The organism is Pseudomonas sp. 478 (assembly GCF_003254125.1).
Lineage (GTDB): Bacteria > Pseudomonadota > Gammaproteobacteria > Pseudomonadales > Pseudomonadaceae > Aquipseudomonas.
Map to the genome: position 1 here is coordinate 1 of NZ_QKZG01000001.1, position 54,883 is coordinate 54,883.

A 54,883-nucleotide genomic window follows, 5' to 3' on the forward strand; every position below is an offset into this window, starting at 1 on the left:
TGTTGACTATCAGTCTGACTCCACAAGCACCCACACGAATTGCTTGATTCAGTTGTTAAAGAGCGGTTGGTTAAGATCTTTCGTCTCAACCGAGGCGCGCATTCTACAGCAGCCTCTGTTGCTGTCAAGCGGTTATTTTTCGAAGTTTTCAAAGTTTCCTTTGCAACTTCAACCACTTGCGCTTTCGATCTCTCGTTAGCGGGAGGCGAATTCTACAGCGTTACTCGCTGCTGTCAACACCTCTTTTACACCGCTGTCGACCGAGAAGATCGAATCGTCAAAAGAGCCAAACCACCTCGCTCTTTCAACTCCTTCTGGGCTTCGATAACCTGAAGCAACTCGCTGTCGAAAACTGCGCAACTCATTGTTTGCCAAGGAGTTTTCCGTTTCGACTGCGCCGGAAGTGGGGCGAATTATAGACTTCCAGAATCTGCCGTCAACCCTTAATTAAGCATTTCTATCAAACACTTGCAGAACGCCGGAAAACAGCCCGTTTCTTCTCTATATAGGAGAGTAAATCCACTCCCCTCTATATAGAAGAAAACCTCAGAGCACCCCGGCCTCTTTGAATGCAGCCACAACGCCGGCATCCAGACCCAACACCCGCTGCAAAACCTCCAGCGTATGCTCCCCTAATAGAGGAGGTGCGTTGCGATACTCCACAGGCGTTTCGGACAGGCGAATTGGACTAGCCACCTGCGGCACCATCCCGGCCAGCGCATGGGGCAGCTCGATCGCCAACCCGCGCGCCTTAACCTGAGGATCCGCAAACATCTGAGCCAGATCATTGATCGGCCCGCACGGCACACCTGCTTGCTCCAGCTGCAGCACCCACTCAGCAGTCGTCTTGAACACAGTCGCCTGGCGAATAAGCGGAATCAACACCGCACGATTCGCCACCCGCAACTTGTTGGTCGCAAAGCGTGGATCATCTGCCCACTGCGGCTGACCAGCCACTTCAGCAAACTTGCGAAACTGCCCGTCATTGCCAACGGTGAGGATGAAGTCTCCATCCGCCGTAGGAAAGTCCTGATAAGGCACGATATTCGGATGAGCATTACCCAGGCGCTTCGGAGCATTGCCCGTCGTCAGGTAATTCATTGCCTGGTTAGCCAGACATGCCACCTGAACATCCAGCAGCGCCATATCAATATGCTGACCGCCACCGTCATGATCCCGGTGCGCAAGCGCTGCAAGGATCGCCACAGTCGAATAGAGACCGGTCAAAATGTCCGTCAGCGCCACGCCGACTTTTACCGGCCCAGCACCTTCATCCCCTTCGGGTCGCCCCGTCAGACTCATCAGGCCGCCCAGTCCCTGGATCATGAAGTCATAACCCGCGCGCTTGGCGTAAGGGCCTGTCTGGCCAAACCCGGTAATCGAGCAATAGATCAGATTCGGATTGATCGCCTTTAGAGACTCATAGTCCAAACCATAGGCCGCCAGCCCGCCGACCTTGAAGTTCTCGATCAGGATGTCCGACTTCGCCGCCAGATCGCGCACCAGCTTTTGCCCTTCAGGCCGGGTGAAGTCGATGGTGACCGATTGCTTGTTGCGATTGGCCGACAAGTAATAGGCAGCCTCGCTAGTGTTCTCGCCATAAGCGTCTTTAAGGAAGGGAGGCCCCCAGGCGCGTGTGTCATCGCCATTACCCGGGCGCTCGACCTTGATCACTTCGGCGCCAAGGTCAGCAAGGATCTGCCCGGCCCAGGGCCCGGCCAGCACCCGCGATAAATCCAGTACCCGTAGATGCGAAAGCGCGCCCATGGCCGTTCTCCTATTAATAGAACGCCTGGATGCCAGTCTGCGCACGACCGAGGATCAGCGCATGGACGTCATGCGTACCTTCATAGGTATTCACCACTTCCAGGTTGACCAAGTGGCGAGCAACCCCGAACTCATCGGAAATACCGTTACCACCCAGCATATCGCGCGCCATGCGAGCAATATCCAGGGACTTGCCGCAAGAGTTGCGCTTCATCATCGAAGTGATCTCGACCGCCGCAGTACCCTCGTCCTTCATACGACCCAGACGCAGGCAGCCTTGCAGCGCCATGGTGATCTCGGTCTGCATATCGGCCAGCTTCTTCTGGATCAGCTGAGTGGCGGCCAATGGGCGACCGAACTGCTTGCGATCCAGAGTGTACTGGCGAGCGGTATGCCAGCAGAACTCGGCAGCACCCAGCGCACCCCAGGAGATGCCATAGCGTGCGGAGTTAAGGCAGGTGAACGGACCTTTCAGACCGCGCACATCCGGGAAAATGTTTTCTTCAGGGACAAACACGTTGTCCATGACAATCTCGCCGGTGATGGATGCACGCAAGCCGACCTTGCCGTGAATCGCCGGGGCGCTCAGGCCTTTCCAGCCCTTCTCCAGAACGAAGCCACGGATGTCACCCGCATCGTCCTTGCCCCATACGACGAACACATCAGCGATCGGGCTGTTGGTGATCCACATCTTGCTGCCGGTCAGGCTGTAACCGCCTTCCACTTTGCGTGCGCGAGTAATCATCGCGCCTGGGTCGGAGCCGTGGTCAGGTTCGGTCAGACCAAAGCAACCGATCCATTCACCCGAGGCCAGTTTCGGCAGGTACTTTTGCTTCTGGGCTTCGGTACCGAATTCATTGATCGGCACCATGACCAGCGAGGACTGCACGCTCATCATCGAGCGGTAGCCGGAGTCGACGCGTTCGACTTCACGGGCGATCAGGCCGTAGCTGACGTAATTCAGACCACTGCCACCATACTGCTCAGGGATAGTCGCGCCCAACAGACCTACTTCACCCATCTCGCGGAAGATCGCCGGGTCGGTCTTTTCATGGCGGAAAGCTTCGAGAACACGCGGCGCGAGCTTCTGTTGAGCGAATTGCTCAGCGGTGTCACGGATCATGCGTTCTTCTTCGGTGAGCTGTTGATCCAGCAGCAGGGGATCGATCCAGTTGAAGCTAGCTTTACCGCCCATGAGTGTGTCCTCTCGAATCGGGTCAAATAACGTGGGCTGATCCTAGGCCGGGTTCGGCGTTACGGCAAACGAGGATTTTGCATACTGTTGTGCTAATTTCTCACTCCGAAACATCGCAAAATAGCTTTTATGCGATGTATTAGTGAGGTTGACGTACATGCGCAGGAAAATCCCCAGCACAACGGCCCTGATCAGCTTTGAAGCGGCGGCTCGCCACGAAAGCTTTACCAAGGCGGCTCAGGAGCTTTCGCTCACTCAAGGCGCCATTTGCCGACAGATCGCCAGCCTTGAGGAGTTCCTCAGCGTAGAACTGTTCCGACGCTCACGACGTGGGGTCAAGCTGACGGAGGCCGGACTTTCCTACAGCCGCCGGGTGGCCACCCAACTCGATGCCGTTGAACGGGACACCTTGTCAGTGATGGGTCAGCAAGGTGCCAACGTGATCGAGCTGGCGGTGGTTCCAACCTTCGGCACTCAATGGCTGCTGCCAAGACTCAAGGATTTCCAGCAAAAACACCCGGAAGTGACGGTCAACCTCACCAACCGAACCCGCCCCTTCCTGTTTGCCGATACCGACTTCGACGCCGCGATCTATTTTGGCGACGCGGACTGGTCAGGTACCGAATCCCACAGGCTGATGGGCGAAAATCCGATGCCGGTGTGCAGCCCCAATCTCATGGGAAAAAAGACAACCCTGTCTCCCGGCGACATCGCCGAATTGCCCCTGCTGCAGCAGACCACCCGCCCTTATGCCTGGCGCCAGTGGTTCAACTCTCAAAACCTAAATATCCCGAGAGACATGACAGGGCCGCGCTACGAGCTATTCTCCATGCTTGCTCAAGCCGCCATGCACGACATGGGAATAGCGCTGATTCCGCCGTTCCTGATTCAACGCGAACTGGCCGAGAAGCGCCTGGTCATTGCCAACACACAGGCGCTATCAAGCATCAAGGCGTATTACTTGATGATTCCCGAGCGAAAAGTCGAATCTGCCTCTTTAAGGGCGTTTCGCGATTGGCTGGTCAATCAGGCACAGAGCTACAGCCTAGAAGGATAAAGGCTTTACGCCATTAACTGACCCAGTAGTCAGTAAAATCAAAGCACTACAGATATAAGTATTTGTCGCATATTCGAAGACTGTACCGACAAGCAGTACAAACGTCCCACAAGGGCCTGAAAACGTGGCCTTGAGCCTCTATTGCGGAGCAATAACGACTCATTCACCTGACCGATGCGTAAATTCTCCAATTTTTATAAAAATCCTTACAAGGCACGGCCTGCAAGGGATTGAACCGGTCAGTTGCGACATTCGGTCACGGGGTGACTTGTAGTTAATTTTCCGTCACCCGTCATAAACCCTTGAAGGGCACTAAGTTCGCCTGCAAAATGCCGCGCCCCGCCCTGATTTGGCGGGATCGTGCTGATCGGCCGCCCCAGCCGCACCATCCGAAGTGCCTGGGTTTACTCAATAAGATCACGCAGGAGATTTGACGTGCACATTGGTGTTCCTCTCGAAACCCAGACGGGTGAAACACGGGTTGCTGCAACCCCGGAAACCATCAAGAAGCTGATCGGCCAGGGGCATAAGGTCACTGTGCAAAGCGGCGCCGGCATTAACGCCAGTGTTGTCGACAGTGCCTATGAAGCGGCAGGCGCAATTATTGGCAGCGCCAACGATGCGTTTGGTGCCGAGCTGATTCTCAAGGTAGTCGCCCCCAGCGACAGCGAGCTGACGCTCATAAAGAGCGGCACCGTTGTGGTGGGCATGCTCAACCCGTTCAGCAATGAAACCATTGCCAAGCTGGCTGAGTGCGGCATTACCGCGTTTGCGCTGGAAGCCGCGCCGCGTACCTCCCGTGCTCAGAGCCTGGATGTGCTGTCCTCCCAAGCCAACATCGCCGGCTATAAAGCCGTGTTGCTGGCCGCTCACCACTATCCTCGCTTCATGCCGATGCTGATGACCGCTGCGGGTACCGTGAAAGCGGCGCGCGTGCTGATTCTCGGGGCTGGCGTGGCCGGTTTGCAGGCGATCGCTACGGCGAAACGTCTGGGTGCAGTGATCGAAGCGTCTGACGTACGTCCTGCGGTAAAAGAGCAGATCGAATCCCTCGGCGCCAAGTTCGTCGACGTGCCTTACGAGACCGATGAAGAGCGCGAATGCGCCGTTGGTGTCGGCGGTTACGCACGACCAATGCCCGCCAGCTGGATGCAACGTCAGGCCCTGGCCGTGCACGAGCGCGCCAAACAGGCTGACATTGTCATTACCACAGCACTGATCCCGGGCCGCAAGGCACCGACGCTGTTGAGCGCGGAAACCGTGGCGCAGATGAAGCCGGGCTCGGTGGTCATCGACCTCGCGGCAGCCCAGGGCGGCAACTGCCCGCTGACCGTGGCTGACCAGGTTGTGGTCGAGAATGGCGTGATCATTTGCGGCCCGACCAACCTGGCCGGCGCAGTCGCGGCAGACGCTTCGGCACTGTACGCACGCAACCTGCTGGACTTCCTGAAGCTGGTCTTCAACAAAGAAGGCCAGTTCGAGATCAACCTCGAAGACGACATCGTCGCCGCGTGCCTGATGTGCCGCGACGGCCAAGTCATCCGCAAAAACGCCTAAGCAGGGATTCAGACGATGGAAGAGCTTATCTCCCCCGGTATCTACAACCTGATCATCTTCGTGCTGGCGATTTATGTCGGTTATCACGTGGTCTGGAACGTTACACCTGCACTGCACACGCCTTTGATGGCGGTGACCAACGCGATCTCGGCGATCGTGATCGTTGGCGCCATGCTGGCAGCAGCATTGACCGTCACACCTCTGGGCAAAACCATGGGCACCCTGGCGGTAGCTCTGGCAGCGGTGAACGTATTTGGTGGCTTCCTGGTGACCCGCAGGATGCTTGAGATGTTCAAGAAAAAAGCCCCAAAAGCAGTAAAAGAAGAGGCGCCTAAGTAATGAGCATGAATCTTGTAACGACGCTCTACTTGATCGCGTCGATCTGCTTCATCCAGGCCCTGAAAGGCCTGTCGCACCCGACCACGTCGCGGCGCGGCAATGTGTACGGCATGCTCGGCATGGCGCTGGCGATCCTCACCACCGTGGGCCTCGTCTATAAGCTGGGCGCAGAGCTCGCGACTGCCGGGATCGGTTACGTCATCGTTGGCCTGCTGGTCGGCGGCACCGCCGGCTCGATCATGGCCAAGCGCGTTGAAATGACCAAAATGCCGGAACTGGTCGCCTTCATGCACAGCATGATCGGTATGGCCGCGGTGTTCATTGCCATCGCTGCTGTCGTTGAACCGCAATCGCTGGGCATCGTCAAGCAACTGGGTGATTCCATTCCTGCCGGTAACCGCCTGGAGCTGTTCCTCGGCGCGGCCATCGGTGCAATCACCTTCTCCGGTTCGGTAATCGCGTTCGGCAAGCTGTCGGGCAAGTACAAGTTCCGCCTGTTCCAGGGCGCACCCGTACAGTTCAGCGGTCAGCACAAGTTGAACCTGTTGCTGGGCCTGGCGACACTGGGCCTCGGCGTGACCTTCATGCTGACCGGCAACCTGAACGCCTTCGCGCTGATGCTGGCCCTGGCCTTCGTGCTGGGCGTGCTGATCATCATCCCGATCGGCGGCGCAGACATGCCAGTAGTTGTGTCGATGCTCAACAGCTACTCCGGCTGGGCAGCGGCGGGCATCGGCTTCTCGCTGAACAACTCGATGCTGATCATCGCCGGTTCGCTGGTGGGCTCAAGCGGTGCGATCCTCTCGTACATCATGTGCAAAGCGATGAACCGCTCCTTCTTTAATGTGCTGCTCGGCGGTTTCGGCAATACGGCGGACGCGGCCGGCCCTGCTGGCTCGAAAGAAGCCCGCCCGGTGAAATCCGGTTCGGCTGATGACGCGACTTTCCTGCTGACCAACGCCGACACCGTGATCATCGTTCCGGGCTACGGCCTGGCGGTAGCGCGGGCGCAGCACGCGCTGAAAGAGCTGACCGAGAAGCTGACCCATCGCGGCGTGACCGTGAAGTACGCGATCCACCCGGTCGCCGGTCGTATGCCTGGCCACATGAACGTATTGCTGGCCGAGGCCGAAGTGCCTTACGACCAGGTGTTCGAGATGGAAGACATCAACTCCGAGTTTGGCCAGGCCGATGTGGTGCTGGTGTTGGGCGCCAATGACGTGGTCAACCCGGCCGCGAAGAACGATCCGAAATCGCCAATTGCCGGCATGCCGATTCTCGAAGCGTTCAAGGCCAAGACCATCATCGTCAACAAGCGCTCGATGGCCAGCGGCTATGCCGGTCTGGACAACGAACTGTTCTACCTCGACAAAACCATGATGGTCTTCGGCGACGCCAAGAAAGTCATCGAAGACATGGTCAAAGCTGTCGAGTAAAACCTGCTCCAGCGCAATACCCAAAACCTCAGCCTTTAGTAGGCTGGGGTTTTTTATTGCCCGCTAGAAACCGACCAAAGGCTCTAAATCAGGGCTCTGCATTCGACCATGGTAGCGGGAGGATTTTTTTTGAAATCACTAGACTGCACTCCTTGCTTTCGTTGCCCGAGATAACAATCCATGTACCGTGACCGTATTCGCTTGCCTTCGTTGTTGGATAAAGTGATGAGCGCTGCTGACGCCGCCGCTCTGATTGAGGACGGCATGACCGTCGGCATGAGTGGCTTCACCCGCGCCGGCGAAGCCAAAGCCGTGCCCCACGCATTGGCCGAGCGCGCCAAAATCACCCCGCTGAAAATCACCCTGATGACCGGCGCGAGCCTGGGCAACGACCTTGATAAACAGCTCACCGAAGCTGGCGTATTGTCACGACGCATGCCCTTCCAGGTCGACAGCACCCTGCGCAAGGCTATTAATGCCGGCGAAGTGATGTTCATTGACCAGCATCTGTCGGAAACCGTGGAGTCGCTGCGCAATCAGCAACTCAAGCTGCCGGACATCGCGGTGATTGAAGCCGTGGCGATCACCGAGCAGGGCCATATCGTGCCGACCACGTCGGTGGGTAACTCGGCCAGCTTCGCGATTTTTGCCAAACAGGTGATCGTAGAGATCAACCTCGCGCACAATCCGAATCTCGAAGGTCTGCACGACATCTATATCCCGACCTATCGGCCGACCCGCACACCGATTCCGCTGGTAAAGGTCGACGATCGCATTGGCAGCACCGCCATCCCGATTCCGCCGGAAAAGATCGTCGCTATCGTGATCACCAATCAGTCTGACTCGCCGTCCACCGTGCTGCCGCCGGACGTTGATACCCAGGCCATTGCCGACCACCTGATCGACTTCTTCAAGCAGGAAGTGGCTGCGGGGCGCATGACCAACAAGCTCGGCCCGCTGCAGGCCGGGATCGGCAACATCGCCAACTCGGTGATGTGCGGCCTGATCGACTCGCCGTTCGAAGACCTGACGATGTACTCCGAAGTGCTTCAGGACTCGACCTTCGACCTGATCGACGCCGGCAAGCTGAGCTTTGCTTCCGGCAGTTCAATCACCTTGTCGAGCCGTCGCAATACCGATGTTTTCGGCAACCTTGAGCGCTACAAGGACAAACTGGTCCTGCGCCCGCAAGAAATTTCCAACCACCCGGAAGTGGTGCGCCGGCTCGGCATCATCGGCATCAACACGGCGCTTGAGTTCGACTTGTACGGCAACGTCAACTCCACCCACATCTGCGGCACGCGGATGATGAATGGCATCGGCGGCTCGGGCGACTTTGCGCGCAACGCGCATTTGGCGATCTTCGTGACCAAGTCGATCGCCAAGGGCGGTGCGATTTCCAGTGTGGTGCCGATGGTCAGCCACGTTGATCACACTGAGCATGACGTCGACATCCTTGTCACCGAGATCGGTCTGGCGGACTTGCGGGGCCTGGCGCCGCGAGAGCGTGCTCGGGTCATCATCGATAACTGCGTGCACCCGGACTATCGCCAAGCCCTGGATGACTACTTCACAGCCGCCTGTGCTCTCGGCGGTCACACGCCGCATATCCTGCGCGATGCCCTGAGCTGGCACATCAACCTGGAAGAAACCGGGCGAATGCTCGCGGTGTAATTGGTACAGATGGCAGCTGACGCAAACACAGTTTCGTCAGCTTGCTGTTGCCAGATCAAATCCTGAATAAAACTGTACTGCTGTACCGGTCTTTTCCTACCGTAATTGCCTACCTTTCCGAGTCAATCAAGCAAAAACGCACGATATTAGTGCAGAGAAGTACAGTTGCCTCAATTTAGACCAGTACACCACCCTTTAACAGTTAACTGGTACCTCACAATACAGGTGAACTGTATCTAGAGAGACTGGCCAAACGAGAGGATCATTGGCATCAGTTAAACCACTACCTAATCCCGCCATAAGCGGAAGGATGTCAACCATGGAACGTACACTCAGTTCCGAGCTGTTTTTCGAAGACAACGCTGTAAAAACCCAGGCTTCCACGCCTTTTCGCGTTCTCGCCAACCTGATGCTGTGGCAGCGCCGCATCTCCAGCCGCCATCAACTGGCTCGTCTGGATTCGCGTCTGCTGGCTGACGCAGGGATTAGCGAAGCACAACGCTACGAAGAGCTGAGCAAGCCGTTCTGGCGCTAAATTAGCGTCGCTGGCTCTGACCCACCGGGTCCACCGCCAGCACTCCAAATTGAAAAAACAAAGCCCGTCGTGGGAAACCACGACGGGCTTTGTCGTTTTGGACCCTCAACATGGGTCATACAGTAGAGACTCCGCGCAACAGGTACAGTTTTACTATTTACAAAACTGAGCCAGTACAATTTCAATACAGTGTGTCTGTTGCGGCAGAGCGGACGGGATCACCATGAAATCCCGAACTGCCAGCAAAAGGACCGCGCCATGAATCATTTACTGGATGTTTCCGTTTCCACGCCTCAATCGACACCTCGTTTCCTTTGGTTTCGTAGATGGCTGAGGGGTGTTGCCAACAACCTGAAAAGGGCCCGAACCCGGCGTTTACTGGGCCAACTTGATGACCGGCAACTCTCGGACCTGAACATCAGCCACGCGGATCGTCTCACCGAAATGGATAAACCATTCTGGCGTTAACTTCCTGCTTGAACAGACGGGACTGTGCGAACCGATACTCATAGGCCTAATATCCAGATGAAACGTGGCGAACACTGCACGACTGGCGTCTGAATCAACAGACACTGCGCCACCTCTCAATCGGTTTTCCAAAGGAGTTTCACCATGTCCCGTCTTCGTCTGCTCAGCGCTGCAGCCCTGCTTGCCGTGGCTGCCAATTCCCACGCCTCCAGCTTTATCGTGACCACCGATACCGTCGTCGACGCGCTCAAAGCCACGTCCGATGCGACCTCCGATGTCACTTCTTCCTTTCGTGATGACAAAATCGTGCGCGCCGCCCGTGACGACGCCGCCAGCTTTGTGGCCAGTGAAGGCACCATTCGTGGCGTGAAACTGGAAAGCGCACTCGACCATATTCGTCACCAGGCACCTCAGCTGAACGCGACTGACGCACAACTGGCGCAAGCCATACTGACTATCTAAGCGTCATCACTGGACGTGGGACACGCCCGTCGTGTCCCAATGTTTCGGCGCTGGCTCCAGACCGGGCGTTGCGCTAGCCTTGCGACTTGCCTTCAGCTATCGAGTCTCATGCGTTTTCTTTCAAGTCTGCTGATCTCTCCGCTTTTCGTGGCAGCCTGCTGGGTGGGCTCGGTCCATGCCTATGACGCCTTCAATCTGTCTACACAAGGCATCGTGGCTACCGGCTACGCCACAAGCATGGTGACCTCCGCCCCCTTCGACCGTAAGCTGCTAGTCGCGGCACATGATGACGCTGCGGCGTTCATCGCCAGTGACGGCCAACTGCGAGGAGCACAATTGGAGTCCGCCCTGAATTATCTGCGCCGCACCCAGCCAAAACTTCATGCAAGCGACCTTGAACTGGCGCAGGCAATTCTCGTCCAATAGTTATCCTTGTTCTTGCGGAGTCGTTCCATGCGTAGCCCACTGATTGCTGCCACCCTAGGCCTGTTGTTGTTGGCCGATGTGGCCCAGGCGCAAACCCTGGTAGCCACCAGTAACATTCTCATCAACGCCACCCGGCGCACCCTTGATTTCACCTCCGATACCACGACGTCCATCCGTGACTCGAAGATCGTCCGTGAAGCTCATGACGATGCGGCCAGTTTCGTCGCCAGCGATGGCGATATTCGTGGCGCGCACCTGGAAGCGGCCTTCAACACGTTGCGCACCCGCGTACCGGAAGCTCGCGACGCCAGTGATCAGGTTCTCGCCGAAGCCATCCTCGCACTGTGAGGTCGCCAGGCGCCTGGCTGTTGGCCGGGGTCATGTTGCTGCTCGGCAACACGGCCCAGGCTGACTTGCAATTAAGGCTTAAAACCGAAGGCCTCAGCCCCGCTCAACAGCAGGCCAGTCAGGCGCTGCTCGATGAAGCCATGCAGGCGCTGCCGCCGCGGTTCATCGAGCAACTCGACCGACGCATCGACGTCGGCTGGACCGATAACATGCCGAGCAATGCTTACGGCCAGGCGTCGCTGGTGTCCGAACTCGACCTGAACCGCAACCTGCTTGCCAGCCTCACTGACGGCAGCGCCGCGACCAAAAAGACTTATCGTCCCCATGGCACCGTGCGCCGCGAAATGCTTGCCACGGTGTTGCACGAACTCACCCACATTTATGACCGCTCGCGCCTCTGGCCAGACGCGGAGCGCAGGCTGATTCAACGCTGCACCCGGCGCAACAGCAGCTCGGGGCTGGTTGGTATCCCGGATCAATGCCGCGGCCAGTCCGACCGACGCTTTACGCTCAGCGACGACCCGCACCTGCTCGACCTCGCCGGCTGGCCACAGTATGTCGGCCGTCGTGGCGAACGCGAACAGTACAACCGGCAAATTGCCCGCAGCCCGGACATTTACGAGACGAGCAGCCCCAAAGAATTCGTCGCGGTCAACATGGAATATTTCCTTCTCGACCCCTCCTATGCCTGTCGCCGTCCTGCGTTGTACCGCTACTACAAAGAACATTTCGGCTGGGCGCCCGCCGCTAAAGACACCTGCGGCAAAACCTTCTCCTTCCTCAATGCTGGCAATGATTTCGCCAAAACACCACTGGGCCAGGTCGATCCGGAACGGGTCTACGCCGTCGACTATCTGCTGGCAGAAGCCAACCAGAACTGGGTCAGCCGCTGGGGTCACAGCATGTTGCGGCTGGTGATCTGCGCACCCGGCCGCCCCCGCGGGCCCGATTGTCGACTGGACCTGGATCAGCACCTGGTGTTGTCCTACCGCGCCTTCGTCGGTGACGTGCAGCTGTCGAGCTGGGACGGATTGGTGGGCAAATATCCATCACGCCTGTTTGTCCTGCCGCTGGCCCAGGTGATCGACGAGTACACCAAGACCGAACTGCGCAGCCTGGCCTCGGTGCCGCTGAACCTGTCGCGCAGCGAGATCGAAGACGTGGTGGAACACGCCGCCGAAATGCACTGGAGTTACGACGGCAACTACTTCTTCCTGTCCAATAACTGCGCTGTAGAGGGCCTGAAGTTACTGCGTAGCAGCACCAACAATACAAAACTGGTCGGGTTGGACAGCATCATGCCCAACGGTTTGCTGGAAGTGCTCAAGGGCCGCGGACTGGCGGACACCAGCGTGCTGGATGATCCCCGCGAAGCGCTTCGCCTGGGTTATCGTTTCGACTCCTTCCGCGATCGTTATCAAGCGATGTTCGAAGTGCTGAAGAAGCACTTGCCGATCAAGCAGGAAAAGGTCGAAGACTGGCTCGCATTGAAAGCTGAAGAGCGTCGGCAATGGATCGACCAAGCCGATTTGCGCACCAGCGCGGCCTTGCTGTTATTGGAGCAGGCAGCCTTCCGCCAACAATTGGTGCTGGCCCAGGACGAAGTAAAGCAGCGCTATCTGGGCGCCCGGGAATTGAAGAACGGCAGCATGGACAAGGCCAATGCAACTTTGCAGCAAATTCTTGCCAACAGCGGCTTCCTCAGCCGTCCGGCGGAGCTGCTCGGCACCGGTGGTTATGGATTGCCGCAGCCGAGTGAGTGGCAGCGCCTGGAATCGGAAAGCAGCCTGCGGCAGAAACAGCTTCAGGCACTGACAGGCGATCTGGACAAAGAGGTGAGAGCGCTGCTCGAACCGAGTCGTGCGGCGGAGATAGCCGCCAATGAAGCCAACGTGAAACAGGTGGGCGAGCATCTGAGAAAGCTGCACAAAGCGTCGGGTGGATTGGAGCTGCCCTGACAGAAACTCCGCAGGACTTGTAGCAGCTGGCGCAGCCAGCAAAAAGGGCTTCAGAACGCAGTCCTGAAGCCCTCGGTCTTGCTGTTTAGTCTGTACCGCGAGGCTCTAATTCCTCTGTATCAGGAACTTTACCTTCAGCTGACGCGGGCTTTACGCACGCCGTCTGCCAGCGCCGAGCAAAGACTCAACACGCCATCAACTGCCTGATCCGGCGTCGACGCATTGGCGATGTGATCGATCAACGCCGACCCCACCACCACGCCATCAGCCAGACGCGCGATGGACGCCGCTTGCTCCGGTGTACGAATGCCGAAACCGATGCTGATCGGCAAATCGGTGTGGCGGCGCAGACGCGCAACCGCTTCTTCAACGTGTTCCAGCGTCGCCGCGCCCGCACCGGTCACACCGGCGACAGACACGTAATAGACGAAGCCCGAGCTGCCGTTCAGGACGGTCGGCAGGCGCACATCATCGGTCGTCGGGGTGGTCAGACGGATGAAGTCCAGACCAGCAGCCTGGGCCGGGTCGCACAGTTCGCCATTATGCTCGGGTGGCAGGTCGACCACGATCAAGCCGTCAACGCCGGCTTCTTTGGCGTCGGCAATGAAACGCGGAACGCCATACATGTGAATCGGGTTGAAGTAACCCATCAGCACCAGCGGCGTCTCGGTATTGCCTTCACGGAACTCGCGAACCATTTGCAGGGTTTTCGCCAGGTTCTGCTTGGCGCCGAGGGCGCGGATGTTGGCCAACTGGATCGCCGGGCCATCGGCCATTGGATCGGTGAAGGGCATGCCCAGCTCGATCACGTCGGTACCCGCACCGGGCAAGCCTTTGAGAATCGCCAGCGAGGTGTCATAGCTCGGGTCGCCAGCGGTCACGAAGGTCACCAGGGCGGCGCGATTCTGTTCCTTGAGTTCGGCAAAACGCGTTTGCAGGCGGCTCATCAGTGTTTCTCCTGCTTCGATTGCTCTTGTTGAGAGTGTTCCATGTGGTGCATCACGGTTTGCATGTCTTTGTCGCCACGACCGGACAGGTTGACCACCATCAGGTGATCTTTTGGCAGGGTCGGTGCGCGCTTGAACACTTCGGCCAGGGCATGGGCGCTTTCCAGTGCAGGAATAATCCCTTCCAGGCGGCAGCATTTGTGGAATGCGTCGAGGGCTTCGTCGTCGGTTACCGAGGTGTATTGAACGCGACCGATGTCATGCAACCAGGCGTGTTCCGGGCCGATGCCTGGATAGTCGAGGCCGGCAGAGATCGAGTGAGCGTCGATGATCTGGCCATCGTCATCCTGCAGCAGGAAGGTACGGTTGCCGTGCAGTACGCCCGGTACGCCGCCGTTCAGGCTGGCCGCGTGTTTACCGGTTTCGATGCCGTAACCTGCCGCTTCAACGCCGATAATCTCGACACTCTTGTCGTCGAGGAACGGGTGAAACAGGCCCATGGCGTTGGAACCACCACCGATGCACGCCACCAGGCTGTCCGGCAGACGGCCTTCCTGGTCTTGCAATTGAGTACGGGTTTCTTTGCCGATAACGGACTGGAAGTCGCGAACCATCGCCGGATAAGGGTGCGGGCCGGCCACAGTGCCGATCAGGTAGAAGGTGCTGTCGACGTTGGTCACCCAGTCACGCAGGGCTTCGTTCATCGCGTCTTTCAGGGTGCCGGTACCGGCCACGACCGGGATCACTTCGGCGCCCAGCAGCTTCATGCGAAATACGTTGGCCTGCTGACGTTCGATGTCAGTGGTGCCCATGTAGATCACGCAGTCAAGGCCGAAACGTGCAGCCACGGTGGCGGTCGCCACGCCGTGCATGCCAGCGCCGGTCTCGGCGATGATGCGTTTCTTGCCCATGCGTCGCGCCAGCAGGATCTGGCCGATGCAGTTATTGATCTTGTGCGCGCCGGTGTGGTTCAGCTCTTCGCGCTTGAGGTAAATCTTCGCGCCGCCGCAGAACTCTGTCAGACGTTCGGCAAAATACAGTGGGCTTGGACGACCCACGTAGTCGCGCTGGAAGTAGGCCAATTCTTCTTTGAATGCAGGATCATCCTTGGCCAATTCGTATTCACGGGCCAGATCGAGGATCAACGGCATCAGGGTTTCGGCGACGTAACGACCGCCGAACGCGCCAAACAGGCCGTTGGCGTCGGGGCCGTTGCGCAGATTAGTCTGGGTCATGGGTCGCTCCAGTTGAATGCGTGGAATGAGGCTTTTGAAGAGAGAGTGGGCTTAACTCTACCCCTGACGCCGCAGCCTGAAAACCGATAAGATCGCCACAACCTGTCAGGAAAACTCACATATCTCATGAGCCATGACCTTCCCCCGTTGAACGCCCTTCGGGCCTTCGAAGCGACTGCCCGCCTGAACAGCGTCAGCAAGGCCGCCGAACTGCTGCACGTCACCCATGGTGCGGTCAGCCGGCAACTCAAGGTGCTTGAAGAACACTTGGGCGTAAGCCTGTTCATCAAGGACGGACGCGGCCTTAAACTCACAGATGCAGGCATTCGTTTGCGCGATGCCAGCGGGGAGGCGTTCGAGCGTTTACGGACTGTTTGTGCAGAGCTGACCCAAAGCACCGCCGATGCACCGTTCGTACTGGGTTGCTCGGGCAGCTTGTTGGCACGCTGGTTTATTCCCAGGTTGGGACGATTGAACACCGACCTGCCGGACCTGCGCCTGCACCTGTCGGCTGGCGAGGGTGATCTTGATCCACGTCGCCCGGGACTGGACGCCTTGCTGGTGTTTGCCGAGCCACCGTGGCCAGCGGACATGCAAGTCTATGAGTTGGCGAGCGAACGGATCGGCCCGGTCATGAGCCCACGATTCGCCGGCTACGAACGTCTGCAAAACGCACCACCCGCAGCGCTGCTGAGCGAGTCATTGCTGCACACCACCTCACGCCCTCAGGCCTGGCCAAGCTGGGCACAGCAAAGCAACCTCGACACCAAAGCATTGAAGTACGGACAGGGTTTCGAGCATTTGTATTATTTGCTGGAGGCCGCAGTGGCCGGCCTGGGTGTAGCGATTGCGCCCGAGCCGCTGGTGGCCGAGGACTTGAAGGCTGGTCGCCTGGTTGCGCCTTGGGGCTTCAGTGAAACCCCGGCGCAACTGGCGTTGTGGCTACCCAAGCGCGCCGCGGACGGGCGCGCTCGGCAACTGGCGCAGTGGCTCAAAAACGAGCTGCGCCAGACGGATTAGTCACCGCGTTTGAACAGTAGATAAGCCGCGAGCAGACCCAATGCACCGACAGCCACACCCGCTGTCGTCCAAGGGTGTTCCTGGGCGTAGTCCCGCGTGGCAATCCCGGTTTCACGGGTTTTGACTTTGACTTCTTCATACGCATCGCTGAGCAGATGGCGCGAATGCTTCAGCGCGTTCTCGGCGTTGCTTTTCAAGGCTTTAAGGGTTTTACGCGACTCGTCCGAGGCGTCGTCCTTCAGGTTTTCCAAAGACTTCAGCAGACTCTCGATTTCGGCTTCCATGCTTTGCAATGAGGCTTTACGTAAAGAGGTGTTGGCCATGGTGGCTCTCCTGCATTGATTGAGTTGCGTGTGTTGGTTGGGACTTCAGGGGTTCGAGAAAGTGCAGTAAATCTGAACGTCCACTTCGGATTGGCGACAGAAGTAATACGAAAAATCACTGCTAGGCTGTATTTCACACCCTGAGGAGAACGCCATGACTGACCATCACACCTACAAGAAAGTCGAACTCGTCGGTTCGTCCACCAGCAGCATTGAAGACGCCATCAATAATGCACTGGCCGAGGCCAGCAAAAGCCTCAAATATATGGAATGGTTTGAAGTGACCGAAACCCGCGGGCACATCAAGGACGGTAAGGCAGCGCACTTTCAGGTGACGCTCAAAGTCGGGTTCCGGATTGCCAGTAGCTGAGTTTGAGCTAATCTTCTGAGCCTGCGCGCTGGCCGAGCGCCATAGGGAATGGCAAAGCGCTACATATTTACATCCGGCTGATTGCTGGGTGCCCCCTATTGATCCGACCAGGGAATGCGACCCGATGAAGCATTTTATTTTAGCGGTAGGTTTGTTGATTTTTGCGGGAACAGCCCTGGCTCAGGGCAAGTCGTGCGAAGAGTTGAAAGCCGAAATCACAGCGAAACTTGATGCCAAGGGCATTTCTAATTATTCACTGGAAATCGTTGATAAAGGCACTGCTGCCGGTGGGAAAATCGTCGGCACCTGTGAAAAAGGCTCCAAGCAAATCGTCTACAAGCAGGGCTGATCTCCCTCGAAAATGAAAAAACCGACGCAATGACGTCGGCTTTTTTGGGCTCGCGGTTTGAGCGTCAGCCCTTCATGACCTGGGCCAGCAGCTCATAGGAGTGCACGCGATCGGTATGTTCGTACAGGTCGCAGGTAAAAATCAGCTCGTCTGCCTGGGTCTGCTCGATCAGCACTTCCAGTTTGGCGCGGATTTTCTGCGCACTGCCAACCATCGCCAGGCCAAGGAAATCGCCGACGGCTTCTTTTTCATGAGGCAGCCACAGGCCGTCCATGGTTTTTACCGGCGGACGTTGCACCAGGCTCTGGCCACGCATCAACGCCAGGATGCGCTGATAGACAGAGGTCGCCAGATAATCGGCCTGCTCGTCGGTGTCTGCAGCCACCAACGGCACACCGAGCATCACGTAGGGCTTATCCAAAACCGCTGAAGGCTTGAAGTGATTGCGGTAGACGCGAATGGCCTCATGCATGAAACGCGGTGCGAAATGTGAAGCGAAGGCGTAGGGCAATCCGCGTTCACCCGCCAGTTGTGCACTGAACAAGCTGGAGCCCAGCAGCCAGACCGGGACATTGGTGCCGGTGCCTGGCATTGCGATGATCCGTTGGTCCGGGGTGCGCGGGCCGAGGTAGCGCATCAGTTCCGCCACGTCTTCCGGGAAATCGTCGGCGCTGCCGGAGCGTTCACGACGCAAGGCGCGGGCGGTCATCTGATCGGAACCGGGGGCACGGCCCAGGCCCAGATCGATCCGGCCCGGGTACAGACTTTCGAGCGTGCCGAACTGCTCGGCGATCACCAGCGGCGCGTGGTTTGGCAGCATCACTCCGCCCGAGCCAACACGAATAGTCGAGGTGCCGCCCGCCAGGTAGCCAAGCAGTACCGAAGTCGCCGAACTGGCAATGCCGTCCATGTTGTGGTGTTCGGCAACCCAGAAACGGTTGTAGCCGAATTTTTCGACGTGCTGCGCCAGGTCCAGGGAATTGCGCAGCGACTGGGCCGCGCTGCCGTTCTCCCGCACGGGCACCAGATCGAGGGTCGAGAACTTGATATCGGACAGTCGTTTCATAAGCCTGCTTCTCCAATTGAGGGCGCAGGTTTTTCTTACAAACGAAAACCTGCCGAATCTATAAGCGTGATTCATGCAATGAGGGCATATACCCGAGTTTCAATAGCAGGGGCAAAATTCCTACCTGATTTGAAGAAAGATCAGATGAGGTGAACTTTGCGGCGCGGTCTATCCTCAGAACCCTAGCAACCGAAAACCACAAAGGCGCGACGCTTCGCGCCGGATCTTGAGGAGGCATTCATGGCTATCACAAAGAAAGCATCGGCTCATTGGGAAGGTGATCTGAAAACCGGCATCGGCTCGATTTCCACGGAAACCGGTGTCCTCAGAGAAGCGCCCTATGGCTTCAAGGCTCGCTTCGAGGGCGGCAAGGGCACCAATCCGGAAGAGTTGATCGGCGCAGCGCACGCGGGCTGCTTCTCCATGGCGTTTTCGATGATTCTCGGCGATGCCGGTCTCAAGGCTGACAGCATCGATACCAATGCCGAAGTCACCCTGGACCAGGTGGACGGCGGATTCGCGATCACAGCAGTGAAACTGATCCTCAAAGCGAAGATTCCTGGGGCGACTCAGGCTCAATTTGAGGAACTGAGCAATAAAGCCAAAGAAGGCTGCCCGGTTTCCAAAGTGCTGAATGCGAAAATCAGTCTGGATGCAACATTGGTCAGCTGATAGCGGGTTATCGCAATCCCCGATAAAAGATCGCAGCCTCAGCGGGCTGCGATCTTTTTTGCCCTGAAACAAACAGGGCTAGCGAAATTGTGGTCGAATAAATGACAGCAGCTAACGCACATTACTCTGCACGCTGCCTCAAAGGAGCTTCAACCATGAAACGTTTTGCCTTGGCGGTTATCTGTTGCGCGCTGGCCACATCGGCCCTGGCGGCAACGAAATCCTGTGAAGAACTCAAGGCCGAGATTGAAGCCAAGATCCAGGCCAATAACGTCTCGTCCTACACGCTGGAAATCGTCACCAACGACGAAGTACACGACCAGAACATGGTCGTCGGTTCGTGCGAAGGCGGCACGAAGAAAATCATCTACCAGAAGAACGACCGCTGATTCACCTCACATGAGGCAATAGGACTCTCGATCTTCAGCGACAATCTCCCGCTTGGCGTTGTACAACCGGGCGCCAGGGGTGAACGCTATCGAACGGCCTTCCAGCACATAACGCTGGCCGGCTTCGAAATGATCATAATTGATGGTCAGGTAGCACAAGCGTTCTGTGGGGGTGTTCATCATGCCCAAGCCACCACCACCGGGCACTTCAAAGTCGAATCGAACAATCAGCTCATGGCTACCGGGGGTGACCTGGAAAAAACGCCCGTCGCGCAACCGCTGATTGTCCAGGCGTTCGGCCATCAGCAATTTATCGTTAGGGAATGGCGTAGAAAACTCGACCCAGGCCATCTGCGGATTAACCGCTGGCAACGGGCTCTGACAGCCAGCAACGATGCTTGCAGCAAGTAATAGCGTGAACCTGCGCATGATGATTTTCTCAAGGACTCGTCCTTTTAGAATAACGCCGATCAGGTGCGTTGGCAGCCTGCCGGTACACCCTGGCCAATCACTTTTCGCTGCTGATCATAAAGTTTTGCCCACGGCCGAAAGCCGATATTTCCTGCTTTCAGCTGATACCGCTCGCCGGCGTTGAAGTCGTTGAATTTCACGTTTAGCTGGCAGTCACGCCATAGCGGCTCGGCGTCTGGTCCGATGTTGGTGGGTGCGACCGGGAATTGGTAACGGACCGTCAACTGATGGCTACCCGGCTGAACCTCGAAATAGCGCTTGTCGGTGGCGGCCTTGTCATCGACTTCCAGCGCTTGCAGCGCCGTGTCTTCCTGCTTCGAATCCAGGTCGATCCACGCTTGAGCCGGATCATGGGGGGGTAATCCGAATCCAGCACAACCTGTCAGCATCAACAGGCTTCCTGTCAGCATCAACGTGCGCATAGCGGAGCTCCAGTCAGGCGGGATAGTCTTGCGGGCAGACTCTCCAAGGATGATTCATTTTGATCAGGCCGCTTCCAAGCCTTGGGTTACTTGATCGCGTTTTACGCATTTTGTTTCCGGGTTTGCTGTTTTTGTTTCTCAACGGTTGCGCCGGCGTCAGCTATTACGGCCAATTGGCCAGTGGTCAGCTGCAATTGCTGCGGGCACGCGAGCCGGTTTCCAGAGTGATTGCTGATCCCGGTCGCGATCAACTATTGCGTGCGCACCTGATTCAATCGCAAAAGGCCCGCACGTTCGCCAGCCAACAGCTGCATCTGCCGGATAATCAGAGTTACCGTTTGTACGCCGACATTGGCCGGCCGTTCGTAGTCTGGAACGTGTTTGCCACGCCGGAATTTTCCCTGACACCACAGAACCATTGCTTCCCGATCGCCGGTTGCGTTGCCTATCGCGGTTATTACAGTCAGAGCGCGGCCCGCGGTGAAGCTGCGTTGCAACGATTACAAGGTATGGACGTGTCGATCGGTGGCGTCGAGGCTTATTCGACGCTCGGCTGGTTCAACGATCCGATTATCAGTTCGATGATGGCCTGGGGTGACGAACGATTGGCCACGCTGATCTTCCATGAGCTGGCGCATCAACGCTTTTATGTGAAGGACGACACCGAGTTCAATGAGTCTTTCGCCACCTTCGTCGAACAGGAAGGCACCCGCCAATGGCGTGCATTCCGCGGCCTGGCACCGGACAGCGGCGCGCAGGTGCAGCAACGGGACCAGTTCATTCAATTGGTTCTGGATACCCGCACGCGACTCGAACGGCTGTACACCCTGCCCCTGCCCGCCGACCAGATGCGCCAGCGCAAAGCCGACGAGTTCGAACGATTGCGCGGTGAATACCGCCAGCTGCGCGACAGCCGATGGGCTGGGGACAAACGCTATGACGCGTGGATCAATGCGCCGATGAACAACGCCCGGCTGTTGCCATTTGGGTTGTACGACCAATGGGTGCCGGCGTTTGCGGTGTTGTTCAGACAAGAGGCTGGGGATTGGGTGAAGTTTTATGCGGCAGTCGAGAAGCTTGGTGCGTTGCCGGTGGGTGAGCGCAAGGTGGCGTTGAAGGCTTTGGCGGGATCATAAAGTTTCAGTGGCTGAACGAGCCCCTTCGCGGGCAAGCCCGCTCCCACAGGATCCGTGTCGTATACGAAAAATGTGTACGACACAGATCCTGTGGGAACGGGCTTGCCCGCGAAAGCAATTTCATTAGCGCTGCAAAAACGCCTGATGCATCTCTTCCAGCGTCTCGAAGTGATAAGTCGGGGCTTCTGCGCTCAACTCTTCCCGGCTGCCAAAACCATAACCAACAGCCGCTGCATCCAGCCCGTTACTGCGCGCACCGATCAGGTCGTGTTTACGGTCGCCGATCATCAGGGTGCTGGTCGGGTCCAGGCCTTCTTCAGCCATCAAGTGGGCGATCAGCTCGACTTTGTTGGTCCGGGTTCCATCCAGTTCGCTGCCATAGATCACTTTGAAGTGCTTGGCGAAGTCGAAGTGCCGGGCAATTTCCCGGGCAAAAATCCACGGTTTGGACGTCGCGATGTACAGCTGTCGCCCTTGGCCGCCGAGGGTTTCCAACAATGGTGTGACGCCGTCGAATACGCGGTTCTCATACAGACCGGTGACCTTGAAGCGTTCGCGATAGAATTTCACCGCTTCCCAGGCCTTGGGCTCGTCGAAGTCGTAGAACTGCATGAACGCCTGCAACAACGGCGGACCGATGAAGTGTTCAAGTTTGGTCAGGTCGGGCTCATCGATGCCCAGTTTGCTCAAGGCGAACTGGATCGAACGGGTGATGCCCTCGCGCGGATCGGTCAGGGTGCCATCGAGGTCGAACAATACGGTTTGGTAATGCATGTTGAATCCTGAATAAGGGCGCAGGGTCAGAGCTGGTCGTAGCCTTCGGCCAAGTGCAAGTTCTTGAGCTTCACGTAGTTCGCCGCGCTGTAGGTGAAAAAGGCTTTTTCCTTGTCAGTCAGTGGCCGGACCTGTTTCACCGGGCTGCCCACATAAAGAAAGCCGCTTTCCAGGCGTTTACCCGGTGGCACCAGACTGCCGGCGCCAATGATCACATCGTCGTCGACCACCGCACCGTCCATGACGATGCTGCCCATGCCGATCAGAATCCGACTGCCCACGGTGCAGCCGTGGAGCATGACTTTATGCGCGATGGTCACATCGTCGCCAATCAGCAACGGAAAGCCATCGGGATTGAACGGCCCGGCGTGGGTGATGTGCAGCACACAGCCGTCCTGCACGCTGGTGCGCGCGCCGATACGGATGCGGTGCATGTCGCCACGAATCACCGTCAGCGGCCAGACCGAGCTGTCTTCGCCGATTTCAACGTCGCCGATCACCACCGCCGAACCGTCGACAAAGGCGCCTTTGCCCAGTAGCGGCGTATGGTTCTGATACTTGCGAAGGGTCACGATAGGCTCTCTCTCTTTTGCTGATAGCTGCGGTGAGCGTCGATTGTAATTAAGATGGCGCAATGTTTCTTCCAGCCAAGGTGCCAACCGTGAGCGTGAACAACCCTCTTTTGCAGTCCTACGACCTGCCGCCGTTCTCGGCGATACGTGCCGAACACGTGCAGCCGGCTATTGAACAGATCCTGGCTGACAACCGCGCCGCCATTATCGAGATCCTCAAAACCCAGGGCAAACAACCGACCTGGGCCGGCCTGGTGCTGGCGATGGACGAACTGAACGATCGTCTGGGCGCCGCCTGGAGCCCGGTCAGCCACCTGAATGCCGTGTGCAATAGCGCCGAATTGCGCGAAGCCTACGAGTCCTGCCTGCCGGCCTTGAGTGCCTACTCCACCGAATTGGGCCAGAACCGCGAGTTGTTCGAGGCGTTCGAAGCGCTGGCGAACAGTCCCGAAGCTGCCGGTTTCGAAGTGGCGCAGAAAACTATCCTGGAACACTCCCTGCGCGACTTCCGTCTGTCGGGTATTGACCTGCCGGAAGCCGAACAAAAGCGTTACGCCGAAGTACAGAGCAAATTGTCGGAGCTGGGCAGCCGCTTCTCCAACCAACTGCTCGATGCCACTCAGGCCTGGACCAAGCATGTTACCGATGAAGCCACCCTCGCCGGCCTGACCGATTCGGCCAAGGCGCAAATGGCCGCGGCGGCACAGGCCAAAGGTCTGGAAGGCTTTCTGATCACCCTGGAATTCCCGAGCTACTACGCGGTGATGACCTACGCCCAGGACCGCGCCCTGCGCGAAGAGGTCTACGCCGCCTACTGCACCCGTGCGTCGGACCAAGGCCCGAATGCCGGTCAGAACGATAACGGCCCGGTCATGGAAGAAATCCTCGACCTGCGTCAGGAACTGGCGAAGCTGCTCGGTTTCGCTAGTTTCTCGGAGCTGAGCCTGGCCACCAAAATGGCCGAATCCAGCGATCAGGTGCTGAGTTTCCTGCGCGATCTGGCCAAGCGCAGCAAGCCGTTCGCTGCCCAGGATCTGGAACAGCTCAAGGCGTACGCCGCCGAACAAGGCTGTCCGGACCTGCAAAGCTGGGACAGCGGTTTCTACGGTGAAAAGCTTCGTGAGCAGCGCTATAGCGTCGCCCAGGAAGCCCTTCGAGCTTACTTCCCGATCGACAAAGTGCTGGGCGGTCTGTTCGCTATCGTTCAGCGCCTGTACGGCATCGAAATCGCCGAACTGAAAGGCTTCGACACCTGGCACCCGGATGTTCGCCTGTTCGAAATCAAGGAAAACGGCCAGCACGTCGGCCGTTTCTTCTTCGACCTCTACGCCCGCGCCAACAAGCGTGGCGGTGCCTGGATGGACGGCGCCCGCGACCGTCGCCGCACGATCAGCGGCGTATTGCAAAGTCCGGTGGCGAACCTGGTGTGCAACTTCACCCCGGCCGACAGCGGCAAGCCAGCGCTGTTGACCCACGATGAAGTGACCACCCTGTTCCACGAATTCGGTCACGGCTTGCATCACCTGTTGACCCGCGTTGAACACGCCGGTGTATCCGGCATCAACGGCGTGGCCTGGGATGCGGTCGAGCTGCCAAGCCAGTTCATGGAGAACTGGTGCTGGGAGCCGGAAGGTCTGGCGCTGATCTCCGGTCACTACGAAACCGGAGAACCGCTGCCTCAGGACCTGCTGGGGAAAATGCTCGCCGCGAAGAACTTCCAGTCCGGTCTGATGATGGTCCGTCAGCTGGAGTTCTCGCTGTTCGACTTCGACCTGCACGCCACCCACGGTGACGGCCGTAGCGTGGCGCAGGTACTTGAAGCTGTGCGGGACGAGGTGTCGGTCATGCGTCCACCTGCCTACAACCGTTTTCCGAACAGCTTCGCCCACATTTTCGCCGGCGGTTATGCAGCGGGCTACTACAGCTACAAATGGGCTGAAGTGCTGTCGGCGGATGCCTTCTCGAAATTCGAAGAAGAAGGCGTGCTCAACGCCGAGACCGGCCGCGCCTTCCGCGAAGCGATCCTGGCGCGCGGTGGTTCCCAGGAACCGATGGTGCTGTTCGTCGACTTCCGCGGACGTCCGCCGTCGATTGACGCACTCTTGCGCCACAGCGGCCTGAGTGAGGTCGCGGCAGCATGAGCGAGGGTCCTGTGATCACGAAAAAACGCTTTATCGCCGGGGCAGTCTGCCCGGCCTGCAGCGAGCCGGACAAGTTGATGATGTGGAACGAAGACGAAGTCCCACACCGCGAGTGCGTGGCCTGCGGTTATTCCGACACGTTGAATGAACAAGGCCTGTCCGTGCCCAAGGAATTGGGCACGCGGGTCAACACTTCGGCGCTGAAAGTGCCGGACGCCAAGGTTCAGGCTGTACAGTTTTTCCCGAACCCGAAGCTGAAGAAAAAGCCTGACGAGCAACACTGAGTCACCGCCACCTTCCACGCCTGAACGGCTTGGAAGGTGGTATCTATCTACCACCTTTCCCCTGCGCTTCCTTTATAGGCTGACCACATTCAGCCTCTACCCAAGGAAGACGCCATGCCCGACACCAATCCGCTTTTGCAGGCCTGGGACCTGCCGCCCTGGTCGGAGGTCCGCACCGAACACCTCGTGCCGGCAATCACAGCCATCATTACCGACAACCGGCAGGTCATTGCCGAAACCATCCTCAGCCAATCCGTGTTTCCCAATTGGGATGATCTGGTTCTGGCCATCGATGAAATCGATGCGCGCCTGAACGAGGCTTTGGGCATCATCCAGATCCTGTCGATGGCGAAACACAACGATACGGCCTGGAACACGGCAGCTGCTGCATGCAACGACGCCGGGGCGCAGTACCGCTCCGAAAGATTGAGCAATCGCCCGTTGTTTGAGGCATACCGGCGATTGGCGAACAGTTCGATCGCCCTCAACTTCGATGAACCGCGCAAGGCTGCGCTGGCCAAGATTCTGCGCAAATTTCAATTGGCGGGAATCGAATTGCCCCTGGCACAACGGGAAAAGCTGGCCCGGTTGAACCTCGACATCGATCGGCTCGAAGAGCTGTTTCTCATCCATCTGAAAAACGCCAACGCGGCCTGGACCAAGCACGTCGATGACGTTGCGGTACTGGAAGGTTTATACCCCACCGTAAAAAATCGTCTGAGACACCTGGCCAAAGAAGCAGGACATGAAGGCTGGCTGATTCCCCTGGATGAAAACACCTGCCAGCAAATCATGCGGTACGCCGAAAATCGGGCATTGCGAGAAGAGTATTTCGTGGCGTACTCCACGCGCGCGTCCGATCAAGGCCCGCATGCTGACGAGTTCGATAATGATCCTGTACTGACGTTGCTGCTTTCGCTGCGCCACCAGAAAGCCGAACTGCTAGGTTTCGATAATTTCGCGCAACTACGTCTCGCCACCGCAGCGGCCGAGTCCACCGATCAAGTTCGCCGTTTTCTGCGTCGGCAAGTGACATTGAACACACCGTCACTTGCACGGGATACAAAGGAGCTACAAGCGTTTGCACTCGAACGGGGCCTCTCTGAAGTACACGCCTGGGACCACGAATTTCTCGCTGAACAACTGCGCCACCATCGTTTCCCTGACGCCCTGAAGAATCTGCGTGACTATTTTCCCCTAGACGGCACCTTGCGACGATTCTGCCTGTTCTGCGAACGCCTGTTCGGGATCCGGATCCTCGAGCAGGCTGAGTTCAGTCGCTGGCATAACGACGTGCGCCTGTTTGAGATCAGCGAGCATGGTCAGACCATTGGGCATATTTATCTTGACCCGTACCACCGCAAGGAAGCCCCGGATTACGCCTGGACCGGCACACTGCGAAACCGACGAAGAAACGCCGAAGGCCGCGTAGCGCTACCGATTGCCGATCTTCACTGCAACTTCACGCCGGGGGTCGACGGCCATCCGTGCCTGCTTGAGCACCAGGATCTGCGGGTGCTTTTTCATGAATGGGGTCATTGCCTGCAACACGTGCTGACGAGTTCGCCGCATCACAACCTTTCTGGCATTTCCCAACTGGGGCGCGATACGGCGGAGTTCGCAGGGCAAGTATTCGAGCAGTGGTGCCTGTCACGGGAGTTTCTGTTATGGCTGGGGGCCCACCACCAAAGCGGTGAACGCTTGACCGAGGCGCGGGTAGACGCGGCACTGGCAGCCCTCGAAACCCAGACCAGTCGACAAGCCGCACTCTTGCTGACGGGTGCAATGTTCGATTTCGAAGTGCACCGCAGCCAAGGCGATGGTCGTAGCACCCAGCAAGTATTCGAAGACGTTCAGCAGGAGGTTCCCCACGTGCAACTGCCGTCTTATTGTCGGTTCGCAAACAGCTTCGACTACATGGTGACCGGTTACGCAGCCTCCGTTTACGCCTACACGTGGTCAGGCGTACTGGCCATCGAAGCCTTCAAGCGATTCCGTCAGGATTGGGTCTTCAACGCGCAAACAGGACGAGCCTTTCGCGAGGCGTTTTTTTCTCCGGGCGATTCGCGCTCCTTGCTCACCGCCCTGGAAGCATTTCTTGATCGGCCGGTCGCCGAAGATCTGTTCGCGTTTTCGTCAGAGACCGTTACCCGCTGAGGCAACGGTTTACTCGACGTGGGCCGATTTGAACCAGCTCTTCATCGAACAACTGGCGAACGGGCTCGTGCTGCAATCGCCGTTGGCCAGCGCAGTGCGGAGCTTGTCGACATCGGCCTGCATCATGTAACGGATGCCGTCCTTGAAATGAGTGCTGTCACCAAAGCCGCCCTGAGTCATTTCGTTCAGGGCGTCTTCCTTGCTCCAGCCCTGCACCACAACCCGGTACATAGCCGCCATCAGGCCCGTGCGGTCCGAACCATGCTTGCAGTGCATCAGCACCGGTCCCTTAGCTTCGGCAGTCTGGATCGCGCGAAGGGCTTTGAGTACATCCGCGTCATCCACATGGTTGGTACGGTAGGGCAACTGTATTTGTGCGATTCCTGGCGTCGATAACCAGCTTGAATCCGACTCGGGCAGGAACGTGATCACCGTCCCGACCTTGAGTTTTTCCAGTAACGGCACAGCGCCTCTGTCGGGCAACGCACTGCGATAGAGCGTCGGGGACATTTTAAAGAGGTTGTACTGCACCTCGACCGATTGAGCCCACTCCGCAGGTCGGGGCAATGCACTGTCGTCGGCAAGGGCCACCGTCAGGTTTAAAATTGCCGCCAGCGACAGGCAGATCGCTGGGATACAACGCGATAGAGACATGCTCGGGGTGACCGTTCAGGAGAATTGGGAAGATGATGCCGAGCTTCCCCCCCGAGCAGTCAAAGGCCTGTGAGCCGTCTGTCAAAGAATCGTGAATCAGCCGATCGCTTTCGTCGCAAAGCCGAGTTTTTTAGCTGAATCGGTTCATCTTTATGCTTAGCCTGCTACCATTTGTTTCTCCATATTACCGATGCGCCCTATTGCTCCCCGCTTGCTGGCGATCTTCATCGGTGCCAAAACGAAAAGTCGTCCTGCGAGACGGCTGAAAAACCGCTATGCCTGATGAGGTGCCCCCCTATGTCCGATCAAGATCGAGACAACCCGCGGCGTGAGTTTTTGCGCAAATCCCTGACCTTGATCCCGGTGGTCACCGTTGCCAGCACCGGTCTGGGCAGCACGGTCCTGATGGCCGCGCCCGAAGCAGCCCCGACCAGTTCCGGCAAAGCGCCGGTCGCCACCAGCACCTATGAACCCAGCTACTTCACCGCCGAAGAATGGACGTTCATCAAAGCGGCTGTCGCGCAGCTGATTCCGAGCGATGCCCAAGGGCCAGGCGCCCTGGAGGCCGGTGTGCCCGAATACATCGACCGTCAGATGAACACGCCTTACGCGGCCGGCGCGCTGTGGTTCATGCAGGGACCGTTCAACGCAGACGCCGCACCGGAAATGGGCTGGCAGAGCAAATTGGTGCCCAAAGAGATTTATCGCCTGGGCATCGCCGCGACGGATGCTTGGTCGAAAACGCTCAACGGTAAAGTATTTGCTGAGCAAGACAGCGCTACCCGAGACGATTTGCTCAAGCAACTCGAGGCCGGAAAACCTCAGTTCGACAGCGTCCCAGCGAAGATTTTCTTCAACCTGCTGCTGCAAAACACCAAAGAAGGGTTCTTCTGCGACCCGATTCACGGCGGCAATAAAGGCTTGGTCGGCTGGACCATGATCGGCTTCCCCGGCGCCCGCGCCGATTTCATGGATTGGGTGGAACGCAACGAGCAATACCCCTTCCCGGCAGTTTCGATTCGCGGCGAGAGGGCGTAAGCATGGCAACGGTAATGAAGAAGGTCGACGCAGTGATCGTCGGTTTTGGCTGGACGGGCGCGATCATGGCTAAGGAGCTGTCAGAAGCCGGCTTGAATGTGCTGGCGCTGGAGCGCGGGCCGATGCAGGACACTTACCCCGATGGCAACTATCCACAGGTGATCGACGAACTCACCTACAGCGTGCGGAAAAAACTCTTCCAGGACATTTCCAAGGAGACCGTGACCATTCGCCATAGCGTGAATGACATCGCGCTGCCGAACCGCCAACTGGGCGCCTTCCTGCCCGGCAATGGTGTCGGTGGCGCCGGTTTGCACTGGTCCGGCGTGCACTTTCGGGTCGACCCGATCGAGTTGCGCATGCGCAGTCACTATGAAGAACGCTACGGCAAAAGCTTCATCCCCAAGGACATGACTATCCAGGACTTTGGCGTCAGCTATGAAGAGCTGGAACCGTTTTTCGATTACGCCGAGAAAGTCTTCGGTACGTCGGGTCAAGCCTGGACGGTGAAGGGTCAATTGGTCGGCGAAGGCAAGGGCGGCAACCCGTACGCGCCGGATCGTTCGAATCATTTCCCGCTGGAATCGCAGAAGAACACTGTTTCCGCACAGCTGTTTCAGAAAGCGGCCACCGCAGTGGGTTACAAACCCTACAACCTGCCCTCTGCCAATACGTCAGGCCCCTACACCAACCCTTACGGCGCACAGATGGGGCCGTGCAACTTCTGCGGTTTTTGCAGCGGCTATGTCTGTTACATGTATTCCAAGGCATCGCCGAACGTAAACATTCTGCCGGCGCTCAAACCGCTGCCCAATTTCGAGCTGCGGCCCAACTCCCACGTACTGCGGGTCAATCTCGACAGCACCAAGAGCAAGGCGACAGGCGTCACCTACATCGATGGCCAGGGCCGAGAAATCGAGCAGCCGGCAGATCTGGTGATCCTCGGTGCCTTCCAGTTCCACAATGTGCGGCTGATGTTGCTTTCGGGCATCGGCAAGCCGTATGACCCGATCAGCGGCGAAGGCGTGGTCGGCAAGAACTTCGCCTACCAGAACATGGCCACCATCAAGGCCTACTTCGACAAAGAAACCCACACCAACAACTTTATTGGTGCCGGCGGTAACGGCGTGGCGGTGGACGACTTCAACGCCGACAACTTCGATCACGGTCCCCATGGCTTCGTCGGCGGCTCGCCGATGTGGGTCAACCAGGCCGGCAACCGACCGATCGCAGGCACCTCCAACCCGCCAGGCACCCCGGCCTGGGGCAGTGCCTGGAAACGTGCCACCGCCGATTACTACACCCATCAAGTGTCGATGGATGCCCACGGCGCCCATCAATCCTACCGTGGCAACTACCTCGATCTGGACCCGGTGTACCGCGATGCCTACGGCTTGCCGCTGTTACGGATGACCTTCGACTGGCAGGAAAACGACATCAAGATGAACCGCTTCATGGTCGAGAAAATGGGCAAGATCGCCGAAGCGATGAGCCCCAAGGCCATCGCCGTACTGGGCAAGAAGGTGGGCGATCACTTCAACACCGCGTCTTACCAGACCACCCACCTCAACGGTGGCGCGATCATGGGCACCGACCCGAAAACCAGCGCCCTGAACCGTTACTTGCAGAGCTGGGACGTACACAACGTTTTCGTCCCCGGAGCGTCAGCTTTCCCACAAGGTCTGGGCTACAACCCTACCGGCCTGGTGGCAGCGTTGACCTACTGGTCGGCCCGGGCGATCCGCGAGCAGTACCTGAAAAACCCCGGCCCGCTGGTTCAGGCTTAAGGAGCGATGACCATGAAATCACTTGTTATCGCGACCCTGACGCTGCTCGGTTGTGGCTCGGTCAACGCCGCAGAAATCGATCAAAACCTGATCAAACAAGGCGAGTACCTCGCTCGAGCAGGTGACTGCGTGGCCTGCCACACCGCCAAGGACGGCAAGCCGTTCGCCGGTGGTTTGCCGATGGAAACGCCGATCGGAACGATCTACTCCACCAATATCACGCCGGATAAAACCGGGCTGGGCAACTACAGCTTCGAAGAATTCGACAAGGCCGTGCGCCATGGCGTCGCCAAAAACGGTAGTACGTTGTACCCGGCCATGCCCTATCCGTCCTACGCCAGCGTCAACGAAACCGACATGAACGCCTTGTACACCTACTTCATGCACGGTGTGGCGCCGGTCGCTCAGGAGAACAAGGACAGCGACATCCCTTGGCCTTTGAGCATGCGCTGGCCGCTTGCGGGTTGGCGCTGGATGTTTGCCCCGGCTGTGGCGGATTACAAAGCGGCACCCGGCGAAGATGCGGTGGTCAGCCGTGGGGCTTATCTGGTGGAAGGCCTCGGACATTGCGGCGCATGCCATACGCCGCGTGCCCTGACCATGCAGGAAAAAGCCCTGAATGCAGGCGAAGGCAGCGCATTTCTGTCAGGCAGTGCGCCGCTTGAAGGCTGGATCGCGAAAAGTCTGCGCGGCGATCATAAAGACGGCCTCGGCAGCTGGAGCGAACAACAACTGGTGCAGTTCCTCAAGACCGGTCGCAGCGATCGCAGCGCGGTGTTTGGTGGCATGAGTGATGTGGTGACGCACAGCATGCAGTACATGACCGACAACGATCTGACCGCGATTGCCCGTTACCTCAAGTCCTTGCCGGCGAATGATTCCAATGATCAGCCGCACCAGTACGACAAACAGATCGCACAGGCGCTGTGGAACGGGGACGACAGCAAGCCCGGCGCTTCGGTGTACATCGACAACTGCGCGGCCTGTCACCGTACCGATGGCCATGGCTACACCAAAGTGTTCCCGGCGCTGGCAGGCAACCCGGTGTTGCAGTCGCAGGATCCGACGTCGCTGATTCACATCGTGCTCAAGGGCGGCACCTTGCCTGCGACTCACACGGCGCCGTCGACCTTCACGATGCCCGGGTTTGCGTGGCGCTTGTCGGATCAGGAAGTGGCGGATGTGGTGAGTTTCATTGCCACTAGTTGGGGAAATAAAGGGGCTACTGTTAAAGCCAGTGATGTAATGGCGTTAAGGAAAGACGATATGAAAACGACTTCAAATGATGACATTGGCCAAGCGACGACTCATTAAATAAATAAAAAAGCGGCATGGAAACTCCATACCGCTTTTTTAGATTCAGCTACAACCTACTGCGCACTCAATATTTATCTACTGCATGCGTTCAATCGCGATTACGGTTTGACGATCTTCGAATAGGCACTCGCCAAGGCCAGCAGAACGGCCTTGTCTTGTGCGTCGATGTCACCATCACCGTCCACATCGGCAGGGGCGGTACCCATGGTGAAAGTCACGCCGCCGTCGTTCGATACGGCCTCGCGGGTGCTCGAGTCCAGCAGAGCATAAGTGACAGCACGGTTTTCCGGATCGTAGCCCTCTTCCTTGAGTGCAAACTGCATGGAAACCCGAACTTCTTTTGGACTAACAACAGATGCGCGCATCAGTTGCAAAAAAATACCGCGCTGATTGTAATTCGACATTAATTAATTCCATTTAATAGTTGAACACGAGAACTTCGTGTGAGAAGGATATTACTAATAGCACTTATAACTATGCCAGTCGTTATATGTATCTCATGGTGACGAACGCTTTAACCAATTGATAGAAATACAAAGAACCAGGCTTTTTTAGAATTAACAGGCGCCGAACGGCACTGGCCGAATGTGCCGAGGCCCTATACTGTATAGATATACAGCTAAAGGACCTTGTCGATGCCTACTCCCCTGCCACCTCGCGGCCGCGGCACCGCCACCAACCCGCACAACCGTTTCGCGCCGAATCGCTCGGTGGCCGAGGATGACGGCTGGTATCAGGAAGCGCCGATCACCCAGGGCACCGAGGTGCGCATTGAAACGGCGAAAACCATCATCACTCGCAACAACTCGCCGGACTTGCCCTTCGATCGCTCGATCAATCCCTATCGCGGCTGCGAGCACGGTTGCATCTATTGCTACGCGCGGCCCAGCCACGCTTATTGGGACATGTCGCCAGGGCTGGATTTCGAGACCAAACTGATCGCCAAGACCAACGCCGCCGATGTGCTGGAAGAACAACTGTCCAAGCGCGGCTATCAATGTGCGCCGATCAATCTGGGCTCCAATACCGACCCTTATCAACCGATCGAACGCGAACACAAAATCACCCGAAAAACCCTCGAAGTGCTGCTGCGTTATCGCCATCCGGTGACCATCATTACCAAGGGCTCGCTGATTCTTCGGGATCTGGACCTGCTGGCCGAACTCGCCGAGCAAAGGCTGGTGGCGGTGATGATCAGCCTCACCACCCTGGACGACGAACTCAAACGCATCCTCGAACCGCGCGCCGCGGCACCCAAGGCTCGGTTGCGGGCGATCCGCGTGATGCGTGAAGCGGGAATTCCGGTGGGTGTTCTGTGCTCGCCGATGATTCCGATGATCAACGACAGCGAACTTGAAAGCCTGCTCACCGAAGCTCATGCCGCGGGGGCGCAAAGTGCGGCCTACATGATGCTGCGCCTGCCGCTGGAAGTGGCGCCGCTGTTCGAAGAATGGCTGGCGGCCCACTATCCTCAGCGTGCCGCGCATGTGTTGAGCCTGATTCGTCAGAGCCGTGGTGGCGAGCTCTATGACAGTCGCTTCGGTGCCAGGATGCGTGGCGAAGGGCCGTTTGCCGATCTGCTGGCGCAACGATTTGCCAAAACCATCAAACGCCTGGGGCTCAATCGTCGGGAAGGTTTCAATCTGGACTGCGAAGCCTTCTGTCCGCCGGGTCGCCAAATGTCGTTGATTTGAGGACAATTGGCCTATGGTTGAGTAGGGTGAAATGCACTTTGCCACTACGCCAGTCACGTTTTTTGTGACCTGGAACACACGTTCTAGAGCGTTTTATTCAGTTTGAGTTAAGTTTCGGCCGCTACCTTGTTCATCGAGTGACTGATGGGTCGAGATTCTCGGCCTGGATGTTTTTTAAACAGCCACTGGCTTCACACCGGACAAAACGGGAAAATTCCCTGACTCCGCCAAAGAGGATGAATCATGAGTGACAAGGATAAACAGTCGTTGGCTGCGTCGGCTTCAGCCCAACCGGAGGCGGAAACCGCCGATGCAGCGCTGCAGCATATCGTTGACGGCTTTTTGCATTTTCATCACGAGGTTTTTCCACAGCAGGAAGAACTCTTCAAAAAACTCGCCACGGCCCAGAGCCCCAGAGCGATGTTCATCGCCTGCGCCGATTCGCGCATCGTTCCTGAGCTGATCACCCAAAGCGCCCCCGGCGACCTGTTCGTGACCCGTAACGTCGGCAACGTTGTGCCGCCTTATGGGCAAATGAACGGCGGTGTTTCCACGGCAATCGAATACGCCGTTCTGGCCCTCGGCGTGCAACACATCATCATTTGCGGGCACTCCGACTGTGGCGCGATGCGCGCAGTGCTCAACCCGCAAAGCCTGGAAAAAATGCCGACGGTCAAAGCCTGGTTGCGTCATGCCGAAGTGGCAAAAACCATGGTCCAGGAAAACTGCCATTGCGCTGACGAAAACGAAAGCATGCACGTCCTCACCGAGGAGAATGTGATCGCCCAGCTGCAACATTTGCGCACGCACCCGTCGGTAGCCTCGCGCATGGCCAATGGTCAGCTGTTTATCCATGGTTGGATCTACAACATCGAAACCAGCGAAATCAGAGCTTACGACGCGGACAAGGGTTGTTTCCTGCCGCTCGATGGCAGCCATCCGATTCCGGTGGCGACGCCTAAAGCGCGCTTCTAAATCCTCCTAAATCCCTGTGTGGTTTAGCCAAGGCTGCCGATCAGGCAGCCTGGCTTTGCCACGCCTGAAGAAAACTTCGGGAGAGTCACCATGCGTGCTGCTCAACTTAAAGCTGTTCTGCCACGGGAGCTGCTGGCATCCGTGGTTGTGTTTCTCGTCGCCCTGCCCTTGTGCATGGGCATCGCCATCGCCTCGGGGCTGCCGCCGTCCAAAGGCTTGATCACCGGGATCATCGGTGGCCTGGTGGTGGGCTGGATTGCCGGTTCGCCGCTGCAAGTCAGCGGCCCGGCAGCCGGTTTGGCTGTTCTGGTGTTCGAACTGGTGCGCCAGCATGGTATCGACATGCTCGGACCCATCCTGCTGCTGGCCGGTTTTCTGCAACTGGTGGCCGGGCGTTTGAAGCTGGGCTGCTGGTTCCGGGTAACGGCGCCGGCGGTGGTCTACGGCATGCTCGCCGGGATTGGCGTGCTGATCGTGTTGTCACAGGTGCATGTGATGCTCGACGCCGTGCCCAAGCCTTCCGGGCTGGATAACCTGGCAGCCTTCCCGGCTGCCGTCGTGCAGGCCTTGCCCTCCTTCGGTTGGCAAGCTGGGTTGCTCGGGCTGTCGACGATTGCGGTGATGTGGCTGTGGGAGAAATTCCGCCCCCATTCCCTGCGCTTCGTACCCGGCGCACTGCTTGGGGTAGGCCTGGCGACCGTCGCCAGCCTGGTGCTCGCTTTGCAGGTCAAACGAGTCGAAGTCCCGGCCAACCTGGCGGAAGCCATCGACTGGCTGAAACCCGCGGATTTACTCAACCTGGCTGACCCGACGCTGCTCATTGCCGCGTTTGCCGTGGCGTTTATTGCCAGCGCCGAAACCCTGCTCTCGGCCGCCGCGGTGGACCGCATGCACAGCGGCCAGCGTTCAGACTTCGACCGGGAATTGTCGGCTCAAGGCGTCGGCAACATGCTCTGCGGTCTGCTCGGCGCGCTGCCAATGACCGGCGTGATCGTGCGCAGTTCAGCCAACGTCCAGGCCGGCGCCACCACGCGAATGTCGACGATCTTCCATGGCCTGTGGCTGCTGGCTTTCGTGTTGCTGCTGTCCAGCGTGCTGCAAAGCATTCCGGTGGCGAGCCTGGCGGGCGTTCTGGTTTACACCGGTTTCAAACTGGTCGACCTCAAGGCCTTCCGCGGTCTGGGCCGTTATGGGCGGATGCCGATGTTCACCTACGCGGCAACAGCCCTGGCGATCATCTTCACCGACCTGCTGACCGGCGTGCTGATCGGCTTCGGCCTGACCCTGGCCAAACTGGCCTGGAAGGCTTCGCGGCTGAAAATCAGCCTGATCGATCTGCCCAAGGACGGCGAAATGGAATTGCGGTTGATAGGTGCAGCGACCTTTCTCAAAGTGCCGGCGCTGACCCAGGTGCTGGGGACTATTCCGGCAGGCACGACGGTGCATGTGCCGCTCAATAACCTGAGCTACATCGATCACTCGTGTCTGGAATTGCTGGAGGAATGGGGGCGGGCCAATGCGGCCAAGGGATCAAAACTGTTGATTGAAGCGCGGGGGTTGAAGCGCAGGCTGGAAGGGCGATTGCGGACCACTACCGGCGTAGGTTCAGCCGCGTAGATAACAATGTGGGAGCGGGCTTGCTCGCGAAAGTGGCGTGTCAGTCAACATCAATGTTGAATGATTGACCGCTTTCGCGAGCAAGCCCGCTCCCACAGGGGATTGTGTTGATCAATGGATCAAGCCGCTGGCTGATCCAGCTCCAGGCCGACGCCCAGTTGGCGCGACAGGCACGGCCAGCGCTTCCATGCAGCGCCGGTGTCCGGGCTGTTGAGTTTCTCGCGGTAGGCTTCCACCGATTCCAGCGCGAAACTGTCTTCGTTGAGCATCTCGTCCACGGCGTGATGCACCGCCTCATCCAGTTGATTGGCGAACTCCTCGCCGATCAGTTGGTGGGCAATCAGGTTGGCAACAGTCATGTCCAAGGGGATCAGTGGCTGGCCAAAATGCTTGATGTACAGGTCATTGACCTCTTCGACCAGGCGATGCGCCAGATAGGCTTCGTCCAGCAGGCTGTCCAGACCAACGTGACCGGCCATGATCGCCGGCGGCTGAAGGAAGAACTGCACGGCGATTTTCAGCACCGGTGTGATCTGTGATTCGATACCCGCTTCCCTGGCGACTTCATTGGCTGCATCCAGCAGGTCCGGCACTTGCTCTATATACGCGGCCACAAAACGCGTCATCACGCCGTTGGCGTCGACATCCGGCAATTGGATGGCGGAGTGAAGGTGTGGCAGTTGGGTTTCCAGCTGACGAGTCAGCAGGCCGGTTTCGGCTTCGTGTTGTTGGGCTTTTTGGATCTGCTCGCGCAATGCGGCGGTGTTCATGAAAACTCCAGGAAACAAAGGCAATGAAATAGGGAAGACATAACTTAGCTGGCATACGAAAAATGCTAAGACGCATTTGTCATAATTATTTCATCCTTGAGACATCAAAGTTATATCGATTTGCCACCACTCGTCTGCATCCTTCTCCATTCGTGCCCTGGAACGCAAGTCCCAGCTGTTTCAGATCATTTACGCCATCACGTTGCGAGGTGGCAGTCGCTGTCTATACTCGGGTGGGAATGGAGTTAGCTGATGACACCCGACTGCACACGCAGCAAGGCTCGGCGATTCAAGTTCGTAGTCTGAAAAAGCCGCTCCCTTGCCGCAGGTGAAAGCCGGCGGGATAAAAAGAACGATAAGGGGAACCCGCAATGATGCGACATCCACACGTCTGGATGGGCCTCCTGTTGTGGTCGATTTTCAGTCAGGCACAAGCGGCCTGGACTGTGAATATGGCGCCTGGAGCGACTGAAATCAGTCACGCAGTATTTGACCTGCACATGACCATTTTCTGGATCTGTGTAGTGATCGGCATCATCGTCTTCGGCGCCATGTTCTGGTCGATGATCCTCCACCGCCGCTCGACCGGGCAGGTGGCCGCAAAATTTCATGAAAGCACCACCGTTGAAATCCTCTGGACCATCGTGCCCTTCCTGATCCTGGTGGCCATGGCGGTTCCCGCGACCGCAACCCTGATCAAAATGTACGACGCCAGTGAGCCGGATATCGATATCCAGGTCACCGGCTATCAGTGGAAGTGGCACTACAAATACCTGGGCCAGGACGTTGAGTTCTTCAGCAACCTGACCACGCCCGCCGATCAGATCCACAACAAGGAAGCCAAGAGCGAGCACTACTTGCTTGAGGTCGATAAGCCTTTGGTGCTGCCGATCGGCGCCAAGGTGCGCTTCCTGGTGACTTCCGCCGACGTCATCCACTCCTGGTGGGTTCCGGCCTTTGCGGTCAAGCGCGATGCGATTCCGGGGTTCGTCAACGAAGCCTGGACCCGCGTCGACAAGCCCGGCATCTACCGCGGTCAATGCGCCGAATTGTGCGGCAAGGATCACGGCTTCATGCCGATCGTGGTCGAGGTCAAGGAAAAGGCCGATTACGAAAAATGGCTGGCCGAACGTAAAGCCGAAGCCATGCAGCTTAAAGAGCTGACCAGCAAGGAATGGACCCTCGACGAGCTCAAAGAGCGCGGCGACAAGATCTATCACACCACCTGCGTCGCCTGTCACCAGGCCGAAGGTCAGGGCCTGCCGCCGATGTTCCCGGCGCTCAAGGGCTCGAAAATCGCTACCGGCCCCAAAGAAGGCCACCTGAGTCTTGTCTTCCACGGCAAGCCTGGCACCGCGATGGCGGCGTTCGGCAAGCAGCTCTCGGAAGTCGACATCGCGGCAGTCGTGACCTACGAACGTAACGCCTGGGGCAACAACAAAGGCGACATGGTCACGCCTAAAGAAGTGCTGGAGCTGAAACAGGCGGAAAGCAAATGACCCGGTCTATTGCGCACGTAAGGAATCAGTCGGGGCATCGCGCCCCGGCCTGCCCAGCCCATCTGTTTGCAGGAGACAGGACATGACTGCTGTCGTCGATGACCATGTTCATACCGGCACCGCCCACGCCCACGGCCCCGCCAAAGGCCTGATGCGCTGGGTGCTGACCACCAACCACAAGGATATCGGCACGCTGTACCTGTGGTTCGCGTTCTCCATGTTCTTGCTCGGCGGCTCGTTCGCGATGGTGATTCGTGCCGAGTTGTTCCAGCCGGGCCTGCAAATCGTCCAGCCGGAGTTCTTCAACCAGATGACCACCATGCACGGTCTGGTGATGGTCTTCGGTGCCGTGATGCCAGCCTTCGTCGGCCTCGCCAACTGGATGATCCCGTTGATGATCGGCGCGCCGGACATGGCCCTGCCACGGATGAACAACTTCAGCTTCTGGCTATTGCCGGCGGCGTTCATCCTGCTGGTATCGACCCTGTTCACCCCGGGCGGTGGACCGAACTTCGGCTGGACGTTCTACGCCCCGCTGTCGACGACCTACGCACCGGAAAGCGTGACCTTCTTTATCTTCGCCATCCACTTGATGGGGATCAGTTCGATCATGGGCGCGATCAACGTGATCGCCACCATTCTCAACCTGCGCGCCCCCGGCATGACGTTGATGAAAATGCCGCTGTTCGTCTGGACCTGGCTGATTACCGCGTTCCTGCTGATCGCGGTGATGCCGGTACTGGCCGGTTGCGTGACGATGATGCTGATGGACATCCACTTCGGCACCAGCTTCTTCAGTGCCGCTGGCGGCGGTGACCCGGTGTTGTTCCAGCACGTGTTCTGGTTCTTCGGTCACCCCGAGGTGTACATCATGATCCTGCCGGCCTTCGGTGCCGTCAGCTCGATCATTCCGGCCTTCTCACGCAAGCCGCTGTTCGGCTACACCTCGATGGTCTATGCGACGGCGAGTATCGCGTTCCTGTCGTTCATCGTCTGGGCGCACCACATGTTCGTGGTCGGCATTCCGTTGGTGGGCGAGCTGTTCTTCATGTACGCCACGCTGCTGATCGCGGTGCCGACCGGGGTCAAGGTGTTCAACTGGGCCAGTACCATGTGGCAAGGCTCGCTGACCTTCGAGACACCGATGCTGTTTGCGGTGGCGTTCGTGATCCTGTTTTCCATCGGCGGTTTCTCCGGGTTGATGCTGGCCATCGCCCCGGCGGACTTCCAGTACCAGGACACCTACTTTGTGGTCGCGCACTTCCACTATGTATTGGTACCGGGGGCGATCTTCGGGATCTTCGCCTCGGCCTACTTCTGGCTGCCGAAATGGACTGGCCACATGTACGACGAAACCCTCGGCAAGCTGCACTTCTGGCTCTCGTTCATCGGCATGAACATGGCGTTCTTCCCAATGCACTTCGTGGGGCTGGCGGGCATGCCGCGGCGGATTCCCGACTACAACCTGCAATTCGCCGACTTCAACATGGTGTCGTCGATCGGCGCGTTCATGTTCGGTGCCACGCAGATCTTCTTCCTGTTCATCGTGATCAAGACCATCCGTGGTGGCCCACCCGCACCGGCCAAACCGTGGGATGGGGCCGAAGGCCTGGAATGGAGCGTTCCGTCACCGGCGCCGTATCACACCTTCACCACGCCGCCGGAAGTGAAATGAAACGCTTGGCCCCTGTGGGAGCGGGCTTGCTCGCGAAGAACGATAACGCAGTTTGTCTGACGGACCGCAGCGTCTGCTTCGCGAGCAAGCCCGCTCCCACAGGGGTTTGCACAGAGGTTAAGCACCATGGCTGATTCGATTTCTTTGAAGAAGCTGGTCACGCGCCTGTTGCTGGTGGTGGTGGCGATGTTTGTCTTCGGGTTTGCCCTGGTGCCGATCTACGACGTGATGTGCAAGGCGTTCGGCATCAACGGCAAGACCGGCGGGCAGTATGAGGGCGAACAAACGGTCGACACCTCGCGGCAGGTTCGCGTGCAGTTTCTGTCGACCAATTCCGCCGACATGTCCTGGGATTTCTACCCCAAGAGCGATGAGCTGACGGCTAATCCGGGGGCGGTGAACGAGATGATTTTCATCGCCCATAACCCGACCGACAAACCGATGAGCGCGCAAGCAGTTCCGAGCATCGCGCCCAGCGCCGCGGCGGCGTACTTCCACAAGACCGAATGTTTCTGCTTTACCCAGCAAGTGTTGCAGCCCGGTCAACGGATCGAGATGCCGGTACGTTTCATCGTTGACCGTGACATGCCCAAGGATGTGAAGCACCTGACGCTTTCCTACACGCTGTTCGATATCACCGCACGTCATCCACCCGCGGCTGTTGCTGCAAACACCGGTGGCTAGGCGTTAAAGCGTGCCCGATAAGGAGAACAATAAATGGCAACTCATGAACATTATTACGTTCCGGCACAGAGCAAATGGCCGATCATTGCCACGGTCGGTATGTTCGTCACCGTGTTCGGCCTGGCCACCTGGTTCAACGACCTGAAGGCGGCGCGGCCGGAGTCCCACGGCCCGCTGATCTTTTTCGTCGGTGGCCTGCTGCTGGCCTACATGCTGTTCGGCTGGTTCGGTACGGTGATCAAGGAAAGCCGCCAGGGGTTGTACAGCGCACAGATGGATCGCTCGTTCCGCTGGGGCATGAGCTGGTTCATCTTCTCGGAGGTGATGTTTTTCATCGCGTTCTTCGGCGCGCTGTTTTATGTGAGAAACATTTCAGGCCCGGCGCTCGGGGGTGAAGGGGTCAAAGGCATCGCGCACATGCTCTGGCCGAACTTCCAGTTCGCCTGGCCATTGCTGCATACCCCTGACCCGAAACTCTTTCCGCCACCCAAGGAAGTCATCAGCCCTTGGGGCCTGCCGCTGCTCAACACAGTGTTGTTGGTGAGTTCCAGCGTCACCGTGACCATCGCTCACCACGCCTTGAAAAAGGGCCATCGCGGCGCGCTGAAAATCTGGCTGGCGCTCACCGTGTTACTGGGCTGCGCGTTCCTTGGTTTTCAGGCCGAAGAATACATGCACGCCTACCACGAACTGGGCCTGACACTCGGTTCGGGCATCTACGGCGCAACCTTCTTCATGCTCACCGGCTTCCACGGCGCCCACGTGACCATCGGCACCATCATCCTGTTTGTGATGTTGATGCGGATCATGCGCGGGCACTTCGACGCCGATCATCAGTTCGCGTTTGAAGCGGCGAGTTGGTACTGGCACTTCGTGGACGTTGTGTGGATCGGTCTGTTCGTTTTCGTCTACGTGCTCTGAGGCTTACCAAGGTACGTGCGACACCAACTGGCCGCTGAAAAAACCCCAGGCAATCAAGCCGACGGTAATGGCGGCCAGCGCCACACGAACACTCAAGGCAATGACGAGGCGGTTCGAGCTGCTGTCGTCCTTGACCAAAAAAAACAGGCCGCTGAACAGGCTGACAACCGTGGCAATCAGCATCAGGACGATGGCTGCTTTGAGCATGGTGAAACTCCGGGGGAAAGGCGATGCACTTGAGTATAGCTATCGCGACTACCGACTTTCTGGCGACGCCATGAAGCGTTTCCGGCCGGGCGTCGTACCCACCCTGGTGGTCGCGGTGTTGTTGCCCATGCTGGTATCACTCGGGTTCTGGCAATTGAGCCGGGGCGCAGAGAAAAGCGCGCTGCTGCAAAGCTACACCGAGCGCCGTGCCGCCGAACCGATGGCCAGCACCGAGCTGCAACACAGCGCAGATCCGGCCTTCCGCCGGGTTCGCCTGCACGGCCAGTTCGATACCGCCCACAGCCTGTTGCTGGATAACCGTCAGCGTGGCGGCAAGGTAGGCGTCGAGCTGCTGCAACCGTTTCAGGATCAGGCGACCGGGCTCTGGCTGCTGGTCAATCGCGGCTGGCTGCCATGGCCGGATCGCCGCACCCCACCGCAATTCACCACACCGACTCAGGCCTTGAGTCTCGTTGCCTGGGTCTACGTCTCCCCCGGCGCCACCTTCCAGTTGCACGCCGACCCGAATACCGCCACGTGGCCACAACTGGTTACCGCAGTTGAACCCGCCAAGCTCTGGACGGCACTGGATCGCGAAGGTTTTGCCTACGAATTACGCGCAGAAAGCGGTCCCGCGACTTATCAGGCTGACTGGCCGGTAGTCGCCATGGGACCGGAAAAACACCTGGCTTATGCCGTGCAGTGGTTCGCCATGTCGATCGCCCTGTTCGGCCTCTATCTCTATCTCGGCTGGCACAACGCAAAGGAGAAACACCATGGGAGCGGCCATGAATCCACCCAGCATGTCTGAGGCGAAATCGCCGGCAAGTCGGCGCAAGGGTCGTTTGCAGTTGCTGCTGATCCTGCTTGGGGTGATCGGTCCGATGATCCTCGCCACCGGCATGTACAAATTGCAGTTCTGGGTGCCGGAAGGTCGCAGCTATCACGGCGAACTGATCGGCAACGGCCAGACCCGCGCCGACCTCGGCGTGCAGGCGCAGGAGGATCGTTGGCAAATACTGGTGACCGCGCCCAAGGATTGTTCGGTGGACTGCCATCAACTGGTGTACCTGGCGCGGCAGATCCAGATCGGCCTCGGCCGTGATGCCGGGCGCGCCAGTCATGCCTTGGCCGTAGCGCAACCGCTGAGCAGCGAATACGACGCCAAGCTGACGCGCGAGTATCCTCAATTACAGCGCTACCCACTGAGCCTGACCGACTTCCATAAAACTGCCGGCGACCAGGCTGTGCCGCAGCTTTGGATCATCGATCCGCATGGCAATCTGGTGCTGCGCTACGACCCGACGGTGAAGGGTAAGGATCTGCTCAACGACCTGCGCCATTTGCTGAAACTGTCGAACATCGGATAAGGGCATCGTCATGGCCAAACCTGGATTTCGCCTCGCGCTGTTTGCCACCTTGCTGGCACTGATTGTGGTGTTGCTCGGCGCCTACACCCGCCTGACTCACGCCGGCCTCGGCTGCCCGGACTGGCCGGGTTGCTATGGCTTTATCAGCGTGCCCAAAAGCGAAGTTCAATTGGCCCATGCCGAACTGCATTTTCCCGACGCTCCCGTCGAAGCCCATAAGGGCTGGAACGAGATGGTTCACCGCTACTTCGCTGGCACGCTGGGGCTGTTGATCTCGGTATTGGCCGGCCGCGCCTGGGTTCATCGTCGTCATCCAGGGCAGCCGGTGAAGTTGCCGTTGTTTTTGCTGGCAGTGGTGTTCGCCCAGGCGGCATTCGGCATGTGGACGGTGACGCTCAAGCTCTGGCCACAAGTGGTCACCGGGCATTTGCTCGGCGGCTTTGCGACGTTGAGCCTGCTGTTTTTGCTGACGTTGCGATTGTCCGGCGTACTACCAGCGCTGACCGTGCCACGGCGTTTGCAGTACTGGGCGACCGCCGGGTTGCTGCTGGTGATCCTGCAAATTGCCTTGGGTGGCTGGGTCAGTTCCAACTACGCGGCGGTGGCCTGTATCGACTTCCCGACCTGTCACGGTCAATGGCTGCCGCCCGCGGACTTCGCCAACGGTTTTCACCTGACTCAACACATCGGCCCCAATTACCTCGGCGGGCAACTGGACAGCGATGCCCGCACCGCGATTCATCTGACTCACCGCATCGGCGCCTTGTTAGTGACGCTGGTGCTGCTGGGTTTGGCCTGGCAACTGAAAGTCGTCGGCATGACGCGGTTGGCCGGGCTGCTGCTGATCGCACTCGCCGCGCAAATCACCCTCGGCATCAGCAATGTGCTGTTTCACCTGCCGCTGCCAGTGGCCGTCGCGCATAACGCGGGCGGCGCGGCACTGTTGCTGACGATGGTGCTGGTCAATTATCACGCGCGAACCAGTCTGGTTCGGGTCAAGCAGCAACCCCCTGCGCGCTGGCGGTTCAGCCCGCGCAAACACTCAGCCGGGCCCATAACAATAAAAGGAGAGATGCCATGGCGACTCTGATCGGCGCACGTCACAGTCAGGCGATCTGGCGTGATTACCTGGAGCTGACCAAGCCGAAAGTGGTGGTGCTGATGCTCATCACCTCGCTGGTCGGCATGTTCCTCGCGACCCGCGCCGGGGTGCCGTGGACGGTGCTGGTGTTCGGCAATCTTGGGATCGCCTTGTGTGCCGGTGGTGCGGCGGCGGTCAACCATGTCGTGGACCGGCGCATCGATGCGGTCATGGCCCGCACGCACAAACGTCCCCTGGCCGAAGGCCGAGTGTCGCCTGCGGCCGCGCTGACGTTTGCCTTGGTATTGGCGGTGCTTGGGCAAGCCGTACTGCTGGCCTTCACCAATCCGCTGACGGCCTGGCTGACCCTGGCCTCGCTGCTCGGCTATGCGGTGGTCTACACCGGTTTCCTGAAACGCGCGACGCCACAAAACATCGTCATCGGAGGCCTGGCCGGCGCCGCCCCGCCACTGCTCGGCTGGACCGCCGCCACCGGCCACGTCAGCGCCGAACCCCTGTTGCTGGTGCTGATCATCTTCGCCTGGACCCCGCCGCACTTCTGGGCACTGGCCATTCACCGCAAAGAGGAATACGCCAAGGCCGACATTCCGATGCTGCCGGTGACCCATGGCGAGCACTACACCAAGGTCCACATCCTGCTTTATACCTTCGTGCTGCTGGCCGTGAGCCTGATGCCGTACGTGATCCACATGAGCGGTGTGCTCTACCTGATTTGCGCGCTGGGACTTGGCGCGAGGTTTCTGCAATGGGCCGTGGTGCTGTACCGTGGCACTCGGCCGCACGCGGCGATCAACACCTTCAAGTACTCTATTTACTACTTGTTCCTGCTGTTTATCGCGCTGCTCGTAGATCACTACTTACTGTTGAACCTATGACTCGAACCCAGAAAACCGTCTTCATCCTCGTTGCCCTGATCGCGCTGGTCCTGGGCCTGACCATCAACAAAGTGCTGTCCGGCAAAGGCCAGGGCGACCCGACGGCCCTGATCGATGCCGGGATCATTCTGCTACCGCAAAGCCGCAACCTGCCGGCCGTGACAATGACCGATCAGGACGGCAAACCAGTGGCGATCAACGAGTTGAAAGACAAATGGTCGCTGCTGTTTTTCGGCTACACCTTTTGCCCCGACATCTGCCCGACCACCCTCGCCCAGCTGCGCCAGATCAAAAGCGAACTGCCGCCAGAAGCTGTGGCCAAGTTGCAGATCATTCTGGTCAGCGTCGACCCGAATCGCGATACACCCCAGCAGCTCAAGCAGTACTTGGGCTACTTCGATCCGCAGTTCCAGGGACTGACGGCGTCGTCGGTTGAAGACATTCAGAAACTGGCCAATGCGGTGAGCATTCCGTTCATTCCGGCGGACACCAGCAAGCCGAACTACACCGTCGACCACAGCGGCAACCTGGCGGTGATCGGGCCGGACGGGACCCAGCGTGGGTTCATTCGTGCGCCGTTGAACAACGTGAAACTGGTGGCGCAGTTGCCGGTAATGCTTACCCGTAAATAACCAACACAATACCCTGTGGGAGCGGGCTTGCTCGCGAAGAGGCCATAACATCCAACATCAATGTTGACTGTTGTACCGCTTTCGCGAGCAAGCCCGCTCCCACAGGTACGGTGTGTCAGGCATAAAAAATGGGGCGCCCAATGCGCCCCATTTTTCGTTACAGCAATAGATCAGAACGCCGGCAATACCGCGCCTTTGTACTTCTCGAGGATGAAGGCTTTCACTTCCGGGCTGTGCAGGGCTGCAATCAGCTTCTTCATCGCTTCGCTGTCCAACTGGTGGCGCAGTTGCCGGTAATGCTTACCCGCAAATAACCAACACAATACCCTGTGGGAGCGGGCTTGCTCGCGAAGAGGCCATAACATCTAACATCAATGTTGACTGTTGCACCGCTTTCGCGAGCAAGCCCGCTCCCACAGGTACGGTGTGTCAGGAATAAAAAATGGGGCGCCCAATGCGCCCCATTTTTCGTTACAGCAATAGATCAGAACGCCGGCAATACCGCGCCTTTGTACTTCTCGAGGATGAAGGCTTTCACTTCCGGGCTGTGCAAGGCAGCAATCAGCTTCTTCATCGCTTCGCTGTCCAACTGGTGGCGCAGTTGCCGGTAATGCTTACCCGCAAATAACCAACACAATACCCTGTGGGAGCGGGCTTGCTCGCGAAGAGGCCATAACATCTAACATCAATGTTGACTGTTGCACCGCTTTCGCGAGCAAGCCCGCTCCCACAGGTATGGTGTGTCAGGCATAAAAAATGGGGCGCCCAATGCGCCCCATTTTTCGTTACAGCAATAGATCAGAACGCCGGCAATACCGCGCCTTTGTACTTCTCGAGGATGAAGGCTTTCACTTCCGGGCTGTGAAGGGCAGCAATCAGCTTCTTCATCGCTTCGCTGTCCTTGTCGTCTGGACGGGCAACGAGAATGTTCACGTAAGGCGAGTCGCTGCCTTCGATGACCAGCGCGTCCTTGGACGGATCAAGCTTGGCTTCCAGCGCGTAGTTGGTGTTGATCAGTGCCAGGTCGACCTGAGTCAGCACGCGCGGGATGGTCGCGGCTTCCAGTTCACGGAATTTCAGGTCCTTGGTGTTCTCGGTGATGTCCTTGACGGTCGCGAGGATGTTGTTCGAATCCTTCAACTTGATCAGGCCAGCCTTCGCCAGCAGCAACAGCGCACGACCGCCGTTGGTGGCGTCATTCGGGATAACCACGTTGGCGCCGCCTGGCAGCTCGGTCAGTGCTTTGTACTTGCTGGAGTAAGCACCCAGCGGTTCCAGGTGCACACCGGCAACGGCCACCAGGTTGGTGCCCTTGGCCTTGTTGAATTCATCGAGGTACGGCTGGTGCTGGAAGAAGTTGGCGTCCAGACGTTTCTCGGCAACCTGCACGTTCGGCTGGATGTAGTCGGTGAAGACTTTGACCTTCAGGTCCACGCCTTCTTTGGCCAGGGCCGGTTTCACGAATTCGAGGATTTCTGCGTGCGGAACCGGGGTAGCCGCGACAGTCAGGGTTTCATCGGCCTGAGCAGAGAACGCTGCAACGGCTGCGAGCGCTACGAGTAGTTTTTTCATTCAGCTAACTCCTTGTGAGGCGCCCGTTTGGCGCCTGCCAGCGAATGGCCGGCTCATGTCTTGTTTACGAGAACTGTTTATTTTCTGGAGAAGTGTACGACCAGCTTGTCGCCAACCATTTGCAGAACCTGCACCAGCACCAGCAACAGCACCACAGTGACGATCATCACATCGGTCTGGAAACGCTGGTAGCCGAAACGGATCGCCAGGTCGCCCAACCCACCGGCACCGACTACACCGGCCATCGCCGTGTAGGACACCAGTGTAATAGCCGTCACCGTAATCGCCGCGTAAATGCCCGGACGGGCCTCTGGCAGCAAGGCGTTGAGGATGATCTGCTTGGTGGTCGCGCCCATGGCCTGGGTTGCTTCAATGATGCCGCGATCCACCTCACGCAGAGCGGTTTCCACAAGTCGCCCGAAAAACGGCGTGGCGCCCACCACCAGCGGCGGAATCGCACCGGCGACGCCGAGCGAAGTGCCGGTGATCAGCACGGTGAACGGGATCATCACGATCAGCAGGATGATGAAGGGCAGTGAACGCAGGATGTTCACCATCAGCGACATCAGCCCATAGGCCACGCGGTTTTCAAGCAACTGGCGCGGGCTGCACAGGAACAACAGCACCCCCAGCGGCAGGCCGAGCAGGATGGTGAACAGCAGCGAACCACCGAGCATCTGCATCGTGTCGCTGGTGGCCAGGCCGATTTCCGCCCAATCGATGTTTTTGAAGAACTCTTTAGCCGCTTCGATAAATGCGTCGTACGATTCCATCAGCGCAGCACCTCCATGTGGACGTCAGCTGCAGTGAAGTGGGCGAACGCCGCTTCCATGTCGCCACCGGTAACGGCCAGGGTCAACTGCCCGTAGGGCACATCTTTGATGCGGTCGATACGACCGGCCAGGATGCTGTAGTCCACGCCCGTTTCGCGAGCGACGGTGCCCAGCAGCGGTGCGTAGGTCGATTCGCCCTGGAAGGTCAGACGCACGATGCGCCCTGGAACGTGAGCGAAGTCGTCGCGCTGTTCGCTTTCGTCGATCTGCTCATCTTCTTGCACGAAGCGTTTGGTGGTCGGGTGCTTCGGATGCAGGAACACCTCGGCCACCGAACCTTGCTCGACGATCAAGCCAGCGTCCATCACTGCGACCTGGTCGCAGACCCGGCGGATCACGTCCATCTCGTGGGTGATCAACACGATGGTCAACTTCAGCTCGCGATTGATCTCGGCCAGCAATTGCAGGACCGACGCGGTGGTCTGCGGGTCCAGTGCGCTGGTGGCTTCGTCGCACAGCAGGATTTTCGGCTTGGTGGCCAGGGCGCGGGCAATGCCGACACGCTGCTTCTGGCCACCGGACAACTGCGCCGGGTACTTCCTGGCGTGGTCGGACAGGCCGACCCGCTTCAGCAATTCGGCCACACGCCGGTCAATCTCACTGCGCGACAGTTCACCGGCCAGGGTCAGTGGCAGCGCGACGTTGTCGGCCACGGTCTTGGACGCCAGCAAGTTGAAGTGCTGGAAAATCATCCCGACCTGCTGACGGAAGCGCCGCAGGCTGTTGGCGTCAAGCGCGGTAACTTCTTCGCCGTCGACAAATATCTTGCCGCCACTGGACTCTTCCAGGCGATTGATCAGACGCAGCAGGGTACTTTTTCCCGCACCGGAATGGCCGATCAGGCCGTAGACCTGACCGTTCTCAATCGTCAGATTGGTCGGATGCAGGGCGGGAATATCCTTACCGGCGACGCGGTAGGTTTTGTGGACGTTTTGAAACTCGATCACGTAGCGAACCTTGTGGGGCGCGTTGGAAAAGGATCAGCGGTTAGCCGGGCGCGCATTTTAGCCTGTCCGTATAGAGGTTATTAGCATTTATTCCGCATTCAACCTTCCATTTGGCAATAACGCGATCAAAGGTTAGAAAAAAGGAACGGCGCAAAACGTCATCAGTCACTAATTAGGCAACTCGAAACGCCCCCGGTCCGTGCCTGGGGTATTGCTCAAGAGTCCTGGCTACGGCGGGAGTCGCAACGAGGAGTTTTGTCTGATGAGTACTAAGAAACCTGCCGCAACCAAAAGCGCACTGGCCGGGACCGATACCCCGGACCGCGGGAACACCAATGCCAAGCTCGACAGCCTGGAGCAGTTTCGCTCCGACGCCACTGAACAGGCCCTGCGCACCAACCAGGGCGTGAAAGTCTCGGACAACCAGAACACGTTGAAGGCCGGCGCCCGCGGGCCATCGTTGCTGGAAGATTTCATCATGCGTGAAAAAATCACGCATTTTGACCATGAACGCATTCCCGAGCGGATCGTCCATGCCCGCGGCACCGGCGCACACGGCTACTTCCAGAGTTATGAAACCCATTCCGTGCTGACCAAGGCCGGGTTCCTACAAGACCCCAGCCAAAAAACCCCGGTCTTCGTCCGTTTCTCCACGGTGCAGGGCCCTCGTGGGTCGGGCGATACCGTGCGGGACGTACGAGGTTTCGCAGTGAAGTTTTTCACCGACGAAGGCAACTTCGACCTGGTGGGCAACAACATGCCGGTGTTTTTCATTCAGGATGCGATCAAGTTTCCTGACTTCGTGCACGCGGTAAAACCCGAGCCGCACAATGAGATACCCACCGGCGGTTCAGCGCACGATACCTTTTGGGATTTTGTCTCTCTGGTACCGGAGTCGGCGCACATGGTGATCTGGACCATGTCCGACCGGGCGATCCCGAAAAGCCTGCGCAGCATGCAAGGCTTCGGCGTGCACACCTTCCGCCTGATCAACGCCGAAGGTAAATCGCGCTTCGTCAAATTCCACTGGCGTCCCACGGCCGGGACCTGTTCGCTGGTGTGGGATGAAGCGCAAAAACTCGCCGGTAAAGACACGGATTACCACCGTCGCGATCTCTGGGAGTCGATCGAGATGGGCGACTACCCGGAATGGGAACTGGGCGTACAGATCATCGAGGAGGAGAACGAACATACATTCGACTTCGACATCCTCGACCCGACCAAGCTGATCCCGGAAGAACTGGTGCCGATTACCCCGTTGGGCAAAATGACCCTCAACCGTAACCCCGATAACTTCTTCGCCGAAACCGAACAGGTCGCCTTCTGCCCTGGGCATATCGTGCCGGGGATCGACTTTTCCAACGATCCATTGCTGCAAGGCCGGCTGTTTTCCTACACCGATACGCAAATCAGCCGACTCGGCGGGCCGAACTTTCACGAGATCCCGATCAACCGTCCGTTGGCACCGTTCCACAATGGTCAACGGGATGCGCTGCATCGCACCACCCTCGACAAGGGCCGCGCGTCCTACGAGCCGAACTCCATTGATAGCGGCTGGCCGAAAGAAACGCCGCCGGCAGCCCAGGATGGCGGCTTTGAAAGTTATCCAGAGCGCATCGACGCCAACAAAATCCGTCAGCGCAGCGAATCCTTCAGCGACCACTTCTCCCAGGCGCGGCTGTTTTTCCACAGCATGAGCAAGCACGAGCAGGAGCACATTATCTCGGCTTACAGCTTCGAGTTGAGCAAGGTTGAGCGGGCGTTCATCCGCGCGCGCCAGGTGAATGAGATTCTGGCCAACATCGATCTGGAACTGGCCAAGCGCGTGGCGCAGAACCTGGGGTTGCCAGTGCCCAAAGCCGGGACGGTCGACGTGCGCAAAACCTCACTGGATCGCTCGCCCGCGCTGAGTCAGGCCAACTTGCTGCCGGCGGATATCAAAACCCGCAAAGTGGCAATCCTGGCAGCCAATGGCGTCGATGGCGCAGCGATTGATGCCATGAAGAATGCGCTGGCGGCCGAAGGTGCACACGCCAAACTGCTCGGCCCGACGTCTGCTCCGGTGACCACCGCCGATGGCAAGGCATTGCCGGTCGATGCGTCGATGGAAGGCTTGCCTTCGGTGGCGTTCGATGCGGTGTTTGTGCCCGGTGGCGCGGCGTCGATCAAGGCGTTGAGCACTGACGGCGTGGCGCTGCATTACCTGTTGGAGGCGTACAAGCACTTGAAGGCGATTGCGCTGCAGGGCGAGGCCAAGCAGTTGCTGGATGTGTTGAAACTCGAGGCTGATGCGGGGTTGATCGTGGGTGCGGATGCGAAGTTGATCAAACCGTTTTTTGCCGCGATCGGGCAGCATCGGGTGTGGGACAGGGAGCCTAAGGCCAAGGCGATTCCGGCCTGAAGTTTTGTATCGAGGGCAAGGACGCCTTCGCGAGCAAGCCCGCTCCCACATTAGACCGAGTATTTTTGAACAACCCGGTCAACTGTGGGAGCGAGCCTGCTCGCGATGCTTTTAAGGCTTGCGAGGACTCAAAACCATCTGCGCAGGAACGTTACGCAGAATCTGCTTCTCCAGATTCAGGTCAAAATCCGAATCGAGCTTCTTCACGCGTTTAGTCAGCAACGTGGTCAACCAAGGGAAGTCCTGGGTGCGTGGCGCCTGAATGCTCACGTCGCACTGGTAATTCACCACATCGGCGGCGATCGCATCCAGTTGGCGACGAAGCTTGGTCATATCAGTCAGGTTCAACGCAACTGTGGTGCTTTCAGCCGTCGGATCAATGACTTTGGCCTGTGGCTTGGCTTCGGCAGCCATGAGCGCCGCTTCGGCTCTATCCAGTTCAGCTTTGCGGGCATCAACGATGGCGTTGTTGACCCCACCGGTCAGCGCCGGAGCCTTGGGCATCAACGACCGGGCGCGGCTCAGCGCAGTGGCAGCGGCATTCACATCGCCTTTTTGCAGCACGATCTGGCTGCGGCGCAGATAGGCTTCGGCCAGTTGCCGCTGGTATTGCTCAAGGGATTGATCATTGGGCGACTCGGCCTGCAAGGCAGCCAGTTGATCTTCGGCAGTCGCCAGTTCGCCGCTGGCCAGGCTTTGTTGTAGCTGTGCGATGGCCGTGGCCCGTGTACCGGTAGCCTCGGGGGCCGCCGGTGGCGTGCTTTGACAAGCGCCCAGTAGCAACGAAAATGCGACAAGGAGCAGATAACGGGAGGGGAACAGCTTCATTCCTGCGACTCTCTATTTGCGCAAAAAACGAGCAAGTCTACACCCCTCGACGGGGCAGGACAAAACTCAGCAGAAACAGTGCGGCGGCCGTCACGACAATTGATGGGCCCGCCGGGGTGTCCTTGAACCACGACAACGCCAGCCCGCCACAGACCGCGAGCATGCCCAGCAGGCTCGCGCCCAGTGCCATCTGCTCCGGTGACCGGGCGTGACGTTGTGCCGCAGCCGCCGGGATGATCAGCAAGGACGTAATCAGCAACACACCGACGATTTTCATCGCCACTGCGATCACCACGGCGATCAGCAACATCAGGGTCAAGCGCAACGCCGCCACCGGCAGACCTTCAACCCTGGCCAGTTCTTCATGCACCGTGATTGCCAGCAATGGCCGCCACAACGTCACCAGCAAGGCCAGAACGCCCGCGCTGCCGCCGAGTATCCAGGCCAGATCGGTCGGGCTGATCGCCAGCAAGTCGCCGAACAGATAAGCCATCAGGTCGATCCGCACTTCGTGCATGAAGCTTAGTACGACCAAACCCAAAGAGAGCGTGCTCGGTGCGAGAATTCCCAAAAGCGTGTCAGATGCCAGCGGTTGGCGCTGTTGCAAGGTCACCAGCAATACCGCCAACAGCAGACAGCCTACGGTGACCGCAACGGTCGGGCTGACATCCAGCAGAAAACCCAGCGCCACGCCGAGCAGCGCGGCATGGGAAAGGGTGTCGCCGAAATAGGCCATGCGCCGCCAGACCACGAACGAACCCAATGGGCCCGCAACCAACGCCAGGGCCAGACCTGCAAGCAGGGCGTAGAGCAGAAAATCAGCCATGCTTGCAGCTATCTCCGTGAACGTGGGTAGGGGCCGACGGGGCGGCGTTGACCACCGAGCCATGCAAGTCATGGGCGTGGTCGTGATGGTGGTGATAAATCGCCAGGCTTTGTGCGTTCTTTCCGAACAGCTCGACGAAAGCCGGATCACCGCTGACCTGCTCGGGATGCCCGGAGCAGCAAACGTGACGGTTGAGGCAGACCACCTGGTCTGTGGTGCTCATCACCAGGTGCAAATCGTGGGACACCATCAACACGCCGCAGCCGTGACGGTCGCGCAATCGTGTGATCAGGCTGTAGAGCTCGGCCTGACCGGCCACATCGACGCCTTGCACAGGTTCATCGAGTACCAGCAATTCCGGCTCGCGCAGCAATGCCCGGGCCAGCAGCACCCGCTGCATTTCGCCTCCGGAAACACTTTGCACCGGGCTGTCGATCACCTGTTCGGCGCCGACTTCCTTGAGTGCCGACAAGGCCATGGCGCGGTCGACGCCCGGCACCAGACGCAAGAAGCGCAGCACCGACAGTGGCAGCGTTGGATCGACGTGGAGTTTTTGCGGCATGTAACCGACCCGCAGTTTCGGCTTGCGCCACACGCTGCCGCTGTCCGGTTTCAACAGACCGAGTACAGCGCGCACCAGCGTGGTCTTGCCGGCGCCGTTAGGGCCGATCAGGGTGACGATCTGCCCCGGCTCGACACTCAGTTCGATGTTATCCAGCACGTTTTGCCCGGCAAAGGTGACAGCAACCTGCTCGAGGCGGATCAGCGCGTTGCTCATCAAACCCCCTGGCAACCCGAGCAGAGGCCGACCACTTCGACGGTCTGGCCTTCGACGACAAATCCGACATCCTTGGCGCTACTGATGACCGCGTCACTGATGGATTTCTGTTCAAGCTCGATGGCAGCGTGGCATTCGCGGCAAATCAGGAACTGGCCCTGATGGGCGTGTCCCGGGTGATTGCAGCCGACGAAGGCGTTCAGCGAGGAGATGCGGTGTACAAGGCCGTTTTCCAGCAGGAAGTCCAGCGCACGGTACACGGTCGGTGGCGCCGCACGGCGGCCGTCCTGCTCGCTGAGCACCGCGAGAATGTCGTAGGCTCCCAACGGTT

General features: G+C 58.4%; 57 protein-coding genes and 2 pseudogenes (1 of these 59 cut by a window edge). 36 read left to right on the top strand and 23 right to left on the bottom strand.

From position 1 onward, the window contains the following. Positions 1-546 precede the first annotated feature (546 nt). Together DFS28_RS00010 and DFS28_RS00015 are read right to left on the bottom strand one after the other, a co-directional pair. Positions 547-1,767, bottom strand: coding sequence for a CaiB/BaiF CoA-transferase family protein (locus DFS28_RS00010; protein ID WP_111448090.1), 1,221 nt, complete (start codon positions 1,765-1,767; stop codon positions 547-549). 13 nt (positions 1,768-1,780) lie between these two features. Continuing rightward, on the bottom strand, positions 1,781-2,962 hold the full coding sequence (locus tag DFS28_RS00015) for an acyl-CoA dehydrogenase (protein WP_008154475.1): 1,182 nt from the start codon (positions 2,960-2,962) through the stop codon (positions 1,781-1,783). 157 nt (positions 2,963-3,119) lie between these two features. Between DFS28_RS00015 and DFS28_RS00020 the strand changes: the two genes are divergently transcribed. The 11 genes from DFS28_RS00020 (at position 3,120) to DFS28_RS00070 (ending at position 13,222) form a co-directional block, all read left to right on the top strand. Continuing rightward, positions 3,120-4,019: a LysR family transcriptional regulator gene (locus tag DFS28_RS00020; protein WP_111448091.1), complete on the top strand. Its 900-nt coding sequence runs from the start codon at positions 3,120-3,122 to the stop codon at positions 4,017-4,019. Positions 4,020-4,454: 435 nt separating this feature from the next. Beyond that, positions 4,455-5,576, top strand: a complete 1,122-nt coding sequence (locus DFS28_RS00025) for a Re/Si-specific NAD(P)(+) transhydrogenase subunit alpha (RefSeq protein WP_008154472.1) — start codon at positions 4,455-4,457, stop codon at positions 5,574-5,576. 15 nt (positions 5,577-5,591) lie between these two features. Then, positions 5,592-5,915, top strand: a complete 324-nt coding sequence (locus DFS28_RS00030; protein ID WP_003187010.1) for an NAD(P) transhydrogenase subunit alpha — start codon at positions 5,592-5,594, stop codon at positions 5,913-5,915. Then, positions 5,915-7,351, top strand: a complete 1,437-nt coding sequence (locus DFS28_RS00035; protein ID WP_111448092.1) for an NAD(P)(+) transhydrogenase (Re/Si-specific) subunit beta — start codon at positions 5,915-5,917, stop codon at positions 7,349-7,351. The genes DFS28_RS00030 and DFS28_RS00035 overlap by 1 nt, the downstream gene beginning before the upstream one ends. A gap of 180 nt (positions 7,352-7,531) precedes the next feature. Beyond that, entirely contained in the window at positions 7,532-9,025 is a 1,494-nt protein-coding gene (locus DFS28_RS00040) for an acetyl-CoA hydrolase/transferase family protein (protein WP_074872382.1), read from the top strand. Between the two features lie 319 nt (positions 9,026-9,344). Continuing rightward, positions 9,345-9,560, top strand: coding sequence for a DUF1127 domain-containing protein (locus tag DFS28_RS00045; protein WP_111448093.1), 216 nt, complete (start codon positions 9,345-9,347; stop codon positions 9,558-9,560). Between the two features lie 258 nt (positions 9,561-9,818). Continuing rightward, the gene (locus DFS28_RS00050; protein ID WP_111448094.1) at positions 9,819-10,028 is read left to right on the top strand and encodes a DUF1127 domain-containing protein; all 210 of its coding nucleotides are present in this window, start codon (positions 9,819-9,821) and stop codon (positions 10,026-10,028) included. A 144-nt stretch (positions 10,029-10,172) separates the two neighbouring features. Further along, positions 10,173-10,490, top strand: coding sequence for a DUF2388 domain-containing protein (locus DFS28_RS00055; RefSeq protein ID WP_111448095.1), 318 nt, complete (start codon positions 10,173-10,175; stop codon positions 10,488-10,490). A 108-nt stretch (positions 10,491-10,598) separates the two neighbouring features. Beyond that, complete coding sequence (locus DFS28_RS00060) at positions 10,599-10,916, top strand: DUF2388 domain-containing protein (RefSeq protein WP_111448096.1); 318 nt, start codon at positions 10,599-10,601, stop codon at positions 10,914-10,916. A 27-nt stretch (positions 10,917-10,943) separates the two neighbouring features. After that, positions 10,944-11,264, top strand: a complete 321-nt coding sequence (locus tag DFS28_RS00065; protein WP_008154459.1) for a DUF2388 domain-containing protein — start codon at positions 10,944-10,946, stop codon at positions 11,262-11,264. Next, the gene (locus tag DFS28_RS00070; protein ID WP_111448097.1) at positions 11,261-13,222 is read left to right on the top strand and encodes a DUF4105 domain-containing protein; all 1,962 of its coding nucleotides are present in this window, start codon (positions 11,261-11,263) and stop codon (positions 13,220-13,222) included. The genes DFS28_RS00065 and DFS28_RS00070 overlap by 4 nt, the downstream gene beginning before the upstream one ends. 134 nt (positions 13,223-13,356) lie before the next feature. Here the strand turns inward: DFS28_RS00070 and trpA are convergent, their stop codons facing one another. Beyond that, on the bottom strand, positions 13,357-14,169 hold the full coding sequence (gene trpA / locus DFS28_RS00075; RefSeq protein WP_111448098.1) for a tryptophan synthase subunit alpha: 813 nt from the start codon (positions 14,167-14,169) through the stop codon (positions 13,357-13,359). Next, positions 14,169-15,404 (bottom strand): tryptophan synthase subunit beta, encoded by a 1,236-nt coding sequence (trpB, locus tag DFS28_RS00080; protein WP_111448099.1) that lies wholly within the window; start codon positions 15,402-15,404, stop codon positions 14,169-14,171. The genes trpA and trpB overlap by 1 nt, the downstream gene beginning before the upstream one ends. A gap of 126 nt (positions 15,405-15,530) precedes the next feature. Between trpB and DFS28_RS00085 the strand changes: the two genes are divergently transcribed. After that, complete coding sequence (locus DFS28_RS00085) at positions 15,531-16,424, top strand: LysR family transcriptional regulator (RefSeq protein ID WP_111448100.1); 894 nt, start codon at positions 15,531-15,533, stop codon at positions 16,422-16,424. Here the strand turns inward: DFS28_RS00085 and DFS28_RS00090 are convergent. Continuing rightward, positions 16,421-16,747, bottom strand: coding sequence for a YqjD family protein (locus DFS28_RS00090; RefSeq protein WP_008152522.1), 327 nt, complete (start codon positions 16,745-16,747; stop codon positions 16,421-16,423). The two genes, DFS28_RS00085 and DFS28_RS00090, sit on opposite strands and share 4 nt — an antisense overlap. A 154-nt stretch (positions 16,748-16,901) precedes the next feature. Between DFS28_RS00090 and DFS28_RS00095 the strand changes: the two genes are divergently transcribed. Continuing rightward, positions 16,902-17,117: a dodecin gene (locus DFS28_RS00095; protein ID WP_008027736.1), complete on the top strand. Its 216-nt coding sequence runs from the start codon at positions 16,902-16,904 to the stop codon at positions 17,115-17,117. A 124-nt stretch (positions 17,118-17,241) separates the two neighbouring features. Next, positions 17,242-17,466 carry a DUF1161 domain-containing protein gene (locus tag DFS28_RS00100; protein ID WP_111448101.1) on the top strand — a complete coding sequence of 75 codons (225 nt, stop codon included), beginning with the start codon at positions 17,242-17,244 and terminating at the stop codon, positions 17,464-17,466. Between the two features lie 64 nt (positions 17,467-17,530). Here DFS28_RS00100 and DFS28_RS00105 read toward each other — a convergent pair whose 3' ends face one another. Next, a complete protein-coding gene (locus DFS28_RS00105; RefSeq protein ID WP_111448102.1) occupies positions 17,531-18,532 on the bottom strand; it encodes an LLM class flavin-dependent oxidoreductase in 1,002 nt (333 codons plus the stop codon). Positions 18,533-18,772: 240 nt separating this feature from the next. On the opposite strand from DFS28_RS00105, the gene DFS28_RS00110 reads away from it, so the two are divergent. Together DFS28_RS00110 and DFS28_RS00115 are read left to right on the top strand one after the other, a co-directional pair. After that, positions 18,773-19,204, top strand: a complete 432-nt coding sequence (locus DFS28_RS00110; protein WP_008152515.1) for an OsmC family protein — start codon at positions 18,773-18,775, stop codon at positions 19,202-19,204. Between the two features lie 155 nt (positions 19,205-19,359). Beyond that, a complete protein-coding gene (locus DFS28_RS00115; protein ID WP_111448103.1) occupies positions 19,360-19,593 on the top strand; it encodes a DUF1161 domain-containing protein in 234 nt (77 codons plus the stop codon). Between the two features lie 6 nt (positions 19,594-19,599). Here the strand turns inward: DFS28_RS00115 and DFS28_RS00120 are convergent, their stop codons facing one another. Together DFS28_RS00120 and DFS28_RS00125 are read right to left on the bottom strand one after the other, a co-directional pair. Beyond that, positions 19,600-20,022: a hypothetical protein gene (locus tag DFS28_RS00120; protein ID WP_111448104.1), complete on the bottom strand. Its 423-nt coding sequence runs from the start codon at positions 20,020-20,022 to the stop codon at positions 19,600-19,602. 41 nt (positions 20,023-20,063) lie between these two features. Then, positions 20,064-20,486 (bottom strand): hypothetical protein, encoded by a 423-nt coding sequence (locus tag DFS28_RS00125; protein ID WP_111448105.1) that lies wholly within the window; start codon positions 20,484-20,486, stop codon positions 20,064-20,066. A gap of 59 nt (positions 20,487-20,545) precedes the next feature. Here DFS28_RS00125 and DFS28_RS00130 point away from each other — a divergent pair, with 59 nt between their 5' ends. Further along, on the top strand, positions 20,546-21,622 hold the full coding sequence (locus DFS28_RS00130) for an aminopeptidase (RefSeq protein WP_111448106.1): 1,077 nt from the start codon (positions 20,546-20,548) through the stop codon (positions 21,620-21,622). A 123-nt stretch (positions 21,623-21,745) separates the two neighbouring features. Here the strand turns inward: DFS28_RS00130 and DFS28_RS00135 are convergent, their stop codons facing one another. Both DFS28_RS00135 and DFS28_RS00140 read right to left on the bottom strand, forming a co-directional pair. After that, the gene (locus tag DFS28_RS00135) at positions 21,746-22,396 is read right to left on the bottom strand and encodes an HAD family hydrolase (protein WP_111448107.1); all 651 of its coding nucleotides are present in this window, start codon (positions 22,394-22,396) and stop codon (positions 21,746-21,748) included. A 26-nt stretch (positions 22,397-22,422) separates the two neighbouring features. After that, positions 22,423-22,968, bottom strand: coding sequence for a gamma carbonic anhydrase family protein (locus tag DFS28_RS00140; RefSeq protein WP_008152500.1), 546 nt, complete (start codon positions 22,966-22,968; stop codon positions 22,423-22,425). Between the two features lie 62 nt (positions 22,969-23,030). On the opposite strand from DFS28_RS00140, the gene prlC reads away from it, so the two are divergent. The 3 genes from prlC (at position 23,031) to DFS28_RS00155 (ending at position 27,550) form a co-directional block, all read left to right on the top strand. Continuing rightward, positions 23,031-25,109: an oligopeptidase A gene (gene prlC, locus DFS28_RS00145; protein ID WP_165934034.1), complete on the top strand. Its 2,079-nt coding sequence runs from the start codon at positions 23,031-23,033 to the stop codon at positions 25,107-25,109. After that, complete coding sequence (locus DFS28_RS00150) at positions 25,106-25,393, top strand: YheV family putative zinc ribbon protein (protein ID WP_008152496.1); 288 nt, start codon at positions 25,106-25,108, stop codon at positions 25,391-25,393. Before prlC ends, DFS28_RS00150 begins: the two co-directional genes overlap by 4 nt. Before the next feature lie 114 nt (positions 25,394-25,507). Next, positions 25,508-27,550: a M3 family metallopeptidase gene (locus tag DFS28_RS00155; RefSeq protein WP_111448108.1), complete on the top strand. Its 2,043-nt coding sequence runs from the start codon at positions 25,508-25,510 to the stop codon at positions 27,548-27,550. A gap of 9 nt (positions 27,551-27,559) precedes the next feature. On the opposite strand, the gene DFS28_RS00160 is transcribed toward DFS28_RS00155, so the two are convergent. Beyond that, the gene (locus DFS28_RS00160) at positions 27,560-28,204 is read right to left on the bottom strand and encodes a tyrosine-protein phosphatase (protein ID WP_111448109.1); all 645 of its coding nucleotides are present in this window, start codon (positions 28,202-28,204) and stop codon (positions 27,560-27,562) included. 297 nt (positions 28,205-28,501) lie between these two features. Between DFS28_RS00160 and DFS28_RS00165 the strand changes: the two genes are divergently transcribed. Genes DFS28_RS00165 through DFS28_RS00175 form a run of 3 tightly spaced genes read left to right on the top strand, consistent with a single transcriptional unit; the run spans position 28,502 to position 32,343 of the window. Then, on the top strand, positions 28,502-29,242 hold the full coding sequence (locus tag DFS28_RS00165) for a gluconate 2-dehydrogenase subunit 3 family protein (protein WP_111448110.1): 741 nt from the start codon (positions 28,502-28,504) through the stop codon (positions 29,240-29,242). 2 nt (positions 29,243-29,244) lie between these two features. Continuing rightward, complete coding sequence (locus DFS28_RS00170) at positions 29,245-31,029, top strand: GMC family oxidoreductase (protein ID WP_111448111.1); 1,785 nt, start codon at positions 29,245-29,247, stop codon at positions 31,027-31,029. A gap of 12 nt (positions 31,030-31,041) precedes the next feature. Next, complete coding sequence (locus DFS28_RS00175; RefSeq protein ID WP_111448112.1) at positions 31,042-32,343, top strand: cytochrome c; 1,302 nt, start codon at positions 31,042-31,044, stop codon at positions 32,341-32,343. A 101-nt stretch (positions 32,344-32,444) separates the two neighbouring features. On the opposite strand, the gene DFS28_RS00180 is transcribed toward DFS28_RS00175, so the two are convergent. Then, the gene (locus tag DFS28_RS00180) at positions 32,445-32,750 is read right to left on the bottom strand and encodes a hypothetical protein (RefSeq protein WP_111448113.1); all 306 of its coding nucleotides are present in this window, start codon (positions 32,748-32,750) and stop codon (positions 32,445-32,447) included. Between the two features lie 231 nt (positions 32,751-32,981). Between DFS28_RS00180 and DFS28_RS00185 the strand changes: the two genes are divergently transcribed. From DFS28_RS00185 to DFS28_RS00195, 3 genes are all read left to right on the top strand, one after another. Beyond that, complete coding sequence (locus tag DFS28_RS00185; RefSeq protein ID WP_111448114.1) at positions 32,982-34,040, top strand: PA0069 family radical SAM protein; 1,059 nt, start codon at positions 32,982-32,984, stop codon at positions 34,038-34,040. Between the two features lie 243 nt (positions 34,041-34,283). After that, positions 34,284-35,015 carry a carbonic anhydrase gene (locus tag DFS28_RS00190; RefSeq protein WP_111448115.1) on the top strand — a complete coding sequence of 244 codons (732 nt, stop codon included), beginning with the start codon at positions 34,284-34,286 and terminating at the stop codon, positions 35,013-35,015. A 90-nt stretch (positions 35,016-35,105) separates the two neighbouring features. After that, a complete protein-coding gene (locus DFS28_RS00195) occupies positions 35,106-36,632 on the top strand; it encodes a SulP family inorganic anion transporter (RefSeq protein WP_111448116.1) in 1,527 nt (508 codons plus the stop codon). A gap of 119 nt (positions 36,633-36,751) precedes the next feature. Here the strand turns inward: DFS28_RS00195 and DFS28_RS00200 are convergent, their stop codons facing one another. Then, complete coding sequence (locus tag DFS28_RS00200) at positions 36,752-37,402, bottom strand: hypothetical protein (RefSeq protein WP_111448117.1); 651 nt, start codon at positions 37,400-37,402, stop codon at positions 36,752-36,754. Between the two features lie 371 nt (positions 37,403-37,773). Between DFS28_RS00200 and coxB the strand changes: the two genes are divergently transcribed. The 4 genes from coxB (at position 37,774) to DFS28_RS00220 (ending at position 42,181) form a co-directional block, all read left to right on the top strand. Then, a complete protein-coding gene (gene coxB / locus DFS28_RS00205) occupies positions 37,774-38,901 on the top strand; it encodes a cytochrome c oxidase subunit II (RefSeq protein ID WP_111448118.1) in 1,128 nt (375 codons plus the stop codon). An 82-nt stretch (positions 38,902-38,983) separates the two neighbouring features. After that, positions 38,984-40,576 (top strand): cytochrome c oxidase subunit I, encoded by a 1,593-nt coding sequence (ctaD, locus tag DFS28_RS00210; protein ID WP_111448119.1) that lies wholly within the window; start codon positions 38,984-38,986, stop codon positions 40,574-40,576. 126 nt (positions 40,577-40,702) lie between these two features. Beyond that, positions 40,703-41,260 (top strand): cytochrome c oxidase assembly protein, encoded by a 558-nt coding sequence (locus DFS28_RS00215; protein ID WP_111448120.1) that lies wholly within the window; start codon positions 40,703-40,705, stop codon positions 41,258-41,260. Between the two features lie 33 nt (positions 41,261-41,293). Continuing rightward, on the top strand, positions 41,294-42,181 hold the full coding sequence (locus DFS28_RS00220; protein ID WP_008152473.1) for a cytochrome c oxidase subunit 3: 888 nt from the start codon (positions 41,294-41,296) through the stop codon (positions 42,179-42,181). 3 nt (positions 42,182-42,184) lie between these two features. On the opposite strand, the gene DFS28_RS00225 is transcribed toward DFS28_RS00220, so the two are convergent. Next, on the bottom strand, positions 42,185-42,388 hold the full coding sequence (locus DFS28_RS00225) for a twin transmembrane helix small protein (RefSeq protein ID WP_008152470.1): 204 nt from the start codon (positions 42,386-42,388) through the stop codon (positions 42,185-42,187). Positions 42,389-42,458: 70 nt separating this feature from the next. On the opposite strand from DFS28_RS00225, the gene DFS28_RS00230 reads away from it, so the two are divergent. Genes DFS28_RS00230 through DFS28_RS00250 form a run of 5 tightly spaced genes read left to right on the top strand, consistent with a single transcriptional unit; the run spans position 42,459 to position 46,367 of the window. After that, entirely contained in the window at positions 42,459-43,199 is a 741-nt protein-coding gene (locus DFS28_RS00230; protein ID WP_111448121.1) for an SURF1 family protein, read from the top strand. Continuing rightward, positions 43,165-43,758 (top strand): hypothetical protein, encoded by a 594-nt coding sequence (locus tag DFS28_RS00235; protein WP_111448580.1) that lies wholly within the window; start codon positions 43,165-43,167, stop codon positions 43,756-43,758. Before DFS28_RS00230 ends, DFS28_RS00235 begins: the two co-directional genes overlap by 35 nt. 10 nt (positions 43,759-43,768) lie before the next feature. Next, complete coding sequence (locus DFS28_RS00240) at positions 43,769-44,848, top strand: heme A synthase (protein ID WP_111448122.1); 1,080 nt, start codon at positions 43,769-43,771, stop codon at positions 44,846-44,848. Continuing rightward, positions 44,836-45,735 (top strand): heme o synthase, encoded by a 900-nt coding sequence (gene cyoE, locus DFS28_RS00245; protein ID WP_111448123.1) that lies wholly within the window; start codon positions 44,836-44,838, stop codon positions 45,733-45,735. The genes DFS28_RS00240 and cyoE overlap by 13 nt, the downstream gene beginning before the upstream one ends. Next, the gene (locus DFS28_RS00250; protein WP_111448124.1) at positions 45,732-46,367 is read left to right on the top strand and encodes an SCO family protein; all 636 of its coding nucleotides are present in this window, start codon (positions 45,732-45,734) and stop codon (positions 46,365-46,367) included. The genes cyoE and DFS28_RS00250 overlap by 4 nt, the downstream gene beginning before the upstream one ends. A gap of 170 nt (positions 46,368-46,537) precedes the next feature. Here DFS28_RS00250 and DFS28_RS00255 read toward each other — a convergent pair. From DFS28_RS00255 to DFS28_RS00275, 5 genes and pseudogenes are all read right to left on the bottom strand, one after another. After that, a pseudogene (locus tag DFS28_RS00255) lies at positions 46,538-46,639 on the bottom strand (MetQ/NlpA family ABC transporter substrate-binding protein); the annotation flags it as partial. Between the two features lie 212 nt (positions 46,640-46,851). Next, positions 46,852-46,953, bottom strand: a pseudogene (locus DFS28_RS00260) (MetQ/NlpA family ABC transporter substrate-binding protein); the annotation flags it as partial. Between the two features lie 212 nt (positions 46,954-47,165). Then, positions 47,166-47,939 carry a MetQ/NlpA family ABC transporter substrate-binding protein gene (locus tag DFS28_RS00265; protein ID WP_111448125.1) on the bottom strand — a complete coding sequence of 258 codons (774 nt, stop codon included), beginning with the start codon at positions 47,937-47,939 and terminating at the stop codon, positions 47,166-47,168. A gap of 77 nt (positions 47,940-48,016) precedes the next feature. Further along, positions 48,017-48,712: a methionine ABC transporter permease gene (locus tag DFS28_RS00270; RefSeq protein ID WP_008152458.1), complete on the bottom strand. Its 696-nt coding sequence runs from the start codon at positions 48,710-48,712 to the stop codon at positions 48,017-48,019. Then, positions 48,712-49,719, bottom strand: coding sequence for a methionine ABC transporter ATP-binding protein (locus DFS28_RS00275; protein ID WP_111448126.1), 1,008 nt, complete (start codon positions 49,717-49,719; stop codon positions 48,712-48,714). Before DFS28_RS00275 ends, DFS28_RS00270 begins: the two co-directional genes overlap by 1 nt. Before the next feature lie 262 nt (positions 49,720-49,981). On the opposite strand from DFS28_RS00275, the gene katE reads away from it, so the two are divergent. Beyond that, on the top strand, positions 49,982-52,120 hold the full coding sequence (gene katE, locus DFS28_RS00280; protein ID WP_111448127.1) for a catalase HPII: 2,139 nt from the start codon (positions 49,982-49,984) through the stop codon (positions 52,118-52,120). Positions 52,121-52,231: 111 nt separating this feature from the next. On the opposite strand, the gene DFS28_RS00285 is transcribed toward katE, so the two are convergent. The 4 genes in view from DFS28_RS00285 to zur are tightly spaced (at most 37 nt apart) and all read right to left on the bottom strand, a layout consistent with a single transcriptional unit that may run on beyond the window. Beyond that, entirely contained in the window at positions 52,232-52,948 is a 717-nt protein-coding gene (locus DFS28_RS00285; protein ID WP_111448128.1) for a PA5502 family lipoprotein, read from the bottom strand. Between the two features lie 37 nt (positions 52,949-52,985). Next, positions 52,986-53,774 (bottom strand): zinc ABC transporter permease subunit ZnuB, encoded by a 789-nt coding sequence (gene znuB / locus DFS28_RS00290; protein WP_008155991.1) that lies wholly within the window; start codon positions 53,772-53,774, stop codon positions 52,986-52,988. Further along, positions 53,767-54,552: a zinc ABC transporter ATP-binding protein ZnuC gene (gene znuC, locus DFS28_RS00295; RefSeq protein WP_111448129.1), complete on the bottom strand. Its 786-nt coding sequence runs from the start codon at positions 54,550-54,552 to the stop codon at positions 53,767-53,769. The genes znuB and znuC overlap by 8 nt, the downstream gene beginning before the upstream one ends. Further along, on the bottom strand, positions 54,552-54,883 hold the 3' portion of the coding sequence (gene zur / locus DFS28_RS00300) for a zinc uptake transcriptional repressor Zur (protein WP_111448130.1). It continues 151 nt past the right edge of the window; the window shows 332 of its 483 coding nt (coding positions 152-483); the start codon falls outside the window, past its right edge — the gene reads right to left on this strand; its stop codon occupies positions 54,552-54,554. The genes znuC and zur overlap by 1 nt, the downstream gene beginning before the upstream one ends.

What these genes read in the sequence shown, in the direction of transcription:
- DFS28_RS00120 (WP_111448104.1), bottom strand. Translation starts at nt 20,022, where the DNA reads ATGCGCAGGTTCACGCTATTACTTGCTGCAAGCATCGTTGCTGGCTGT.
- trpB (WP_111448099.1), bottom strand. Translation starts at nt 15,404, where the DNA reads ATGACCCAGACTAATCTGCGCAACGGCCCCGACGCCAACGGCCTGTTT.
- DFS28_RS00110 (WP_008152515.1), top strand. Translation starts at nt 18,773, where the DNA reads ATGGCTATCACAAAGAAAGCATCGGCTCATTGGGAAGGTGATCTGAAA.
- DFS28_RS00090 (WP_008152522.1), bottom strand. Translation starts at nt 16,747, where the DNA reads ATGGCCAACACCTCTTTACGTAAAGCCTCATTGCAAAGCATGGAAGCC.
- DFS28_RS00215 (WP_111448120.1), top strand. Translation starts at nt 40,703, where the DNA reads ATGGCTGATTCGATTTCTTTGAAGAAGCTGGTCACGCGCCTGTTGCTG.
- DFS28_RS00135 (WP_111448107.1), bottom strand. Translation starts at nt 22,396, where the DNA reads ATGCATTACCAAACCGTATTGTTCGACCTCGATGGCACCCTGACCGAT.
- DFS28_RS00085 (WP_111448100.1), top strand. Translation starts at nt 15,531, where the DNA reads ATGAGCCATGACCTTCCCCCGTTGAACGCCCTTCGGGCCTTCGAAGCG.
- DFS28_RS00155 (WP_111448108.1), top strand. Translation starts at nt 25,508, where the DNA reads ATGCCCGACACCAATCCGCTTTTGCAGGCCTGGGACCTGCCGCCCTGG.
- ctaD (WP_111448119.1), top strand. Translation starts at nt 38,984, where the DNA reads ATGACTGCTGTCGTCGATGACCATGTTCATACCGGCACCGCCCACGCC.
- DFS28_RS00180 (WP_111448113.1), bottom strand. Translation starts at nt 32,750, where the DNA reads ATGTCGAATTACAATCAGCGCGGTATTTTTTTGCAACTGATGCGCGCA.
- DFS28_RS00220 (WP_008152473.1), top strand. Translation starts at nt 41,294, where the DNA reads ATGGCAACTCATGAACATTATTACGTTCCGGCACAGAGCAAATGGCCG.
- DFS28_RS00015 (WP_008154475.1), bottom strand. Translation starts at nt 2,962, where the DNA reads ATGGGCGGTAAAGCTAGCTTCAACTGGATCGATCCCCTGCTGCTGGAT.
- DFS28_RS00055 (WP_111448095.1), top strand. Translation starts at nt 10,173, where the DNA reads ATGTCCCGTCTTCGTCTGCTCAGCGCTGCAGCCCTGCTTGCCGTGGCT.
- prlC (WP_165934034.1), top strand. Translation starts at nt 23,031, where the DNA reads ATGTTTCTTCCAGCCAAGGTGCCAACCGTGAGCGTGAACAACCCTCTT.
- DFS28_RS00020 (WP_111448091.1), top strand. Translation starts at nt 3,120, where the DNA reads ATGCGCAGGAAAATCCCCAGCACAACGGCCCTGATCAGCTTTGAAGCG.
- cyoE (WP_111448123.1), top strand. Translation starts at nt 44,836, where the DNA reads ATGGCGACTCTGATCGGCGCACGTCACAGTCAGGCGATCTGGCGTGAT.
- DFS28_RS00250 (WP_111448124.1), top strand. Translation starts at nt 45,732, where the DNA reads ATGACTCGAACCCAGAAAACCGTCTTCATCCTCGTTGCCCTGATCGCG.
- DFS28_RS00095 (WP_008027736.1), top strand. Translation starts at nt 16,902, where the DNA reads ATGACTGACCATCACACCTACAAGAAAGTCGAACTCGTCGGTTCGTCC.
- DFS28_RS00200 (WP_111448117.1), bottom strand. Translation starts at nt 37,402, where the DNA reads ATGAACACCGCCGCATTGCGCGAGCAGATCCAAAAAGCCCAACAACAC.
- katE (WP_111448127.1), top strand. Translation starts at nt 49,982, where the DNA reads ATGAGTACTAAGAAACCTGCCGCAACCAAAAGCGCACTGGCCGGGACC.
- coxB (WP_111448118.1), top strand. Translation starts at nt 37,774, where the DNA reads ATGATGCGACATCCACACGTCTGGATGGGCCTCCTGTTGTGGTCGATT.
- DFS28_RS00060 (WP_111448096.1), top strand. Translation starts at nt 10,599, where the DNA reads ATGCGTTTTCTTTCAAGTCTGCTGATCTCTCCGCTTTTCGTGGCAGCC.
- DFS28_RS00195 (WP_111448116.1), top strand. Translation starts at nt 35,106, where the DNA reads ATGCGTGCTGCTCAACTTAAAGCTGTTCTGCCACGGGAGCTGCTGGCA.
- DFS28_RS00040 (WP_074872382.1), top strand. Translation starts at nt 7,532, where the DNA reads ATGTACCGTGACCGTATTCGCTTGCCTTCGTTGTTGGATAAAGTGATG.
- DFS28_RS00270 (WP_008152458.1), bottom strand. Translation starts at nt 48,712, where the DNA reads ATGGAATCGTACGACGCATTTATCGAAGCGGCTAAAGAGTTCTTCAAA.
- trpA (WP_111448098.1), bottom strand. Translation starts at nt 14,169, where the DNA reads ATGAGCCGCCTGCAAACGCGTTTTGCCGAACTCAAGGAACAGAATCGC.
- DFS28_RS00125 (WP_111448105.1), bottom strand. Translation starts at nt 20,486, where the DNA reads ATGCGCACGTTGATGCTGACAGGAAGCCTGTTGATGCTGACAGGTTGT.
- DFS28_RS00030 (WP_003187010.1), top strand. Translation starts at nt 5,592, where the DNA reads ATGGAAGAGCTTATCTCCCCCGGTATCTACAACCTGATCATCTTCGTG.
- DFS28_RS00185 (WP_111448114.1), top strand. Translation starts at nt 32,982, where the DNA reads ATGCCTACTCCCCTGCCACCTCGCGGCCGCGGCACCGCCACCAACCCG.
- DFS28_RS00175 (WP_111448112.1), top strand. Translation starts at nt 31,042, where the DNA reads ATGAAATCACTTGTTATCGCGACCCTGACGCTGCTCGGTTGTGGCTCG.
- DFS28_RS00045 (WP_111448093.1), top strand. Translation starts at nt 9,345, where the DNA reads ATGGAACGTACACTCAGTTCCGAGCTGTTTTTCGAAGACAACGCTGTA.
- DFS28_RS00170 (WP_111448111.1), top strand. Translation starts at nt 29,245, where the DNA reads ATGGCAACGGTAATGAAGAAGGTCGACGCAGTGATCGTCGGTTTTGGC.
- DFS28_RS00240 (WP_111448122.1), top strand. Translation starts at nt 43,769, where the DNA reads ATGGCCAAACCTGGATTTCGCCTCGCGCTGTTTGCCACCTTGCTGGCA.
- DFS28_RS00150 (WP_008152496.1), top strand. Translation starts at nt 25,106, where the DNA reads ATGAGCGAGGGTCCTGTGATCACGAAAAAACGCTTTATCGCCGGGGCA.
- DFS28_RS00160 (WP_111448109.1), bottom strand. Translation starts at nt 28,204, where the DNA reads ATGTCTCTATCGCGTTGTATCCCAGCGATCTGCCTGTCGCTGGCGGCA.
- DFS28_RS00115 (WP_111448103.1), top strand. Translation starts at nt 19,360, where the DNA reads ATGAAACGTTTTGCCTTGGCGGTTATCTGTTGCGCGCTGGCCACATCG.
- DFS28_RS00285 (WP_111448128.1), bottom strand. Translation starts at nt 52,948, where the DNA reads ATGAAGCTGTTCCCCTCCCGTTATCTGCTCCTTGTCGCATTTTCGTTG.
- DFS28_RS00165 (WP_111448110.1), top strand. Translation starts at nt 28,502, where the DNA reads ATGTCCGATCAAGATCGAGACAACCCGCGGCGTGAGTTTTTGCGCAAA.
- DFS28_RS00065 (WP_008154459.1), top strand. Translation starts at nt 10,944, where the DNA reads ATGCGTAGCCCACTGATTGCTGCCACCCTAGGCCTGTTGTTGTTGGCC.
- DFS28_RS00190 (WP_111448115.1), top strand. Translation starts at nt 34,284, where the DNA reads ATGAGTGACAAGGATAAACAGTCGTTGGCTGCGTCGGCTTCAGCCCAA.
- znuC (WP_111448129.1), bottom strand. Translation starts at nt 54,552, where the DNA reads ATGAGCAACGCGCTGATCCGCCTCGAGCAGGTTGCTGTCACCTTTGCC.
- DFS28_RS00230 (WP_111448121.1), top strand. Translation starts at nt 42,459, where the DNA reads ATGAAGCGTTTCCGGCCGGGCGTCGTACCCACCCTGGTGGTCGCGGTG.
- DFS28_RS00225 (WP_008152470.1), bottom strand. Translation starts at nt 42,388, where the DNA reads ATGCTCAAAGCAGCCATCGTCCTGATGCTGATTGCCACGGTTGTCAGC.
- znuB (WP_008155991.1), bottom strand. Translation starts at nt 53,774, where the DNA reads ATGGCTGATTTTCTGCTCTACGCCCTGCTTGCAGGTCTGGCCCTGGCG.
- DFS28_RS00100 (WP_111448101.1), top strand. Translation starts at nt 17,242, where the DNA reads ATGAAGCATTTTATTTTAGCGGTAGGTTTGTTGATTTTTGCGGGAACA.
- DFS28_RS00050 (WP_111448094.1), top strand. Translation starts at nt 9,819, where the DNA reads ATGAATCATTTACTGGATGTTTCCGTTTCCACGCCTCAATCGACACCT.
- DFS28_RS00265 (WP_111448125.1), bottom strand. Translation starts at nt 47,939, where the DNA reads ATGAAAAAACTACTCGTAGCGCTCGCAGCCGTTGCAGCGTTCTCTGCT.
- DFS28_RS00010 (WP_111448090.1), bottom strand. Translation starts at nt 1,767, where the DNA reads ATGGGCGCGCTTTCGCATCTACGGGTACTGGATTTATCGCGGGTGCTG.
- DFS28_RS00105 (WP_111448102.1), bottom strand. Translation starts at nt 18,532, where the DNA reads ATGAAACGACTGTCCGATATCAAGTTCTCGACCCTCGATCTGGTGCCC.
- DFS28_RS00235 (WP_111448580.1), top strand. Translation starts at nt 43,165, where the DNA reads ATGGGAGCGGCCATGAATCCACCCAGCATGTCTGAGGCGAAATCGCCG.
- DFS28_RS00035 (WP_111448092.1), top strand. Translation starts at nt 5,915, where the DNA reads ATGAGCATGAATCTTGTAACGACGCTCTACTTGATCGCGTCGATCTGC.